This is a genomic window from Desulfobulbus elongatus DSM 2908, from assembly GCF_000621145.1.
In the GTDB taxonomy this organism is placed as follows: Bacteria; Desulfobacterota; Desulfobulbia; order Desulfobulbales; family Desulfobulbaceae; genus Desulfobulbus; species Desulfobulbus elongatus.
Window position 1 is genome coordinate 1 of the sequence record NZ_JHZB01000008.1, and the last position, 57671, is coordinate 57671.

51 protein-coding genes, 2 tRNA genes and 1 pseudogene (1 of these 54 running past the window's edge) are annotated in these 57671 nt (G+C 63.5%); 28 read left to right on the forward strand and 26 right to left on the reverse strand.

Translation table 11 applies throughout. The features are described 5' to 3' along the window. The 3 genes and pseudogenes from Q362_RS19355 to tadA all read right to left on the reverse strand — a co-directional run. Window positions 1-233 (reverse strand): annotated as a pseudogene (locus Q362_RS19355) (hypothetical protein); the annotation flags it as partial. 576 nt (window positions 234-809) lie between these two features. Further along, window positions 810-895: transfer RNA gene (locus tag Q362_RS0105920), tRNA-Ser, on the reverse strand. Between the two features lie 89 nt (window positions 896-984). Next, window positions 985-1470 (reverse strand): tRNA adenosine(34) deaminase TadA, encoded by a 486-nt coding sequence (gene tadA / locus Q362_RS0105925; protein ID WP_028317937.1) that lies wholly within the window; start codon window positions 1468-1470, stop codon window positions 985-987. 114 nt (window positions 1471-1584) lie between these two features. Here tadA and Q362_RS0105930 point away from each other — a divergent pair, with 114 nt between their 5' ends. Next, window positions 1585-2964 (forward strand): sigma-54 interaction domain-containing protein, encoded by a 1380-nt coding sequence (locus Q362_RS0105930; protein ID WP_028317938.1) that lies wholly within the window; start codon window positions 1585-1587, stop codon window positions 2962-2964. A 12-nt stretch (window positions 2965-2976) separates the two neighbouring features. Here the strand turns inward: Q362_RS0105930 and nikR are convergent, their stop codons facing one another. Then, window positions 2977-3387, reverse strand: coding sequence for a nickel-responsive transcriptional regulator NikR (gene nikR / locus Q362_RS0105935; RefSeq protein ID WP_028317939.1), 411 nt, complete (start codon window positions 3385-3387; stop codon window positions 2977-2979). A 5-nt stretch (window positions 3388-3392) separates the two neighbouring features. Next, window positions 3393-4814, reverse strand: a complete 1422-nt coding sequence (locus Q362_RS0105940; protein WP_028317940.1) for a M48 family metallopeptidase — start codon at window positions 4812-4814, stop codon at window positions 3393-3395. A gap of 276 nt (window positions 4815-5090) precedes the next feature. Between Q362_RS0105940 and Q362_RS0105945 the strand changes: the two genes are divergently transcribed. The 5 genes from Q362_RS0105945 to Q362_RS0105965 all read left to right on the forward strand — a co-directional run bounded on the left by Q362_RS0105945 (window position 5091) and on the right by Q362_RS0105965 (window position 9732). Further along, window positions 5091-6716 carry an ABC transporter ATP-binding protein gene (locus Q362_RS0105945; protein ID WP_028317941.1) on the forward strand — a complete coding sequence of 542 codons (1626 nt, stop codon included), beginning with the start codon at window positions 5091-5093 and terminating at the stop codon, window positions 6714-6716. Between the two features lie 15 nt (window positions 6717-6731). After that, a complete protein-coding gene (locus Q362_RS0105950; RefSeq protein ID WP_028317942.1) occupies window positions 6732-7082 on the forward strand; it encodes a DsrE family protein in 351 nt (116 codons plus the stop codon). Window positions 7083-7347: 265 nt separating this feature from the next. Next, a tRNA-Val gene (locus Q362_RS0105955) sits at window positions 7348-7422 on the forward strand. Between the two features lie 254 nt (window positions 7423-7676). Further along, entirely contained in the window at window positions 7677-9542 is a 1866-nt protein-coding gene (gene uvrC / locus Q362_RS0105960) for an excinuclease ABC subunit UvrC (protein WP_245590170.1), read from the forward strand. After that, window positions 9529-9732 (forward strand): (2Fe-2S)-binding protein, encoded by a 204-nt coding sequence (locus Q362_RS0105965; RefSeq protein ID WP_051553775.1) that lies wholly within the window; start codon window positions 9529-9531, stop codon window positions 9730-9732. Before uvrC ends, Q362_RS0105965 begins: the two co-directional genes overlap by 14 nt. Here Q362_RS0105965 and Q362_RS0105970 read toward each other — a convergent pair. From Q362_RS0105970 to Q362_RS0106000, 7 genes are all read right to left on the reverse strand, one after another. Beyond that, the gene (locus Q362_RS0105970; RefSeq protein ID WP_028317945.1) at window positions 9712-10512 is read right to left on the reverse strand and encodes a PilZ domain-containing protein; all 801 of its coding nucleotides are present in this window, start codon (window positions 10510-10512) and stop codon (window positions 9712-9714) included. The two genes, Q362_RS0105965 and Q362_RS0105970, sit on opposite strands and share 21 nt — an antisense overlap. Before the next feature lie 271 nt (window positions 10513-10783). Beyond that, window positions 10784-11437 (reverse strand): class I SAM-dependent DNA methyltransferase, encoded by a 654-nt coding sequence (locus Q362_RS0105975; protein ID WP_028317946.1) that lies wholly within the window; start codon window positions 11435-11437, stop codon window positions 10784-10786. Between the two features lie 32 nt (window positions 11438-11469). Continuing rightward, on the reverse strand, window positions 11470-11853 hold the full coding sequence (locus Q362_RS0105980) for a diacylglycerol kinase family protein (RefSeq protein WP_028317947.1): 384 nt from the start codon (window positions 11851-11853) through the stop codon (window positions 11470-11472). A gap of 1 nt (window position 11854) precedes the next feature. Next, window positions 11855-12928: an alkene reductase gene (locus Q362_RS0105985; RefSeq protein WP_028317948.1), complete on the reverse strand. Its 1074-nt coding sequence runs from the start codon at window positions 12926-12928 to the stop codon at window positions 11855-11857. A gap of 98 nt (window positions 12929-13026) precedes the next feature. After that, complete coding sequence (gene ppsR, locus Q362_RS0105990; protein WP_028317949.1) at window positions 13027-13878, reverse strand: pyruvate, phosphate dikinase/phosphoenolpyruvate synthase regulator; 852 nt, start codon at window positions 13876-13878, stop codon at window positions 13027-13029. Beyond that, window positions 13875-14135, reverse strand: a complete 261-nt coding sequence (locus Q362_RS0105995) for a hypothetical protein (RefSeq protein ID WP_028317950.1) — start codon at window positions 14133-14135, stop codon at window positions 13875-13877. The genes ppsR and Q362_RS0105995 overlap by 4 nt, the downstream gene beginning before the upstream one ends. A 45-nt stretch (window positions 14136-14180) precedes the next feature. Continuing rightward, the gene (locus Q362_RS0106000; RefSeq protein ID WP_051553751.1) at window positions 14181-15215 is read right to left on the reverse strand and encodes an NAD(P)/FAD-dependent oxidoreductase; all 1035 of its coding nucleotides are present in this window, start codon (window positions 15213-15215) and stop codon (window positions 14181-14183) included. 334 nt (window positions 15216-15549) lie between these two features. On the opposite strand from Q362_RS0106000, the gene pepN reads away from it, so the two are divergent. Next, the gene (gene pepN / locus Q362_RS0106005) at window positions 15550-18189 is read left to right on the forward strand and encodes an aminopeptidase N (RefSeq protein WP_028317952.1); all 2640 of its coding nucleotides are present in this window, start codon (window positions 15550-15552) and stop codon (window positions 18187-18189) included. A gap of 60 nt (window positions 18190-18249) precedes the next feature. Here the strand turns inward: pepN and Q362_RS22085 are convergent, their stop codons facing one another. From Q362_RS22085 to Q362_RS0106055, 10 genes are all read right to left on the reverse strand, one after another. Further along, window positions 18250-19128, reverse strand: a complete 879-nt coding sequence (locus tag Q362_RS22085; protein WP_157469920.1) for a protoheme IX farnesyltransferase — start codon at window positions 19126-19128, stop codon at window positions 18250-18252. Window positions 19129-19140: 12 nt separating this feature from the next. Then, the gene (gene coxB / locus Q362_RS0106015; RefSeq protein ID WP_028317953.1) at window positions 19141-19737 is read right to left on the reverse strand and encodes a cytochrome c oxidase subunit II; all 597 of its coding nucleotides are present in this window, start codon (window positions 19735-19737) and stop codon (window positions 19141-19143) included. Between the two features lie 18 nt (window positions 19738-19755). Beyond that, the gene (locus Q362_RS0106020) at window positions 19756-20040 is read right to left on the reverse strand and encodes a cytochrome C oxidase subunit IV family protein (protein WP_028317954.1); all 285 of its coding nucleotides are present in this window, start codon (window positions 20038-20040) and stop codon (window positions 19756-19758) included. A 14-nt stretch (window positions 20041-20054) separates the two neighbouring features. After that, complete coding sequence (locus Q362_RS0106025; RefSeq protein ID WP_028317955.1) at window positions 20055-20651, reverse strand: cytochrome c oxidase subunit 3 family protein; 597 nt, start codon at window positions 20649-20651, stop codon at window positions 20055-20057. A gap of 62 nt (window positions 20652-20713) precedes the next feature. After that, window positions 20714-22345, reverse strand: coding sequence for a cytochrome c oxidase subunit I (locus Q362_RS0106030; protein WP_084312358.1), 1632 nt, complete (start codon window positions 22343-22345; stop codon window positions 20714-20716). Next, window positions 22342-23223, reverse strand: a complete 882-nt coding sequence (locus tag Q362_RS19365) for an SCO family protein (RefSeq protein ID WP_051553754.1) — start codon at window positions 23221-23223, stop codon at window positions 22342-22344. Before Q362_RS19365 ends, Q362_RS0106030 begins: the two co-directional genes overlap by 4 nt. After that, window positions 23220-23762, reverse strand: a complete 543-nt coding sequence (locus Q362_RS19370) for a DOMON domain-containing protein (RefSeq protein ID WP_051553755.1) — start codon at window positions 23760-23762, stop codon at window positions 23220-23222. The genes Q362_RS19365 and Q362_RS19370 overlap by 4 nt, the downstream gene beginning before the upstream one ends. Window positions 23763-23889: 127 nt before the next feature. Beyond that, complete coding sequence (locus Q362_RS0106045; RefSeq protein WP_028317957.1) at window positions 23890-24315, reverse strand: DUF2231 domain-containing protein; 426 nt, start codon at window positions 24313-24315, stop codon at window positions 23890-23892. A gap of 157 nt (window positions 24316-24472) precedes the next feature. Further along, the gene (locus Q362_RS0106050) at window positions 24473-25846 is read right to left on the reverse strand and encodes a sigma-54-dependent transcriptional regulator (protein ID WP_028317958.1); all 1374 of its coding nucleotides are present in this window, start codon (window positions 25844-25846) and stop codon (window positions 24473-24475) included. Further along, window positions 25846-27981: a GAF domain-containing protein gene (locus tag Q362_RS0106055; RefSeq protein ID WP_028317959.1), complete on the reverse strand. Its 2136-nt coding sequence runs from the start codon at window positions 27979-27981 to the stop codon at window positions 25846-25848. The genes Q362_RS0106050 and Q362_RS0106055 overlap by 1 nt, the downstream gene beginning before the upstream one ends. 425 nt (window positions 27982-28406) lie before the next feature. On the opposite strand from Q362_RS0106055, the gene Q362_RS0106060 reads away from it, so the two are divergent. From Q362_RS0106060 to Q362_RS0106100, 9 genes are all read left to right on the forward strand, one after another. Then, entirely contained in the window at window positions 28407-29870 is a 1464-nt protein-coding gene (locus Q362_RS0106060) for a catalase (RefSeq protein WP_028317960.1), read from the forward strand. Between the two features lie 156 nt (window positions 29871-30026). Further along, window positions 30027-30530, forward strand: a complete 504-nt coding sequence (locus Q362_RS0106065) for a bacterioferritin (protein WP_035215822.1) — start codon at window positions 30027-30029, stop codon at window positions 30528-30530. A gap of 435 nt (window positions 30531-30965) precedes the next feature. Further along, window positions 30966-32504, forward strand: coding sequence for an alkaline phosphatase (locus Q362_RS0106070; protein WP_084312362.1), 1539 nt, complete (start codon window positions 30966-30968; stop codon window positions 32502-32504). A gap of 65 nt (window positions 32505-32569) precedes the next feature. Beyond that, a complete protein-coding gene (locus Q362_RS0106075; protein ID WP_028317963.1) occupies window positions 32570-33712 on the forward strand; it encodes a YibE/F family protein in 1143 nt (380 codons plus the stop codon). 135 nt (window positions 33713-33847) lie between these two features. Next, the gene (locus Q362_RS0106080; protein ID WP_028317964.1) at window positions 33848-34321 is read left to right on the forward strand and encodes a hypothetical protein; all 474 of its coding nucleotides are present in this window, start codon (window positions 33848-33850) and stop codon (window positions 34319-34321) included. Window positions 34322-34568: 247 nt separating this feature from the next. Then, the gene (locus Q362_RS19375) at window positions 34569-38036 is read left to right on the forward strand and encodes a trifunctional glycoside hydrolase family 18/polysaccharide deacetylase/glycosyltransferase family 2 protein (RefSeq protein WP_051553756.1); all 3468 of its coding nucleotides are present in this window, start codon (window positions 34569-34571) and stop codon (window positions 38034-38036) included. A 14-nt stretch (window positions 38037-38050) separates the two neighbouring features. Then, on the forward strand, window positions 38051-39205 hold the full coding sequence (locus tag Q362_RS19380) for a glycoside hydrolase family 26 protein (protein ID WP_245590171.1): 1155 nt from the start codon (window positions 38051-38053) through the stop codon (window positions 39203-39205). A gap of 115 nt (window positions 39206-39320) precedes the next feature. Beyond that, the gene (locus Q362_RS0106095; protein ID WP_028317965.1) at window positions 39321-39893 is read left to right on the forward strand and encodes a flavodoxin family protein; all 573 of its coding nucleotides are present in this window, start codon (window positions 39321-39323) and stop codon (window positions 39891-39893) included. A gap of 6 nt (window positions 39894-39899) precedes the next feature. Further along, a complete protein-coding gene (locus tag Q362_RS0106100; protein ID WP_157469921.1) occupies window positions 39900-41771 on the forward strand; it encodes a hypothetical protein in 1872 nt (623 codons plus the stop codon). 21 nt (window positions 41772-41792) lie between these two features. Here the strand turns inward: Q362_RS0106100 and Q362_RS0106105 are convergent, their stop codons facing one another. Genes Q362_RS0106105 through mobB form a run of 3 tightly spaced genes read right to left on the reverse strand, consistent with a single transcriptional unit; the run spans window position 41793 to window position 44119 of the window. After that, complete coding sequence (locus tag Q362_RS0106105; protein WP_035215806.1) at window positions 41793-42524, reverse strand: DNA alkylation repair protein; 732 nt, start codon at window positions 42522-42524, stop codon at window positions 41793-41795. Beyond that, window positions 42524-43585 carry a magnesium/cobalt transporter CorA gene (corA, locus tag Q362_RS0106110; protein WP_028317968.1) on the reverse strand — a complete coding sequence of 354 codons (1062 nt, stop codon included), beginning with the start codon at window positions 43583-43585 and terminating at the stop codon, window positions 42524-42526. Before corA ends, Q362_RS0106105 begins: the two co-directional genes overlap by 1 nt. A gap of 30 nt (window positions 43586-43615) precedes the next feature. Further along, window positions 43616-44119: a molybdopterin-guanine dinucleotide biosynthesis protein B gene (gene mobB, locus Q362_RS19385; protein WP_035215807.1), complete on the reverse strand. Its 504-nt coding sequence runs from the start codon at window positions 44117-44119 to the stop codon at window positions 43616-43618. 245 nt (window positions 44120-44364) lie between these two features. Between mobB and Q362_RS0106120 the strand changes: the two genes are divergently transcribed. The 3 genes from Q362_RS0106120 (at window position 44365) to Q362_RS0106130 (ending at window position 48956) form a co-directional block, all read left to right on the forward strand. Continuing rightward, the gene (locus Q362_RS0106120; protein WP_028317969.1) at window positions 44365-46650 is read left to right on the forward strand and encodes an AsmA family protein; all 2286 of its coding nucleotides are present in this window, start codon (window positions 44365-44367) and stop codon (window positions 46648-46650) included. 282 nt (window positions 46651-46932) lie between these two features. Continuing rightward, complete coding sequence (locus tag Q362_RS0106125; protein ID WP_028317970.1) at window positions 46933-48336, forward strand: MFS transporter; 1404 nt, start codon at window positions 46933-46935, stop codon at window positions 48334-48336. Between the two features lie 35 nt (window positions 48337-48371). Next, window positions 48372-48956 (forward strand): flavin reductase family protein, encoded by a 585-nt coding sequence (locus tag Q362_RS0106130; protein WP_028317971.1) that lies wholly within the window; start codon window positions 48372-48374, stop codon window positions 48954-48956. A 121-nt stretch (window positions 48957-49077) separates the two neighbouring features. Here Q362_RS0106130 and Q362_RS0106135 read toward each other — a convergent pair whose 3' ends face one another. Continuing rightward, complete coding sequence (locus tag Q362_RS0106135) at window positions 49078-49665, reverse strand: hypothetical protein (RefSeq protein ID WP_051553757.1); 588 nt, start codon at window positions 49663-49665, stop codon at window positions 49078-49080. Between the two features lie 207 nt (window positions 49666-49872). On the opposite strand from Q362_RS0106135, the gene Q362_RS0106140 reads away from it, so the two are divergent. The 9 genes from Q362_RS0106140 to flgL form a co-directional block, all read left to right on the forward strand. Continuing rightward, a complete protein-coding gene (locus Q362_RS0106140; RefSeq protein ID WP_028317973.1) occupies window positions 49873-50319 on the forward strand; it encodes an Hsp20/alpha crystallin family protein in 447 nt (148 codons plus the stop codon). Between the two features lie 38 nt (window positions 50320-50357). Beyond that, a complete protein-coding gene (locus Q362_RS0106145; protein WP_028317974.1) occupies window positions 50358-50741 on the forward strand; it encodes an Hsp20/alpha crystallin family protein in 384 nt (127 codons plus the stop codon). Between the two features lie 59 nt (window positions 50742-50800). Beyond that, complete coding sequence (locus tag Q362_RS0106150; protein WP_028317975.1) at window positions 50801-51370, forward strand: Hsp20/alpha crystallin family protein; 570 nt, start codon at window positions 50801-50803, stop codon at window positions 51368-51370. A gap of 266 nt (window positions 51371-51636) precedes the next feature. Beyond that, a complete protein-coding gene (gene fliD, locus Q362_RS0106155) occupies window positions 51637-52950 on the forward strand; it encodes a flagellar filament capping protein FliD (RefSeq protein WP_028317976.1) in 1314 nt (437 codons plus the stop codon). 214 nt (window positions 52951-53164) lie between these two features. Next, complete coding sequence (locus Q362_RS19390; RefSeq protein WP_051553758.1) at window positions 53165-53872, forward strand: response regulator transcription factor; 708 nt, start codon at window positions 53165-53167, stop codon at window positions 53870-53872. 517 nt (window positions 53873-54389) lie between these two features. Beyond that, window positions 54390-55646, forward strand: coding sequence for a flagellar hook protein FlgE (locus tag Q362_RS0106165; protein ID WP_028317977.1), 1257 nt, complete (start codon window positions 54390-54392; stop codon window positions 55644-55646). A gap of 18 nt (window positions 55647-55664) precedes the next feature. After that, window positions 55665-56024, forward strand: coding sequence for a flagellar protein FlgN (locus Q362_RS0106170; protein ID WP_028317978.1), 360 nt, complete (start codon window positions 55665-55667; stop codon window positions 56022-56024). Window positions 56025-56026: 2 nt separating this feature from the next. After that, window positions 56027-57424, forward strand: a complete 1398-nt coding sequence (flgK, locus tag Q362_RS0106175; RefSeq protein WP_028317979.1) for a flagellar hook-associated protein FlgK — start codon at window positions 56027-56029, stop codon at window positions 57422-57424. An 8-nt stretch (window positions 57425-57432) separates the two neighbouring features. After that, window positions 57433-57671, forward strand: partial view of a flagellar hook-associated protein FlgL gene (flgL, locus tag Q362_RS0106180; RefSeq protein ID WP_157469923.1) — the start only. The gene runs 640 nt beyond the window's last position; the window shows 239 of its 879 coding nt (coding positions 1-239); its start codon is at window positions 57433-57435; the stop codon falls past the right edge of the window.

A 57671-nucleotide genomic window follows, 5' to 3' on the forward strand; every position in this document is an offset into this window, starting at 1 on the left:
TGCAATCGGTGCATGGTCACTTGCAGTAAAGCCTGCTTGCGCCCGACCGGCGCCATGCGGAACCAGCGAATGGCCTGCCCCTTGAACTGGCAATACCGATGCCCGCAGGTTTGCCAGACAACATGACGGTTGGTTGTTTCAACAGAGAAGACAAGGGCATTGCCGAGGACGTGCGTGCTGCGATAGGAGACGCCTTTGATGCCAAAGGCATGATACAAAAGTGATTGTGACATGGCTGAGCTCCTTTTTGTTGTCGGGTTTGGTCACCAAACAACATCGCTCATGTCATGTCACTTTTCCATAACTCCTTCCGAGCCCAGGTACGCGTTTGCCGGATGAACCTTTTTTTTCACAAAGATCATGTTGTTTTGGCAATTGATTCGATTGGTTTTACACCCTCGCGCCGCTTCACTCTGCGCTCGAAGGCCTCTTTTTACTCTGTTTCCGCTCTCCGGACGCACTTCTCCACACCACATGGAACTTGTATTCCCATTTCGTGTGGTTTAAACATTATACGTTGTTCATGAAGCCTCCTTTTTCGTGACTTTGAGCGGTCCACGAGATTGGAGGCTTCTTTATTTTGCCGGAACCGTCAAACTGTTGTTGTCCCTCGGCAAAGCCGGGGGCTTACCTAAGGGAAATTAAAACATTATTGAACGTGTGAAGAACCAAGAAATCCGAAAGGAACTCGAGTTGCAACTCAAACCGCAACGCGGCAACCAATGATTTCACGGGGTTTCGAGAACAAACATGGAAACAAAAAGGGGCGGTTATCATCAAGACAACCACCCGATTTTGTTACTAAAAAATGGCGGAGAAGGTGAGATTCGAACTCACGGTACTTGCGTACACACGCGTTCCAGGCGTGCACCTTAAACCACTCGGTCACCTCTCCGTGATGAACGCGACCATTATAAGGTTGCCCGGCACAGCCGAACTTGGGAGCCTTTTCTATCCTGAGTCCCATTTTTTTACAACAGAAAATTAACGACGGTTTCGAAAAAACTCCTGTAAAACCCGGCCGCATTCCTCGGCACATACTCCGGCTGTGGTCACGAATTGATGATTGAGCAGACCATCGCCGCCGATGCGGTATTTGGACACCACCCCGCCCCCCTTGGGATCGAGTGCTCCGAACACCAAACGACCGATCCGCGCATGCACCAAGAGGGCAGCGCACATGGGGCACGGCTCCAAAGTCACATAGACCGTCACTCCAGGCAGCCGGTAATTGCCGACGACCTGGGCTGCCTGGCGCAATGCCCGCATCTCGGCATGGCCCGAAGGATCGGCGGCGGCGATGCAGTTGTTGCCCGATTCCGCCAGAATCGTTCCGTCGGCGGTGACCACCACCGCACCCACCGGCACCTCGCCCGCGTCGGCGGATCGACGGGCCTGGACAAGCGCCCGGGCCATCATCAGATAATCTTGTCCAGAGGGATTGCAGGAGCAGAAAGGTGATTGCAGCATCGCGTATCCGATAACAACTCGCCATACTTCCGGTTGCTTTTCCGGAAAGGCTGTTTATAATTACGAAAAAGATATTATAAACACCAAATCGAAACAGATATCCGAGGAAGGATCATGACCGAGAAAAAAGCCGCTCTTCTTGCCTATAAATGCCCTCCGGAGAGCAGGGTAAGCATCGAAACGGCCCTGGCAGGACATTTTGACCTCATCTTTCAACACGATCCCGCGATCTTTCAGACCGAAGTCAGCAAACGACCCTACGATATCATCTTCATGAATTACCATCCGGAGAACGGCAACAAATTTTACCTGTTGGAAAAGGTGCAGGAACAAACGCCGTTCACGCCGGTGATCATCACCTGCGAATCCGAGGATTCCGTCCACCTCGACAAACGGCTGGAGCCGATCGTCTTCGACATCCTCAGCCTGCCCCTTTCACCCGGCCGGGTGAAGCGGACCGTTCGTCAAGCCCTGGACAAGCGGCGGCAGGAAAACGAACTGGCCTATCTGCGCCGCACCCAGGACATCGTCTACAGCTTTGACCGCGTCATTGCCGAAAGCGACAGCTTCAAGGTGGTGATCACCAGCCTGAAAAAATTCGCAGCCACCGACGCCACCCTTCTGATCACGGGCAACACCGGCACGGGCAAGAGTTTCCTTTCCGGCACGGTCCACTACAATTCGCCTCGCCACGACCGCCCCTTCATCAAGATCAACTGCGCCAATATCCCGGAAACACTCCTTGAATCCGAGTTATTCGGCCACGAGAAAGGGGCTTTTACCGGCGCCGACAAGCAGCGCATTGGCCGCTTCGAACAGGCTGACGGTGGCACCATCTTCCTTGACGAGATCGGGGAAATCCCGCTGGAGATCCAGTCGAAGCTGCTCAGAGTGCTGGAGGACAAATCCTTCGAACGGGTGGGCGGCAACAAGACCATCAAGGTGGATGTGCGGCTCATCGCCGCCACCAACAAAGATTTGCCCGCTCTGATCGCCGCCGGCAAATTCAGAGAGGATCTTTACTACCGGATCAATGTCCTGCCGATCCATCTGCCTCCGCTCAAGGATCGGCCCCGTTGCCTGATCCCCCTGGCCCAGAACCTCCTGAAAAAATCGACCGCCTCCCTCAACAAGGGCACCATCACCGGCTTCACTCCCGAGGTTCTGGCGATGATGCAGGGCTACGATTGGCCGGGCAACATCCGGCAACTGGCCAATACCATCGAACGGGCGGTCATCCTCGAGGAAGAAGACTTGGTCGGGCTTTCCTCAATCCATATACCGGAACTGGGCCGGACCGCGGCCCCGCTGATCCAGGTGACCGAGCCGCTGGAGGTCCACGAGCGGGAACTCATCCTCAAGGCACTGACCGAAAACCTCTGGGTACAGAAGGATGCGGCCCGTTGTTTGGGGATCAGCCCCCGCGCCCTGAACTATAAAATCAAAAAATTCGGCATCACCCACCAGAACTGGCGCAAACACAAGAAAGAGTAGCGGCCGGCCGCCTCAGTGCAGGTGGCCGCCGGTGCTCGACATGGTGAGATTGCCGTTTTTCACCCCGCGCAGCGCAATCAGCTTCTCGGCCAGTTCGCGGACCTGCGAGGCGCGTCCCTTGACGATCGTCACCTCCAGGCAATTGTCGTGGTCCATGTGCACATGGGTGGTGGAGGTGATCTGATGGTGGTACTCGTGCTGCAACTCGGTGATCTTCTCCTGGAGCTGCGGCTGGTGATGGTTGTACACCAGGGTCACCACGCCGACCACCTCGCTGTCCTGTTCCCACTCCTCGTTCACCAGCACGTTTCTGATCAGATCGCGAATCGCCTCGGAACGGTTGGAGTATTTCCGACGGATGAGATACTCGTCAAACTGGTTGAGGAGTTTTTCATCCATCGAAACCGAAAATCGCATGAGCATGGCAATCAGATCTCCTTTTCCAGTTCCTTGAGTTTCTCGACGAGCGCCTTGGCCTCGGTCCGCAATTTCTCCGGCACGCTCATGTCCTTGGCGGCCCGGGTGAAATGCTGTTTGGCGAATTTTATCTTGCCCCGGTACAGATTGTATTTGCCCAGATAAAATCCACTCACCCCTTCCCTGCCGCGATTGGCCTCGATCCGCCCCAGATCGAAGTAGAGCTGCGGAAACTCGGGCATGAACATGGCCACCCGCTGGAGCAGCTGTTCCGCCCGTGGGTTGTTGCCCCGCATCAGCTCCATCTTGGCCAATTGATAGACACCGTAGACATCGTTCGGATCGCGTTTGAACGCCTGCTCCAGGATAGGCCTGGCTTCTTCGTAGCGGCCACCCTGGGTCAGGAGCACCGCCCTGTCGATCTCCAGGATATCCCGGCGCGGATACTGTTCCCGCACGGCGGCCAAATGACGGAGCGCCTGCTCGTAGTTGCGATCCTCAGCCTCTATCAAGGCCAGACCGTAGCGGGCCATGATCCGCTGCTCATTCGTCGTCGCCGAGGTCATGGCGGTAACGCAGTGCGTCCGCAGAGTGTCGAGATCCATGGACTGGACCAACACCCGATACTTGAAGCGGAGAAAATCGAAGTTGTCGGTTGTGACATAGTTCCTGTCGGTGGCCTTCTGCCGCTCCAGCTCCAGCAGCGACTGGACATAACCCAACCGGGCTTCGGGGTTGGGGTGGGTCAGGAGATACTGGGGCACCTCGCTGCCGATATGGTAGCGCGTGACACGTCGCATGCTCTTGAGCATCTGCTCCATGGCCGTGGGATCGCGGCGCATCTGCTGCATCCAGCCGAAGGACAGCCGGTCGGCCTGCTCTTCATCTTCGCGGCTGTACTGCAGGTTGGCCGCCTGCCCCGCCGCCAGCGAGCCCGTCAGCAGTCCCTGCGACAGACCGGGAACTCCCAGGGCGAGGCCGGCGATGCCGGCGAGCAGCGACAGGGCGCTGATCTTGGTTCCCTTGTCGAGCCGCTGGGCAATGTGGCGGCTGACCACGTGGCCGATTTCATGGGCGAGAACGCTGAGCAGTTGATCCTCGGTGCTCATCGCCTCGATCAGGCCGGTATAAAAGAAGACCAGCCCGGCCGGCGCGGCGAAGGCGTTGAACTGATCGCTCTTGACCACAAAAAAACGGTAGTCGAAATGCTGGGGCCCCACGGTCTCCAACACTTTCCTGCCCAACCCGTTGATGTACTGGCTGATATCCGGATCGTCGAGGACCGGGAATTCCTTGCGCACCGAAAAAAGCAGATACTCGCCGATCTTACGCTCCTCGCCGATGCTCAGGGCGAAAACGTGCACCGGAAATGCCAATTGGAGCAGGAGAACGAAGGTGGCAAGCCAGCGAGAAGCACGGAGTTTTCTGATCATGGGAAAAATGCCCGGTGAAGTGCACGAATCCGGCCAAGGCCCCGACGAGCCGGCCGCACTGCCAGCAAGGTAATGCGTTCAACCGCTGACCGCAACGAGAAGACATAACTTTGCCCCGGCCACGGCACTGCGGCGAAGGCGATGCGGTCATGTTCCATTCCGCGCGGGTCATCCGCCAAACCATTGCCGCAACGGGCAACGGCGGCATCTTCCTGTTGCCCTGCGGCCGTCCCTCGGGTAGGGTAGCGCATTCCCTCACCGTCGTCTTCGCATCCTATGATTTCATTGCTCAGCATCGACCATTTTTCCCTCGCCTTTCGCGATGCCGAGGGCCACCTGACTCCGGTCCTGGACCGGATCGATCTCCGTATCGCCGAGGGGAAAACCCACGCCCTGGTCGGGGAATCGGGTTCCGGCAAGTCGGTCACCGCCCTTTCCGTGCTCCGCCTGCTGGAGGAGACCAACGACATCCAGACCAGCGGCGCCATCCACTTCGAGGGCCGGGATCTGACCCAACTGGACAAGCGAGCGATCCGGGCCATCCGCGGCAACCGCATCGCCATGATCTTCCAGGAGCCGATGACGGCGCTCAACCCGGTGTACACCATCGGCGACCAGTTGATGGAACCGCTGCTGCTCCACCAGCGCCTCGGCAAAAGCGAAGCCCATGACCGCGCCCTGCACCTGCTGGAACGTACCGGCATCGACAACCCGCAGGGCCGCATCGATTGCTATCCCCACCAGTTGTCCGGCGGCCAGCGCCAGCGGGTGATCATCGCCATGGCCCTGGCCTGCAGGCCGAAACTTCTCATCGCCGACGAGCCGACCACGGCGCTGGACGTGACCATCCAGAATCAGATTCTCGATCTTATTCAAGACATTCAAGAAGAATACGGGATGGCGGTCCTGCTCATCACCCACGACCTGCCCATGGTCCGCAAGGTCGCCGACACGGTCTCGATCATGCATGGCGGCCGGATCGTCGAGCAGGGGCCGGCGGCCGAACTGTTCGCCAATCCCCGCGAGGCGTACACCCGCCGTCTGCTGGCCGCCGTGCCCGACGGCGTGCAGCCGACCCGGCCGGGCGGCGCCAAGCTGATCGAGCTGATTGACATCACCTGCGCCTTCCCCCTGAAAATGAACTGGAGCGACTGGCTGCGACGGCGGCCCCGGCCGGCGTTCAAGGCCGTGGACAAGGTCAGCCTGAGCCTGCGCGCCGGCACCACCCTGGGCGTGGTCGGCGAATCGGGTTCGGGCAAATCGACCCTGGCCCTCTGCCTGCTCGGGCTCATCCGTTACGACGGCAACGTGTTCTATTTTCCCGAACCCGGCACCAGCCACTGCCTGTCGACCCTGCGCGGCAGCCGGTTCCGCCCCCTGCGCAAGGAGCTGCAGATCGTCTTCCAGGACCCCTTCTCCTCGCTGTCGCCCCGTATGACCGTCGAGCAGATCATCGCCGAGGGCCTGGAAGTGCACGGCCTCGGCGGCAGCAAGGACGAGCGGCGGCTTCTGGTTGCCCAGGCCCTGCGCGACGTCGAACTCGACCCGGCCCTGGCCGGTCGGTTTCCGCACGAGTTTTCCGGCGGCCAGCGCCAGCGCATCGCCATCGCCCGCGCCATCATCCTCCGGCCCAAGCTGCTCATTCTGGACGAACCCACCAGCGCCCTGGATATGACCATCCAGAAACAGGTGCTCGAATTGTTGCAGCGGTTGCAGGACCGCTACCAACTGACCTACATCTTCATCACCCACGACCTGCGCACCGTGCGCTCGCTGGCCGACCAGCTGGCCGTGATGCAGCGGGGGCGCATCGTCGAAAGCGGCCCGGCCGCCGCCCTGTTCGCCAACCCGCAGCAGGAGTACACCCAACGGCTTTTCGCCGCCGCCTTCCACCGAACCTGAACCATGGAGCAGAATATGATCTATCGCGCCGTCTTTCATGTCGACCTCGATGAGGTCAAACCGCTGACAATCGCCTTGGCCAATGTGGGCAACCTGCTGCGTGCCATTCCGGAAAAGCATTACGATCTGGTCATCCTGGTCAACGGCCCGGCGGTCACGCTGCTCCAGTCCGAGCGGTGCGCCCCTTACCGCGAAGAGATCTGGCAATTGCAGCAGGCCAGGGTAGCCTTCAAGGTCTGCCGCAACGCCCTCAACCGCTTCAATGTCGATCCGGACAGCCTGGTCGAGGGCTGCGAGATTGTCCCGGCCGGAATCGTGGCCTTGATTGAATTGCAGCAGGACGGCTACGCCTATATCAAACCCTGAAGGCGTTTTCTTTTTTGTTTTGTTGCGGTGGTTAAAACGGTTGGACAGCCCTGCGCTCGGGCTGGTTGCCGCCCTCGTGCAGTCCTTTCCGCCAGAAGCGGCGACGGCCGGGGGCCTCCCCAGGCGGAAATGTTTTCCTTTCAGACAGGATTTCAGCACGTTCTTCCCGGATCAACCGGCAACCTTCCGGATATTGTCTCTCCCTTGACCCAAAAAACGCTTGCTTTAACTCACCATTTTTTTATATAGTGCCAACTCGTTTACAGGGCGATTAACTCAGCGGGAGAGTGCCACCTTCACACGGTGGAAGTCACAGGTTCAAATCCTGTATCGCCCACCACATGACTGTCCAAGGGTTCTTGATTATTCAAGAACCCTTTTGTTTTTCAGGAAGAGGGAGAGCGACGGGCGAGGACCTTGCCTGGAGCAGAGAAAAGCCCCTGTTCCTTTCGACACCTTTCATTTCTGCCTCATTTTATGGTGTACTTTTGCCGTCCTGCTGCCTAGTTTTTAAGGGAACACCGTGGCTGCCGACACACCTCATCGTTCATGCGACCATCCGATAATACACAAAAATAGAACAAAGAAAATCATTTGGTTCCGTCAGCATCACCCCCAGAGCAAGCCGACGCGGCCGAGCCTGCCCCCCTGTCGGCCGCCTTTCTCGCCACCGTCAGCCACGGGCCGGGCGTCTACCTGATGCTCGGCAAGCGGCAGGTCCTCTACGTGGGCAAGGCCCGCGACCTGCGCAAGCGGCTGAGCCAGTACGCCCACTTCGCCGGCCCCGCCTACTCCAAGACCGCAGTCATGCTCAGCCATGTCCAGCGGGTGGAAACCATCCTCACCACCACCGAAAAAGAGGCGCTCATCCTCGAGGCCTCGCTGATCAAGCAGCATCGGCCGCGCTACAACGTCATTCTCCGCGACGACAAGAACTATCCGCTGATCAAGGTCACCGTCCGCGATCCCTGGCCACGGGTCACGGTCACCCGCAAGCGGCTGCGCGACGGCAACCGCTACTTCGGCCCCTATGCCTCGACCACGGCCATGCGTGCCACCCTGCAACTGCTCCACGGCCAGTTTCCTCTGCGCCGCTGCGCCACGGTGCGGGAACGGCCGCGGCCCTGCCTCAACTATCAGATGGGCCGCTGTCTCGCGCCCTGCGCCGGCAAGGTGCAACCGGAGGTTTATCAGGCCATGGTGCGGGATGTGCTGCTGATCCTGGAAGGCAAGACCGGCGAGGTCGTCAGGGAACTGACCGCGAGGATGGAGCAGGCGGCCACGAACCTGGCCTTCGAACAGGCCGCCGCGCTGCGCGACCAGATCCAGGCGCTGACCCGGACCATCGAACACCAGGCCGTGGCAGCCGAGCATCACCTCGATCAGGACGTGTTCGGCATCCATCGTCAGGACGCCGCAGTCGGCATTGCCCTGCTCTTTGTCCGCGGCGGCATGATCACCGGCGCCCAGTCCTTTTTCCTGGCCGACCCCCTGGGGGAAGACGACAGCCTGCTCGCCCAGACCATCCTGCAATACTACTCGTCCGAGCGCCAGCCGCCGCGGGAGGTGCTGCTGCCCTTTGCCGTTGAGGATCAGGACCTGCTGACGGAACGGCTGGCCGAACTGCGCGAGGGGCCGGTGGCCATCGTGTCGCCGCAGCGGGGCAAGCGGATGCAGTTGATGCGGATGGCTGCCGCCAATGCCGCCCAGGTCCTCGAAGAACGGACCAAGAAAGAACATTCCTGGGACGCGCTGGCCGCCTCGCTCCAGGCCAGGCTGCGGCTGATCAACCGGCCGGAGCGCATCGAATGTCTCGATATCTCCAATCTTCTGGGAAAACAGGCGGTCGGCTCCCTAGTCTGTTTCGTGCACGGCGAGAAGGCGGCCAACCTCTACCGGCATTACCGGATCCGGTCGCAGGACACCCCCGACGATTACGCCATGATGCGCGAGGTGCTGGAACGACGGATCAGCAAGGGCGTGGAAGAAGACAACCTGCCCGACATGTTGCTGCTCGATGGCGGCAAGGGGCAGTTGCAGGTGGCGGTGGATGTGTTGGGGCGCTTCGATTGCCTTGAGCGTATCGATCTGGTGGCCATTGCCAAGGAAAAGGCGGACGAAGGCGAAAAACTCTTCCGGCCGGGCCGCAAGAATCCCGTGCTGCTGCCGGCGCACGCCCCGACCCTGCTCTATCTGATGCGCATCCGCGACGAGGCCCACCGCTTCGGCATCACCTTCCACCGGAAACTGCGCGGCAAGGCGCAGTTGCGCTCCCGCCTCGACGCCATCGAAGGGATCGGGCCGAAACGAAAACGACTCCTGCTCCAGGCCCTGGGAAGCGTCAAACGCATCACCGAGGCCACCGTCGGGGAGTTGGCCGCTATCCCCGGCATCGGCCCGGAACTGGCCCGGCAGATTCACGGACAGTTGCGCGGGGAGGATGGGCGTGCAGCCGGATGAACGGCCCATGGCCGCCCTCAAGGCCGGGTGCATCTGCAAGGGCGTCAAGCTGATCCGGCTGATCGAGGCCATCGACAACGGCGCCGCCAGCTTTGCCGAGGTCGCCACCGTCACCGGTATCGGCGGCGGCCCGTGCAAAGGCAAAAGATGCGGGAAAAAGGTGCGGGAACTACTGGCGCAACGCCGATAAGACCGCGCCGTCCAGCGTGTCCGTGCTCCGGCGTTCCGCGGCCTTGCTGGCCTCTTTGGGAGGAAAAACGGACGCCTTGCTCACTTCGCCGGCGAGCCGCTTGTAGAGCCGGTCCCTGTGCTCCTCGTCGAGGTCGAGGAATTGGACGGCGAACTGGCCATTTCTTTCCTCACTGCGGACCACCCGCGCCCGCATCTGAAACCGTTCGTCCGGGTTCTCCTGCGGACCGAATTCGATGGTGATCCCGAGTTCGTCGTCCACGGCGGGCGGCGCCGACCGGGATTGGATGTCGCAGCCGCTGACCGAGATGTCGATCACGCTGCCGATATTCGTCTGCCCGTTTCGCTCATACTGGATCGGCATGGTGCTGAGCGAAAAGCGGAGGCCGTCTCTTTGCGCCAGTTCTTCGAGTTTTTGCTCCGCCTCTTCCCTGCTTTCGGCGTAAAGCGCGCGATAGCAATGAATTTGTTCCGAAAAATTGATAAGTTGCTTGAAACTGACATTGTCGTCTCTGATGATCCGCACAATGGCGCCAACCTGATGGCCGATCAGGAAATCAATGATTTTCTTGTAGATCGGCAGCCCGGTGATATAGAGAAGGTTGCAATCCGAGACATCGCTCACCACGTTGAATCCCTTTTTCAGGTCGGCAACGCAGAAACGGACGTCCGTGTAGAGTTTTTCCAGGGTTTTGGCGTCGATGGTGCCTGAAATGACGACATGCAGCCTGTTTTTTTTGATGTCCGCCGTTGCCTTGACCCGCCGCTGCCCGTTCGCCATGCCCCACCGAGGTTGAGTGTCCGGAGAATCGATCCGTGCCGTGGCGAAGGGATTTGCCATGGCGAGGGTATTGTATATGACCCGCCGCACGGCTGTCAAAAACGAACGACGCCGGCACCCTGCACATCACGTTTTCCTAACATTCCCGTGCACCCGGCACCGGGGTGGGGCCTTCGGCTCGCCATCGCCGCGGCAGCCATTGCCCGCCGACGGCGGCCCTCCACGACACCCTCCGCGCCAACCCGCAGAGCGTCATCCGGCCGCCTGCCCTTTAACGGGAGGGAACTTCGGGCGGCTCTTTCCTGGCTGTCAGCAGAAAAACGGAAAAACGCCGGCTGGTGCCGTCGCCGGCCGGCTTAGCGATTTCGGCGGCGGTCAGGTCGCGCACCCCGGTGAAGCCGGCAGCCTCGAGCATGGCCTGCAGCGCGGTCCGGTCGAAGCCAAAATGGAAGACGCCGGTGTTGTCCTCGTGGAACAGGCCGCCATCCAGGTCGAGATCGGCCAGACCCACCATGCCGCCGGGCATAAGCGCGTTATGGAATTGGGCGAGCAACGGCTCGATCTCCCGGACATGGTGCAGGGTCATGCTGCTGACGATGCGATGATACTTGCCCTTCAGGGTGTCGCCCTGCTCCAGATCCAGGTTCATGGAGCAGACATTGCCCAGGTCGGCGGCAGCGATCTTGGCGTTGAGCACGTCGAGCATGCCCCGGGAGCTGTCGGCGCCGACGATGGTTCTGACCAGCGGTTGCAGCCGCAGGGTCAAGAGGCCGGTGCCGCAGCCGAAATCCAGGAGGTTCATCGCATCAGTGAGGGCCAACTCGCGGATGAGGGCGTCGGCCACCTCGTTGGCCAGCCGTACCCGCTGCGGTTTTTCGTCCCAGTTGGCGGCGGCGGTGTCGAAATCTTTTCGTTGCGTGTTCATTGGTGCAGGGATGGTAGAGGTTCAAACGGAATTCAGGCAAAAAGCCGGGGCAGGAAAACAAGAAGGCCGATGGCGACCGCGGCCAGGGCCGCGGCCAGCACGCCGAAGGCGGCCACATCCTTGGCCCGGCCGATGCGGGGCCGCTCCTCCGGGGAGACCTCGTCGGCCAGCAACTCGATGGCGGTATTGACCGCCTCCAGGGCCCAGACCATGCCGATGGCAAGCAGCACCAGGGCCCATTCCGCAGACCGGAGGCGGCAGACCGTGCCGGCGATGACCACCGCCACGGTGGCTGCGGCATGGATGCGGGCGTTGTGCTGGCTACCGAGCAGCACCCGCAAGCCGGCCAGGGCGTAGCGGAAACTTTGCAGCCGCGCCCGCCACGAAAAGGGCGTATGGCCGTTTTGCTCCGCCATGTCAGGTGGTCGTCATGAAGGGATAGTCGGTGTATCCCGCCGGCCCCGGCTTATAGAAGGTGGACGGGTTCGGCGTGTTGAGCGGGGCGCCGGCCCTGATCCGCTCGGGCAGATCGGGATTGGCGATGTAGGCGGTGCCGAAGGCCACGGCATCGCACTGGCCGGCAGCGATGGCCGCCTCGGCCTCGGCGGCGGTATAGTGCAGGTTGGCGATCAGCACACCCTGGTAGCGCTGGCGAAACGGGGTCAGCACGTCGCCCTGCACCTCGCCCAGGACGTCACCGCGGATCAGATGGACATAGGCCAGGTTGCAGGCGTTGAGCCGCTCGGCCAGCCAGCGGGCCAGCCCGATCGGGTCGCTGTCGCCCATGGAGTTGAAGCTGGAGAGGGGCGACAGCCGCAGACCCACGCGCTCGCTGCCCCAGACCACGCCTACCGCCGCCAGCACCTCCAAAAGCAGGCGGGCCCGGTTTTCGACGGGGCCACCATAGGGGCCGGTGCGCCGGTTGCAGCCGTCGCGCAGGAACTGGTCGATGAGGTAGCCGTTGGCGCCGTGGATCTCGATGCCGTCGAATCCGGCGGCCAGGGCGTTGGCCGCCGCCTGCCCGAACAGGGCGACGATGGCGGGCAGCTCGTCGTCGTGCAGGACGCGCGGTACCACGTAGTTCGCCTTACCCTCCGGGGTGTGGGTGATGTCGTTGGTGATGGCGATGGCGCTGGCCGACACCGGCTCGATGTCGCCATTGATCAGGGGATGGCAGGCCCGGCCGCCGTGCCAGAGCTGCAGAAAGATGCGGCCACCCCTGGCGTGCACCGCCTCGGTCACCCGCCGCCAGCCGTCGATCTGCGCCGCACTGTAGATGCCCGGCTCGGTCTGGAAGGCCGACTGCCCCGCCTGCACCATGGTGGCCTCGGCGATGATCAGGCCGGCCGAGGCCCGCTGGGCGTAGTGCTCGGCCATCAGTTGAGTGGGCACATGGTCGCGGTCCGCCCGGCAGCGGGTGAGCGGCGCCATGCAGATGCGGTTGGGCAGGGTCAGGGAGCCGAGCTGAAGCGGCCGGAACAGGTGATCCATACGAAATCCTCCTTGCAACTGCGGTGGGGCGATGCGTTTTGACCGGACGAACACGACACCTCTTCGTCGAAGCGGCGAACGCCGAGATCCGGTGGCGGTCAGACCATATCCCGGTGGCGCGTGCGGCCGCGCTTTCCGGTGAGTCCGATGGCCTGAATCGCCTGCACCGCGATCTCCTCGATGGAGCGCCCCTCGACGTTGAGTACCTTGAGATTGTGGCGCAGGTAAAGCTGTTTGGCCTGCTGCAGTTCCCTGGTGCAGGTGGCCAGGCTGGCATAGGTGGAGCCGGCGTACCGTTTTTCCCGGATGTTGTGCAGGTAGTTCGGCGAACAGGTCAGGCCGACTGCCCGCTTGCGGTTGCGGATAATCTCCCTGGGCAGTTCGTGCCGGTCGAGATGGTCGGCGGTCAGGGGAAAGTTGGCGGCCTTGAGTTCCATGTGGGTGGCCAGGTAGATGGAAACCGGCGTCTTGCCCGAACGGGACACGCCGATGAGGATGATCTCGGCCTCGTCGTATTCCGCCGGCCTGGTGCCGTCGTCGTGCTCCAGGGAAAAATGGATGGCATCGACCCGCTTGTCCATCCTGGAGATGGTGAAGTGGCGGGAATAGCCGGGTTCGCGCCGGGCCTTGATGTGCAGCGCCTTTTCCAGCAACTCCAGGGTGTTGAGAAAAATGTCGAAGAATTTCACCTCCGGGCAGTCGAACACGTTCCTGGTCTCCTGATCCATGATGGTGCAGAAAACCAGCGGCCGGCTGCCTTCCGACTGTTGCAGGATATGGGCCAGGGCCTTGCGGGCGTCGTCCGGGGTGTGGATAAAGGGGATCTTCTCCTCGCGGAAGCGGATGCCCTGGAACTGGGCCAGCAGGGCCTTGCCCATGTCCTCGGCGAGGATGGCGGTAGAGCCGGACACATAGTAGACATCCTGGATGGCGGGCGCGGTGTCGTTCATTTTCGTTTATGACAGAAAAGGCAGCGGTAGGGAGGCGGATGGTCGGCGGGAAGCTGCGCCTGCTTGCCGGGGGCGTGGCAGTCTTCGCACAACCGTTCCGCCTCTTTCTTGTCCATGGTCATGAAGCGTTCGTGATTCTGGTCGTGGGGCAACGGTTTGGTGGTCTCGGGGGGCGCATCGAGGAGAAAGCCCAGGATCGCGATTCCGACGACGATGAACAGGCCGTTGGCGAGTAGTTTTTTTTGTTGGGTAGTCATAGAGTCCGTTGAGCAAAAGGAGCGCGGGCAGCCGGGAAGGTTTCCCTAGTCTGCCATTTCCAGCAGGTGAAAATCAATGACTTTTGTGCGCAGGAGCAGCGCCGTGATCTCCATCAGCAGCCGGCGCAACCGGCGGTGGTTGACCGCCAGGGCCGTCAGCCGGCGGTGCTGGCGGTGGCGGGCGGCGAGCCGCGCCAACTCGTCGCCGGGATGAGCGGGATCGAGGATCATCCGCGCCACCGCCTGCCCGGAAACCAGGGCGGGATAGATACCCTCGCCGGTAAGGCCCGAGGCCAGGCCGGCGGCATCCCCGACCAGCCAGGCGCGGTCGAAACGGACGCCCCGATAGTCGTAATTGACCAGCCCGGCGCGGATGGTCCGGGGGTCGAGGCGGAACCCCTGCGCCGCCGCCCACCGGAGCAGCCGCTCCTTCAACTCCCGGCCGGAAAACAGGCGAATGTCGCCGTACGCGCCGATGGAGAGCGTCTCCCGGTGGGGAAAAATCCAGCCGTAGCCAGCCCCGAACAGACGGGCATCCAGGTGCCATTCCATGCGGGTGTGGCTACCGGGATGGAGGCAGTTGAGGCCGATGCCCATGGCAGCGGTTGGCAGTCCAAGAAAGCGGCGCACCAGACTGGTGGAGCCGTCCGCCCCCACCAGATGCCCGCAGGCGATAGCGGACCGGCGGCCGGAGACCGCCTCCAGAGTGGCGCCATGCGCCTCCAGGCGCACAATCCGGGTACCGGCGAGCACCTCGACCCCGGCGGCCAGCGCCCGTTCGGCCATCCATTGGCCGAGCCGTTCGCGGTTGACCGTGGCCACGATCGGGTCCGGTTCGGCCACCACCACCCGCTGCCACGGCGTGCGGATGTCCTGCTCGGGAAAGGCCCGCTCGATCAGGGCAGCCGGCACATGCCTGAGCAGGCCGTGCCAGGTCAGGCCGCCGGCGCACACCTTGGGTCCAGGCACCGGCTTGCGCTCGGCCACCACCACCTTGGCGCCCTGCTCCGCCAGCAGGGTCGCGCAGGCCAGGCCGCCGGGCCCGCCGCCGATCACCAGCACATCGGCCCGTTCAGCCACGATTGCAGCCCTCCGGACCGCGGCCAAACGCTGCCCGCCTGCCGCCGGCACACGACGGTGTCTGTCGCCAACGAGCGAATGCGCGCCTTCTCCTTGCTTTCATCGGATCTTTACGCTAGCCTTGCAAAACCCTCGGGTCGGGCCGGTTGAGAAAAAAACCGCACCGGATGCCGTTGGCAGGGCCGGTTTCGACCGGCGCACCATACCACAAACGCCGGCATCCGGAAATCCGTAAACGAAAGCCGCCATATTCCGCAGTCCGGCCCGATACCGCGAACTTCTGTTTTATTGTGCCGCAATCGCCCCCATCCCACTCTCCCCAGGAGGTTGCCCCGTGACAGCCCATAAAAAGGAAACGTTTCTTAAAGATTATACGCCGCCCGCCTACCTGGTCGACCGCATCGACCTGCGGGTGGAACTCGATCCGCACGCCACCCGCGTCCGGGCGACCCTCTCCTGCCGGGCCAACACCACCACAAAACAGCCGCTGGTGCTCAACGGCGAGCGGCTGGAGCTGGTGTGGGTGGAACTGGACGGCGCCCTGCTCGCAGATAGCCGGTACACCTTTGCCGACGGCCTGCTCACCATCCCCGAACCGCCCGAGCAACCCTTTGCGGTGACCGTCGAAACCCGGATCAACCCGGCCGGCAACACCGCCCTGGAAGGATTGTACCTGTCCTCGGGCAACTACTGCACCCAGTGCGAGGCCGAGGGCTTCCGCACCATCACCTGCTTTCCCGACCGGCCCGACGTGATGAGCGTGTTCACCACCACGGTGATCGGCGACAGAACCGCCTGCCCGGTCCTGCTCGCCAACGGCAACCTGATCGCAGCCGGCGACCTGAAGGACGGCCGCCACTACGCCACCTGGCACGATCCCTTTCCCAAGCCCTGCTACCTCTTCGCCCTGGTGGCCGGCAACCTGGTGCACATCGCCGATACCTTCACCACCCGCTCCGGCCGCACCGTCGACCTGCGCATCTATGTCGAGGAGCGCAACCGCGACAAATGCGGCCATGCCATGCGCTCCCTGCAAAAGGCCATGCGCTGGGACGAGGAGCGGTTCGGCCGCGAATACGACCTCGACACCTTCATGATCGTGGCGGTCGACGACTTCAACATGGGCGCCATGGAGAACAAGGGGCTGAACGTGTTCAACTCCAAATACGTGCTCGCCCTGCCCGAAACCGCCACCGACATCGACTACGAGGGCATCGAGGGGGTCATCGCCCACGAATACTTCCACAACTGGACCGGCAACCGCATCACCTGCCGCGACTGGTTCCAGTTGAGCCTCAAGGAAGGGCTGACCGTGTTCCGCGACCAGGAATTCACCGCCGACATGATCTCCCGCCCGGTCAAGCGCATCCAGGACGCCAACATCATCCGCTCCTTCCAGTTCCGCGAGGACGCGGGCCCCATGGCCCACCCGGTGCGGCCGCCCTCGTTCGTCGAGATCAACAATTTTTACACGCTCACGGTCTACAACAAAGGTGCCGAGGTGATCCGCATGCTCCACACCCTGCTGGGGCCGCAGACCTTCCGCCGGGGCATGGATCTCTACTTCGAGCGGCACGACGGCCAGGCCGTGACCTGCGACGATTTCGTCGCAGCCATGGAGGCGGCCTGGGGCAGGAGCCTCGATCAATTCAAGCGCTGGTACAGCCAGGCCGGCACGCCGGAGTTGACTGTGCGGGCCGACTACGACCAGACCGCCCAACAACTCGTCCTGGAGGTGGAACAGACCTGCCCGCCCACCAGGGAAGCGGCGGCAAAAGAACCCTTTACCATGCCCCTGGCCGTGGGCCTGCTCGACGAGGCGGGCAAGCCACTGGCCATCGGCGATGGGGCCGATCCGACCACCAGGGTGCTCATCCTCTCGGAGCGGCGGCAGCGGTTCGTGCTGGAGGGCATCGCCAGCCGGCCGACCGTGTCCTTTCTCCGCAACTTTTCCGCGCCGGTCAAGGTGGTGTTCGAGCAGACCGACGAGGAACTGAGCCGCCTGATGGCGCACGACCCCGATCCGTTCAACCGCTGGGACGCCGGCCAGAAACTGAGTTTGCGCCACCTGCTGGCCCAGATCGACTGCTACCGGCGCGGCGAGGCCGTCGCAATCGACGAACGGCTGCTGCACGGGCTGCGCAACCTGCTCTCCGACCGCGATTCCGACCCGGCCTTTCTCGCCATGGCCCTGATCCTGCCCACCGAGAACTGGATCGGCCAGCAGATGGCCACCATCGACCCGGTGGCCGTTTTCGCGGCCCGCCAGCAATTCCGGGCCCTGATCGGCCGCAACCTGCGCGAGGAGCTGCTGATACGCTACCACAGCCTGCGCGTTGCGGGCCCTTACCGGTATAACGCCGCCGACGCCGGCAAACGAGCCCTGCGCAACGGCTGCCTCGCCTATCTGCTGACCCCGGACCTGGACGGGCGCCTCGATCTGGACCTGCTCGACCTCGGCGTGCAGCAGTACCGGACCAGCGACAACATGACCGACGGCATCTCCGCCCTGACCTGCGTGGTCAACGCCGATCTCGCCACGGGCACCGAACTGCTCGCCGATTTCCACACCCGATGGCGCCACGACCCCCTGGTGGTCGACAAATGGCTCATCCTCCAGGCCGGCTGCACCCTGCCCGGCACCCTGGAGCGGGTGCGCAAGCTGACGGTCCACCCGAGTTTCACCCACAAGAACCCCAACAAGGTCCGCGCCCTGATCGCGACCTTCTGCGCCACCAACCACAGCCAGTTCCATGCCGCCGACGGCGCCGGCTACATTTTCCTGGCCGATCAGGTCCTGCTGCTCGATCCGCTCAACCCGCAGATCGCCGCCCGCATGCTCACGCCGCTCACCCAGTGGCGGCGCTACGATGCCGGCCGCCAGGCATTGATGCAACGGCAGCTCGAACGGATCGGCGCCGTGCGTTCGTTGTCCGACGACGTCCGGGAGGTTGTCGAGAAATCGCTGGAGTGAGCTGAAAGCGGCTGTGTTTGCGCCCGGTTGCGAAACAAACGATTGCCGCCCCGCCGCCGGTCAACCCGCGGCAAGGAGCTGCACCAGGGCCACGACGAGCAGGGCGGAAAAAAAGACGCCGTTGAACAGCCACAACGGCAGGCGGTCGTCGGCCTGCGTCCTGAGGAGCCGTTGCCCCAGGAAGAGAACCAGAAATACGGCCATGCCCGCCAGGGTCAGACGCGAACCCGGCTGGAGCAGGTCGCGGTCCAGGGCCAGGGTCATGGCCACCACCGCCAGGGCACCGACCCAGACCAGGGTGATGTTCTTCAGCAGCGATTCGGAAAAGAGCCGGATCAGGGACGGTTGCGCCACGGCGCGATAATCGTCCCGGTGACGCAGCAGAATCAGGCAGTAGTGCGGAATCTGCCAGAGAAAGAAGAGGGCGAACAGCAGCCAGGGACGAAGGTCGGCCAGGCCGCCGCCGGCCGCGGTCCAGCCGATGAGCGGCGGCAGGCCGCCCGCCAGGCCGCCGGGGACGAGCGCGAATACCGAAACCTGTTTGAGGGGGGTGTACAGGCCGTTGTAGAGGCACACGGCGGCCAGCCCCAACAGCGGCGGTAGCCGGCTGGGGTTGCCGGCAAAAAGGATGCCCAGGCCGAGCGCCACGAGCGTAGCGCTGAGCGCCAGGGCATGGCCCCGACGGACCAGGCCGGTCGCCACGGGCCGGTCGCAGGTGCGGCGGTAGAGGCGATCCATCCGCGCCTCCTGCACGCTGTTGAGCCCGGCGCAGCCGCAGGCCAACAGCAGCACGCCGGCGACGACGCCCCCCAAAGCCGCATCGGGCATCGGCCTTTGAAGGATGAAGCCGAAGCCGGCCGACAGCGCGATCGGCAGGCAGCGGTTCAGCTTGATCACCCGACTCCAAACCCGCAGGGTGCCGGCCAGGTTCCGTCTCACCAAAGCGCCGGCCTATTCCCCTTCCTGTTCCAGCCAGGCGTCATACTCCGTGCGCGGCACCACCTTGAGCGTGGCCAGCATCTTCGCATGGTCGATCCCGCAGTATTCGGCGCACAGAATGGTGAATTCCCCCGGATCGCCGCTCCTGAACCAGACATAGGTGGGCAGCCCCTTCACCGCATCGGCCTTGACCCGGAAGGCCGGCAGATAGAAGCTGTGAATCACGTCCAGCGACTCGATGTTCAGCTTGATCGGGGTGTGTTCCGGCACCACCAGCAGGTTCTCCGATTCCTTGTCGTTGCCGTAGACAAAAATCCAGGAAAACATCTGGGCCAGCACCTGGATCTCGACCGATCCGGCCGGCACGGTGCGCAGGCCGGTGTAGGATTTCCAGCCGACCGCGAACATGGACAGGGCGATGACGGTCGGGATGACGGTCCACAGCAGTTCGAGCCGCCAGTTGCCGCGGATGTCGGCCGGCTGGGGGTGGCGACTGCGGCGGTAGCGGACGACGAAATAGATCATGACCAGCGTGATGCCGGTCAGAAAAATGGCGGAAACGACGAGAATGTACCAGAAGGCCCGATCTATGCCGACGACAGGATCCATTGTTTCGTTCCTTGACGGTTAGCGGAATGCCACATCCCAGAAGGTGAAGCCGATCATGATCGCCAGAAAGCAGATCGTCCCAATGAAAGAGACGCGGATGGCCCGGCCCTCGTATCTGAGATGCATGAAGTACAGCAGCACGAGCGAGACCTTGGTGCTGGCGATGGCCAGGGTCAGCGGCACGTTGAACCGCCCCAGGTCGACATAGCTCACCGCGACGGTGATGCCGGTGAGCACCAGCAGGGCCACCAGGACCAGGGCCAGGGTGGCATAGGAGGAAAGATGCTGTTCGCCGGAATCCATCGTTGGCTCCTTGTTCACAGGATCAGGTAGAAAAGCGGAAAAACGAAGATCCAGATCAGATCGACCAGGTGCCAATACAGGCCCGAATTTTCCAGGATCGCATACCGGTCCGCCGTTGCCCGCCGCCGCTGTACCAGCACGAAACTGATGGCGAGCAGGGTCATGCCGATGAGCACGTGCAGGCCATGGAGGCCGGTGATGACGTAATACAGGCCGAAAAAGATGTTTTTGCCGGGCGGAGCGCCGGCCAGGGCCGGAGAACTGGGGTAGAGGCCCATGGCGAACTTGTGGCCCCATTCGAAGTACTTGTTCACCAGAAAGATGGTGCCGCAGCAGAAAGAGACGGCGAGCAGCCCCAGGCACAGCCGGCGCATCCCCTGCCTGAGCGCCGTGAGCGACGCGGCCACGGTGAAGCTGGACACCAGGAGGAGGACCGTGTTGACCGCGCCGATCACCCGGTCCAGCTCTTTGCCGTACTCGGCGAAGGCCCGGGGATATTCGTGAAAGTAGGCGGCGTAGAGGACGAACAGTCCGCCAAAGAGAATGATCTCGGTGTAGAGGAACAGCCACATGCCGATGCGGCCGCCGATCTGGTCACACCCGCCGGTCATGGCGCTCCCGTCCCTGTGCCTGATTGTGCGGAACATGCGGACTCAACGGCATTTCGTGCCCCTCACGAACGCGGGGCTTTGCGCAGGATTTCCGTGAAATCATACGGATACTCTTGAATGCTCGGTTGAAGAGGGAAGTTGTGCAGGGGCGGCGGCGACGGCACCGTCCATTCCAGCGTGCAACCGCCCCAGGGGTTGGCCGGGGCCGGGACGCGGCTGCGGAAACTCAGCAGCAGGTTGACGAACATCAGGACAATGCCGGCAACGAGCAGGATGGCGCCGACGGCGGCCAGGCCGTTGCCGTGGGCGAATTGCGGCAGATAATCGTAGTAGCGCCGGGGCATGCCCATGAGGCCGAGAACGAACATCGGCACGTAATGGAAGAGAAAGCCCACCGTGGCCAGGGTGGCGGCGATGTACGCCCGGCGGAAATTGTACATAAGGCCGAACATCTTCGGCCACCAGTAATGCAGGGCGGCGAAGAAGGCGAAGCCGGTGCCGCCGAACATGGTGAAATGGAAGTGGGCGACCACGAAATGGGTGTCATGGACGTGGATGTTGGTGCCGGCCGCGCCGAGCACGAGCCCGGTCAGGCCGCCGACCGAGAACAGGTAGATGAAGACCAGGGCATAGAGCAGCGGCGGGCTCATGTCGATCGAGGCCTTGTACAGGGTGGAAACCCAGGAAAACACCTTGACCGCGGTCGGGATGGCCACCAGGAAGGTGAGCAGGGAAAAGACGAAGATGGCGGTGTCGCTCATGCCGCTGGTGTACATGTGGTGCGCCCAGACCAGCGAACCGGCGATGGCGATGCCCATGGAGGAGAAGACGATCGCCTTGTAGCCGAAAATGGCCTTGCGGGAAAAGGTGGGGATGATCTCCGAGACCACGCCCATGCCGGGCAGGATCATGACATAGACCGCCGGGTGCGAATACATCCAGAACAGGTGCTGATAGAGGATCGGATCGCCGCCCCGGGCCGGATCAAACAGGCCGATATTGAGCAGCCGTTCGGCGATGACCAAGAGCAGCGTGATGGAAATGACCGGCGTGGCCAAAAGCTGCACCCAGGCCGTGGCGTACAGCGACCAGGTGAAGAGCGGGATCTGCATCCAGCCCATATCCGGGGCGCGTTTGCGGTGCACGGTGGTGATGAAGTTGAGCCCGGTCAGCATCGAGGACATGCCGAGGACAAAGGCGGCGAACACCGTTAAGGGGACGTTGTGCTTGGTGCCGATACTGAAGGGCACATAAAAGGTCCAGCCGGTATCGGGGAAGCCGCCGGCGGTGAACAGGGAGACGATGGCCAGCACGCCGCCCAGGATGTACAGGTACCACGAGAACAGGTTCAGCCGGGGAAAGAAAACGTCGTCGGTCCCCAACTGGATCGGCAGGAAGAAGTTGCCGAAGATCGCCGGGATGCCGGGGATGACGAACAGGAAGATCATGATCACCCCGTGCAGGGTGAAGGCGGAATTATAGACGCCCGCCGACATGATCGTCCGGCCCATGGTCATCAGCTCGATCCGGATCAGCAAGCCGATGATCATGGCGACGGCGAACCAGAACAGGACCGCCCACAGATACATCAGGCCCAGCCGTTTGTGGTCGTGGGTCAGGAGCCAGGCCCTGATGCCCGTCAGGCCGGCGGGGGCCGGCGTTTCGAAAAAAGAAGGTATGGTCGCCATGGTCATGGGCCGAACTTCGGCCGGTCGGATGGTTTTCTGCGCAGAAACAGGGCAAGGCCGATCCCGCCGGCAACGAGCAGCACGCCGCTGCCAATTTTCAGCACGTTCAGGATCTGCTGGTTCTGCCTGGGATTGGCGGGAAAGCAGAAGGCCAGCAGGCGCCGGATGGAACTGGCCGGGGTGCCCTTCGCCGCCTCGGCCAGGGCCAGGTCGACGTCGCCGGCGATGAAGGAGCCGTACACGTACTTGATAATCCGCCCTTCCCTGTCGAGGGCGACGAGCACCGAGGGATGAACGAAGGTGCCGTCCTCCTTTTTCTGGAAGACAAAACCGATGGCACGGGTGAGCTGCGCGATGGCGTCGTGGTCGCCGGTGAGGAAGGCCCAGGCGTCCTGGGGAAAATCCTTGGCCAGCAGCGCGGTGTAATTGGGCCGGGCTTCGGCGGCTATCGCCGGGGTTTCCTCGGCATCGAAGCTCAGGCTGATCGCCCGGAAACTGCCGATATCGTGCCCACTACGGCGGATGGCTTCGGCCAGGTTGGCCAGCTCAAACGAGCACCCGGTCGGGCAGCGGTAATAGATGGGCAACAGCAGGGTCGGCCGGTCGACGAGTTGCCGCAGGCTGACCTGTTCGCCCTGTTCGTTGCGGAACACCAGATCAAGCGGCACGAACTCGCCGGTCTTCTCATCCACCCCCAGGGCCTTGCTCTCCTGCCCCGGCGGCGGTGCCGCGGTCCGGTCCGTGCCGGCGCGCTCCTGCGTCCGGTCCGGAGGGGCATGGTGATCCTCATGCCCCCCCGGACCGTGTCCCGCCGCCATCACCGGCCATACCAGCAGGAAGGCCAGCAGAAGCGCTGTCTGGCGAACAGGGCGCAACCGGTTCATTTCATGGCGCCGCTGGCCAGGTTGATGGTGACGGTCTTGGCGAACTGGTGCTTGAGCTTGGTGGAATCCCGGTCAGGACCGTAGGCGAGCATCACCTTGGTGTCGGCGTTGGGGTCGATGACGCCGTCGTTGGGGTCGCCGCTTTTCAGGGGAATGGAGAATTCCAGGGTGGTGGTGTTGCCGGTCTCGCTGCCGCCGACCACGGTGACGTTGTCCGTGCCCTCCCGCTTGGTATCCGGAGAGTGCTGGGTGGGCTGGGTGCCGACATCATCCGAAATCTCGACCTTGCCGTCCTTGACATAGCCGATGACGATGTTGGCGTCCTTCATTATGTCGGTGGGATTGAAGCCGACGGCCACCCAGCCGATGGTGGGAGCGGACACTTTGACGGCCAGGTTGTCGCCGGCCACACTCCAGGCAAAGGTCATCTGGTCGACGGCCAGCGAATGCTGATAGTCGGCGGCATACGGATTGCCTGCGAGCAGCAGCGGCAGGCTCGCGCCGCACAGCAGGGCGCATGCGGATTTGATCAATGACATGGGACACCTCCTTGGCATGATGGATGAAGAGGACAGCAAAACCTGATTGCCTTGCCTTGGGCCGCCCTTCCGGAGCAGTCGCCTCCACCCCGGAAGCAGGCCTCGCGTCTAAAACGGCACGCCGGACTCAGCCGCCGTAAACCAGCTCTCCGCCGGAAAAACCGAGCCCCACGGCGCAGGCCAGGCAGAGACTGTAGACGATGAACAGCTTCTTGGCCTCAGCTCCCTGCCTGTGCAGCCAGATGGAATAGGCCAGCAGGCCGGTCAGCGCCACCGCCAGGACCATCTTGACCACGATCAGCGGCTGATAGCGGCCGGCGTACAGATGCTGCCAGTCCAGCAGACCGGCCAGGATGGTCGGCACGATGAAGATCAGGGCCAGCACCGAACAGTGCAGGCAGGTTTTCTGCAAGGCGGGCTTGTTTGCATACCAGACGAGCAGGCCGAAGAAAAAACAGCCCATGACCATGCCCATGGGGATATGGGTCAGGGCGGGATGTAGTGGATGGTGAAACCCTACCTTCGCCAGAAATGCATACAATGATTCGATCATGATCCACCTCCTTCGCTGTACAGGGTATTCCGCTGATGCCGGGCATCGATGTTTCGTGCAAGGAAACCATAAGGTTTCCGGCGTGATTTTGCTCGAAATTCCTTATGTTGACCAGAAAAAGAATGCGTCCGGGAAACACGTTGTCCCGGCAGGGACCTCATACCCGGATGCCGTGCTTCTCGATGCGGTAGATCAGGGTCGGCCGGGAGATGCCGAGCAGCTTGGCGGCCCGCGATTTGTTGGCGCCGCTCATCTCCAGCGCCTGGACGATCAGGTCCCTGATCACCTCGTCGAGTTGGATGCCCTCGGGCGGCAGGCGCAGCCCCGGCGCCTCCGGCTGCGGGGTTCCGTGGTAGGGAAAGGCCAGGAAGGCGAGATGGGCGGCCTCGATCTGCTCGCCGTCCTCCATCAAAATGACCCGTTCCACGGCGTTTTTCAACTCCCGAATGTTGCCCCGCCAGGGATATTGCACCAGCATTTTCCTGGCCTCCGGCGAGATGCCGCGGAAATTCTTCATGAATTTCTCGTTGAACCGGTTCATGAACAACTCGGTGAGCGGCACGATGTCGGCCCGGCGTTCCGCCAGCGGCGGCACGACCACCCGGGCGACATTGAGGCGGTAGTAGAGATCCTCTCGAAAGGTGCCGGCCTGCACCTGGGTTACCAGGCTCTTGTTGGTGGCGGCGATCACCCGCACATCGACCTTTTTTTTCCTGGTGCCTCCCACCGGATAGAATTCCCGCTCCTCCAGGAAACGCAGCAGGTTCACCTGGGCCGCCGGGTGCAGCTCGCTGACCTCGTCGAGGAGCAGGGTGCCGCTGTCCGCCATTTCGATCTTGCCCTTCTTGCCCTCGTTGAGGCCGCCGGTGAAGGCACCCTTTTCGTAGCCGAACAGCTCGCTCTCCAGCAGTTCCTTGCTGATGGCGCCGCAGTTGATGCCGACAAAGGGTTTGTCGTACCGGCTGCTGCGCTGGTGAATCATCCGGGCGACCACCTCCTTGCCCACGCCGCTCTCCCCCTCGACGAGCACCGTGGTGTCATAGCTTTTGGCCACCTTGCCGGCGAAGTCAAACACGGCCCTGATGCCCTCGCTCTCGGCAACGACATGCTCCAGGTTGAATTTCTGCAGATAGGCCCGCCGCAGTTCCCGGACCTCTTTCTTGAGGCGCAGATTCTCCAGGGCCTTTTCGATGACCAGCTCGAACATCTCGATTTCCAGCGGCTTGACCAGGTAGTCGCAGGCCCCCTCCTTCATCGAATGGACCACGGTTTTAACGTCCTCGTAGGCGGTCATCATGACGATCGGCATGTCCGGGCTCAGCTTCTTGATCCGGTGCAGGGTCTCGATGCCGTCCATGCCGGGCAGGCGGATATCCAGCAGGACCAGGTCAACCGCGTGCTTCTGGAGCAGCCGCAGGGCCTCCTCGCCGCTGCCGGCGATCAGGGGGTCGTACTTGTCGGCAAGGATGGCGCGCAGCGAATTCTGGAGCAGGCGGTCGTCGTCGACAATCAGGATCTTGTACGGGGGCATTACGTGTCCTCGCCGGGATGAACGGGAAATTTCAGGGTGAAGGTCGTGCCCCGGTTGGTGTCGCTGGCCACGTCCACCGACACCTGGTGCTGTTCCAGGATTTTATGGACAATGGCCAGCCCCAGGCCGGTTCCCTCGGGTTTGGTGGTGAAGAAGGGGTTGAAGATCCGCGACAGATTGTCGCGGGAGATGCCGCTGCCCTGGTCGGATATCTGCAGCACCACGTAGTCGCCCCGTTTCCTGCCCTGCCGCTCCATCCGGCCGCGGACCCCGATGGTGCCGCCCTCGGGCATGGCCTCCATGGCGTTGAGCAGCAGGTTGACCAGCACCTGATGAATCTGGTGCGCATCCAGAATGACCGGCGGCAGGGTGTCCGGCAACTCGCACCGGACCTCGATCTTCTTTTCCTTAAGCTGGGAATCCATCAGCCCGATCGATCCCTGCACCACCCTGGCCAGGGAATCGCTTTTCAGGGCGGGTCGCGACGGTTTGGCGAAATCGAGCATCCCCTTGAGCAGGCTCCTGATCCGGTCGATCCCCTCCTGGGTGTCGGCGAGCAGGCTGCCGACCTCCGGGGTGAGCGCGGTCTTCTTGGCCAACAACTGGACATTGAAGTTGATGCTGCTGAGCGGGTTGCGGATTTCGTGGGCGATGCCGGCGGACATCTGCCCCAGCGAGGTCAGCCGGTCGAGGCGCCGGATCAGTTCCTCGGTTTTCTTCTCCTCGGTCAGGTCGCGGATGATAAACATGGCGCCGATCAGACCATCCTGATGATTGCGCAGCAGGGAGGAGGTGATCCCCAGGATGGTGGCGGTGCCGTCCTTGTGCGTCAACCGGATTTCCTTGTTGTCGACCACCGCGTGCCGGTCGATGGCCAGATCGACCACCTGCACGATGTCGCCGGCAAAGACCGCGTCCACGCGCTCGCCCAGGACATACTTTCTTTTGAACCGGAACATCTCCTCGGTTTTCCTGTTCACCGAGGAAATTTCCTTTTTCAGGTCAATGGTGACCACGCTGGCCGGAGAACTTTCCAGGATGTTTTCCCGGAAGTTGCGTTCGGTCATCACCTGGCCGTAGAGTCGCGCATTCCTGATCAGGCTGGCGCAATGGTCGGCAAAGATGAGCAGCAGCTTGAGATCGTCCTCGGAAAAGGCGGCCCGGTCGGTGCTGCCGAGGTGCAGCACCCCGAACACCCGCTTGTCGCTGACCAGCGGCACGGAAAGCTGCGAGGCCGTGCCGGCGACGATCTCGCGGTAGCGGGGATCGGTGCGGACATCGTCCGTCAGCACGGGCATGCCGGTTTTGGCCACCCAGCCCACCAGGCCGGTGCCGGCCTTGAGGCGGAAGTCCGTGCCGACCGCGCTGCCTCCCCTGGCCGCGGCAATGGCGAGTTCCCGGCCCTCATCGTCGAGCAGGAAGAGGAGGCAGCAGGAGGCCCTGGTGATTTTCATGGCGCTGGTGCAGATGACCTGGAACAGTTTTTCCAGGTTGAAGGCGGAACTGGCCTTCTTGCTGATTTCCTGCAAGGTGAGCAGCTGCTTGATCTTTTTCTGGTTCTGTTCCTGGAGCCGGGCATTTTCGATGACGATGCTGGCCTGGTTGGCAAAGGTCGAAAAGGCGGCGACGTCCCTCTTGGTCATCACCAGTTTGCTGTCGCCCCGGTCGGCGGTGATCAGGCCGATCACATCCTTTTTGATCTTCAGCGGCGCGGCCACGGTGGAAAACCGCCGCATGATGCCGCTGACCTTGAGGTCAACCGGCGTCACCCGGGGATCTTCCCGGTAATCCCTGACATAGATGGTCTTTCCCCAGCGGGCCACCCGGGTCTCGACGCAGTCGTGGGCAGCGAGACGGTAGGGAAAGCGCAGGGCCCGTTCCGAATCGTCGGGGTTGAACCCGTGGATATAGCGGCATTCGAGCAGCTGCCGTTCCCGGTCGGTCAGGAAAATGGCCAGGCGGGTGAAATCGAAAACGTGCGAGATCTCCTTGACGATGGCGGTCAGGATGGTGTCGAGCGAGATCGGCCGGGTCAGCAGGCTGGAAATCTTATGGATCGAGGCCAGCAGCTTGTCCTTGGTCTGCAGTTCCTCCATGCAGACGGCCGCCGCGCGGCAGGTCGGTTTCTTGGGCATATCTTTTCCTCGTTGGTGCGCGCCTCCGGCCCATGAACCCCGTTGCTCCCGTGGGCCGGGACGCCGCTTTTTCCTTTCCCACGGACCAGACCGAAAAATCAAATAAAAAATGCCGCCATCCCCGAAAGAAAAAAGACCCGCCGTTTTCGCGGCCCGCCCGCGGTGGCTGTTTGGATGCGATGCCCATGGTCACAACGGGGCATGCGGCACCAGCCCGGGAAGACTGCCGGAGAATCTACCGCATGACCCGGTGGAATCATTGCCAGAATTGCCCTTGCCCCGAACCATGAGCATGGCCCGATCCTTTTTAAGATGTATTCCTATTTGGGATTGACACGTGTTCCTCTATCGGGTACCTTCGAAAACCATGATGCCCATGGGCCCGGTCCATGGCGGAACAGAACAACACCAAAGGGAGGTTCACGATGGACACCAGCAAGAAGAAACTGACCACCAACGCGGGCGCTCCGGTGCCCGACAACCAGAACGTCATGACTGCCGGCCCGCGCGGGCCGCAGCTGCTCCAGGATGTCTGGTTCCTGGAAAAACTGGCCCATTTCGACCGCGAGGTCATCCCCGAGCGGCGCATGCACGCCAAGGGTTCCGGCGCCTACGGCACCTTCACCGTCACCCACGACATCACCAAGTACACCCGCGCCAGGATCTTCTCCCAGATCGGCAAGAAAACCGAACTGTTCGCCCGCTTCTCCACCGTGGCCGGCGAACGCGGCGCCGCCGACGCCGAGCGCGATATCCGCGGCTTTGCCGTCAAGTTCTACACCGAGGAAGGCAACTGGGACATGGTCGGCAACAACACCCCGGTCTTTTTCCTCCGCGATCCGCTCAAATTTCCGGACCTCAACCACGCGGTCAAACGCGACCCGCGCACCAACATGCGCAGCGCCAAAAACAACTGGGATTTCTGGACCTCCCTGCCCGAGGCCCTGCACCAGGTGACCGTGGTCATGAGCGACCGCGGCATTCCGGCCACCTACCGCCACATGCACGGCTTCGGCAGCCATACCTTCAGCTTCATCAACGCCGGCAACGAGCGCCACTGGTGCAAATTCCACTTCAAGTCGCAGCAGGGCATCAAGAACCTGACCGACGCCGAGGCCGAGGCCCTGGTCGGCAAGGACCGCGAGACGCATCAGAAGGATCTGTACGAGGCCATCGAACGGGGCGAGTTTCCCCGCTGGACCATGTACGTCCAGGTGATGACCGAGGAGCAGGCGGCCAAGCTGCCCTACCATCCCTTTGACCTGACCAAGGTCTGGTACCACAGTGACGCGCCGCTGATCGAGGTGGGCGTGCTCGAACTGAACCGCAATCCGGACAACTACTTCGCCGAGGTCGAGCAGGCGGCCTTCAACCCGGCCAACGTGGTGCCGGGCATCAGCTTCTCGCCGGACAAGATGCTCCAGGGCCGGCTCTTCTCCTACGGCGATGCCCAGCGCTACCGCCTGGGCGTCAACCATCACCTCATCCCGGTCAACATGGCGCGCTGCCCCTTCCACAGTTATCACCGCGACGGCCAGATGCGGGTGGACGGCAACCATGGCTCCGCTCTGGCCTATGAGCCCAACAGCTACGGCGAATGGCAGGAGCAGCCCGACTTTTCCGAGCCGCCGCTCAGCCTGAGCGGTGCCGCCGCCCACTGGAACGCCCGCGAGGACGACAGCGACTACTACACCCAGCCGGGCAAGCTCTTCCGGCTGATGACCACGGCACAGCAGGAAGCCCTGTTCGGCAACACCGCGCGCGCCATGGGCGATGCCCCGAAGGAGATCAAGGTCCGCCACATCGGCAACTGCTACAAGGCCGATCCCGACTACGGCAAGGGGGTGGCCGCGGCCCTGGGCATTCCGATGAGCGAGGTGCCGGTGTAACGGCATTCCTGCCCAAACGATGACCTTTTCCCAACGGGCGGGTCGGATTCGTTCCGCCCGCCCGTTGTTCGTTCCTGTCGACGGAACAGGCGAAGAATGCTATAGAACGGATGGCGATCCATTCAATCCCATCAACCGAACCCACAGGTGAACATCATGCACGAGAACAGCATCAAACTCCTCAACCAGGCAGTGAGCGACGAAATCGCCGCCCTCCATCAGTACATGTATTTCCACTTTCACTGCGACGACCAGGGGTATGATCTTCTGGCCGGCCTGTTCAAGCAGACCGCCATCAAGGAAATGCTCCATGTCGAACGCCTGGCCGAGCGCATCCTGTTCCTCGGCGGCGATGTGGTGATGGTCAGTTCCTGCCCGGTTTCGCCGGTCCAGGATGTCAACGAGATGCTGACCATGGCCCGGCAGATGGAGTTGGACAGCGCCCGCAGCTACAACCTCTGGGCCAACGAATGCGGCGCCAATGCCGACAGCGTGTCGAAGAAGATTTTCGAGGATCTGGTGGTCGACGAGGAAGGCCACTACGACGCCTTCGACATCGAAATGGGCAACATGAAAAAATTCGGCGCCAACTATCTGGCCCTGCAGTCGATCGAACGGAGCAAAACCCGCGCCCAGATGCCCCCGTCCGCCGGCGAATAACGGCACAACCGCTTCCCGGCGCGCCATGATCGCCGGAAACGGCACAACCGTCTCTCCGTCGGGGCGGTGGTTGTGCCGTTTCCGGCCACGGCGGACCGCCCTCGCTTCGGCAGGCGCGGCCTTCCGGCCATATTCCGGCCACCGTCGCTCGCACCCCATCGCCCCCCCTATCCTCGTGTTTTCCCCATTTCCGCTGCCCCCCCTTCCCCGGCCGGCATCCGGGACCGCCATCGGCGTGCGTGCGTTTTGACCGGAATCTGATCATCCTCAATCCCCGTGTTCATCATATTCTAACATCCGTGCGGTATATGCACGGTGCTGCCGCGGAAAAGGAATCCTCCGGCGGCGAACACCGCGAAATCCGGAGCCTGCGGCCGGTGGCAGCACGGGCGGCGCGCTCCGTTCATTGGACACATCTCACGCATGGAGGGAGAAATGGGAGGAAAACGATGGTTGTTCACCGCGGCCCTGGCCGCGACGATATTCATGGCGGGCGCGGCTGGGGCCGACACCCCCAAGTATGTGTTCTTCTTCGTCGGCGACGGCATGGCCAGCGCCCAGATCCAGGCCACCGAAGCCTACCTGACCACCAGGAACGGCGGCAGGGCCACCGAGGCCAAGGACCTGCTGAAGGAGGAAAACCGGTTGAACATGAGCAAGCTGCCGGTCCTGGGCATGCAGACCACCTATGACGCCCATGCCCTGATGACCGACTCCGCCTCGGCCGGCACCGCCTTTGCCTGCGGCATCAAGACCACCAGCGGCATCATCGGCATGGACGGCACCAAAACCGTCAGCTACAAATCCATCGCGGAACTGGCCGCCGAAAAGGGCAAGCGGATCGGCATCATTTCCAGCGTCTCCCTGGATCATGCCACGCCCGCCTCTTTTTACGCCAGCGTTCCCAGCCGGAGCGACATGAACGCCATCGCCCGGCAGATGGCGGCCAGCGGCTACGACTTTTTCGGGGGCGGCGGCCTGGCGGCCAGCGACGCCGAGACCGTCAAGGCCCGGATGCAGGCCAACGGCTACACCATCCTCCAGAACCGCGAGGCGATCCTGCAACTGAAAAAGAATCCGAAAGGCAAGGTGGTGGCCATCAATCCCTACCTGCAGGACAGCGCCGCCATGCCCTACGCCATCGACCGCCCGGAGGCCAACCTGTCGCTGGCCGAGATGACCGAGGTGGCCATCTCCTCCCTGCTCACCCGGAAAAAAGACGGCCACAAGAAGGGTTGGGGCGGGAAAGACGACGGTTTCTTCCTCATGGTCGAAGGCGGCAAGATCGACTGGGCCTGCCATGCCAACGACGCCATGGCCACCATCGGCGACACCCTGGATTTCGATGACGCCATCGGCGTGGCCCTGGAGTTTTACCGCGCCAATCCCTCGCAGACCCTGATCGTGGTCACCGGCGATCACGAGACCGGCGGCATGTCGGTGGGGCACGCCACCACCGGCTATACCGCCTACTACGACCGCCTGCTCGGCCAGACCAGCAGCTTCCAGGCCTTTGGCATGAACGAGTGGAAGGCGCACAAGGCGGCGCACTCGACCGGCTACAACTGGACCGCCACCAACAACCTGGAGAACAGCTCCGAGATGATCGGCCTGATGCAGACCGTTTTCGGCCTCGACTGGTCGTCCCTGAACGACTTCCAGAAAAAGAAACTCGAGGATGCCTACGATAAATCGATGTGCGGCCAGAACGGCAACGACGCCGACGAAAACAGCCTGCTGTACGGCGGCTACGAGCCGATCATCGTCACCATCACCCATATCCTCAACGAGCGGGCCAGCATCGGCTGGACCTCGTACGCCCACACCGGCGTGCCGGTGCCGGTCTTCGCCATCGGCCGCGACGCCGGGCGCTTTGCCGGATTCTACGACAACACCGACATCGCCAAGCAGATAGCCAGGGCCATGGGAATCTGGCAGCAATTGCCGGTCGTGAAGACCGCGTCCGCCCATTGAGCCCGCGCCGGCTCCATCCGTCCACCCCGTGCGGCGTCGCGAGGCATTCTTTTTCCCGATCGCCCATGCCCACGTTCCGCCGCGAACTCCTCTTTTCCCTGATCATCGCCCTGTTCTGCATCGCCCTGCTCACGCTCGACATCGCCCGGGTGCCGCCGGCTCCGGAAGGCATCCGCTGCCGGGCGCTGGTCACCGGTGTCGACAACTCCAGGGTGCGCACCAACCTGATCGTCAAGACCAATGTCCAGCTCCTCACGGTCCGGCTGCTGTCCGGGCCGCACGAGGGCCAGACGGTCGAGGTGGTGAACATGCTCACCGGCAAGATGGAACTCGACGAATTCTACGAACCGGGCACCACCATCCTGATCGAATACGACGCCCCGGAAGGCAAGCCGGCCAACGCGGTGGCACGGGGCGCCTATCGCCTGGGACTGCAACTGTTCCTGGCGGTCCTGTTCGGGCTGCTCCTCTTCGCCGTGGCGGGGGTCACGGGCCTCAAAGCCGGCCTGTCCTTCGTGTTCGCGGCCCTGGTGCTGTGGAAACTGTTCTTCCCGCTCCTGCTGCTCGGCTATCCGCCCCTGCCGACCGGCCTGGGCATCGTCGCCCTGCTCACCGGGGTGATCTGCTTCGCCGTTGGAGGCCTGACCCGGCGCGGGACGGCCACCTTCCTCGGTTCCCTGCTGGGACTGCTGCTCACCTGCGGCCTGGCCGCCCTGTTCACCCATCTGTTCCGGCTGCACGGCGCGGTGCGGCCCTTTGCCGAGATGCTGCTCTATTCCGGCTACCCGCAACTGAATCTGACCGACATCTTCGTGGCCAGCGTCTTCATCGCCTGTTCCGGCGCGGTCATGGATCTGGCCATGGATATCGCCGCCACCATGGATGAGCTCAAATTCCGCCATCCGGAAATCGGCCTGCTCGACCACATGCGGTCCGGGCTGCGGGTCGGCCGCGCGGTCACCGGCACCATGACCACCACCCTGCTGCTCGCCTACTCGGGCAGCCACATCGCCATGTTCATGGTCTTCCTCGCCAAGGGCCTGCCGCCGGCCAACCTGCTCAACGCCCCCTTCGTCGCCGCCGAGGTCCTCAACATCCTGGTCGGCAGCTTCGGGGTGATCGCCGTCGCCCCGTGCACCGTGGTGATCGCCGCCCTGCTCTACCGCACCCGGACCGCGCCGGACCATCCCGCATCCCGTCCCGGTTGATCCGCGTTCCGGCAACGGCGGTTGCCGGTTGCCAAGGCCGGGCGCGCATGCTACAAACGGGGATGCACCGTTGCGTTCCGTGGCGCATCGTCCGGAACGGCGAAAAACACAACACGCAACCGCCGGGAGGCCGCCATGATATCGGCACAGGAACTCGACAAGGGAATGGTCATGCTCAAGACAATCTGGTTCGCCCTGGCGGGGTCGCTGGTCATGTACGTCATTGCCGTGCCCCTTTTCCTGGCCGACTCGGCCGCCCGCTTCTCCCCCGAAATCTACGGGGAACTGCGCGTGCTGCTGTATGCCGTTGCCGCCGCGACCCTGGCGGCCTCCTGGCTGGTGCGGCGCCTGCTGCTGGGCGCCCGGATTCCCCCCAAGCCGACCCGGTCGCAGCAGCACCCGGTCATCCAGCGGTACACCACCGCCATGCTCATCGCCCTGGCCATGACCGAGGCCATCGGTATCTACGGCCTCCTGCTTTTTCTCCTGGGCGGCAACCGGACCGATCTGCTGCTGCTCTCGGCCCTGGCAGCCGCCGCGATGACCCTCTATTTTCCACGGAAGAACGAACTGATCTCCCTGGCGGAAAAATTTAACCGCCGTGATTGACGCCATCGAACCTTTCCCTATAATGAGCACCGAACGACCAACGGCTCCCGAAGTCATGCCGCGCTGAGCACGTCTGGGTCGATTTCTTCAAAAGAACGGTTTTTCCTTTACTTTCCCGGCACGGGACGCTTGCGGTCATGGTGTCCCGAGTGTATAGTGGCCCGTTTTCCGCCCGAGGAACATCCTGCTGTCCCGGCGAACGCAACGGCCGACCGACCACGCCGCGCGGAGGCACCCTGAATCTGTCATGAGCCAATCACCCCTGGCACCCGAACCCGACCGTTCCCCATCCACCGACCATGCCGTCGACAGGGAGTCTTTCGTGTTTCTCGACCGGCGCGGCAAGCGCTGGCCCCGGTTCCGCCGGCTGATGTTCGCGGGCGGCCTGCTGGTATTCGTTGCCGTCGTCCTCTTCATCCAGGCGCTGGTGCTGCCCTCGCACCTCGCCGTGCCGCCGGCGGTGGAGCAACTGCAACGGATCAGCAAGGCCCAGCAGGCCAAAAAGCCGGCCCGTGATCCGGCCCGGCCCGCCAAACCCCTGTGGCTGGATTATGCCAAAAAGCACAAGGATGCCAGAACCGGGCAGTCCGCCGCCGGTGGCCACCACCCCTCCCCTTCCCCGAAAAACGTGGCGGGCGGGAGCACTCCCCCGGCCCACCGGGATGAAATCAGATTGGGATTCTACCAGAACTGGGATCCGGACAGCCTCGATTCCCTCAAGGAAAACCTGGACAAACTCACCCACCTGTGCCCGGACTGGCTGACGTTCGGCACAGAGGTCGGCACGTTGAAGGCCACGCCGGACGCGCAACTGATCGAACTGGCCCAGGAACAGGATGTGGTGCTGCTGCCCCTGCTCAGCAACCTGGGCGAGGGCGACGTCTGGATGGCCGAAGCCGTGGAGGCCCTGATCAACGGTCCGCCCGAGCGGCAGGAGCAGTTCATCGCCCATCTCGGCGAGACGCTTGCCGACATGAACGCGCGCGGGGTAATGCTCGACTGGCAAGAGGTCGACCCCAGCTACCGCGGCAACATGAGCGTTTTTCTCGGCAAGGTCGCCGCCGCCCTGCACCGCGCCCATCTGGAGCTGTGGCTCTGCGTGTCGACGGGCAGGGACCTGAAACTCTACGATCTCGACCGGCTGTCCGGGGTTGTCGACCATTTCGTCGCCCTGCTCCACGACGAGCACGCCGAATTCGACGAACCCGGTCCGATCGCCTCGCGCGAATTTTTCAGCGGCTGGCTGTCCACCCTGGTCGGCGGCTACGGTGTCCCCGGCCAGTGGGTCATTTCCCTCGGCTCCTACGGCTACGACTGGACCGAGGGCGGAAAGACCGCGGAACTGCTCGGTTTCGCCGACGTGATGAGCCGGGCGCAGCGCTCGGCCCAGGCCTCCTGCGAATTCAGCCGGCCTTCGCTGAACCCGCATTTCGTCTACGAAACCGGGCAGAGCGTTCACACCGTCTGGTTTCTCGATGCCGTCACCTTCCTCAATCAACTGACCGAGGCCCGGTCCCTGCACGTCGGCGGCATTGCCATCAACCGGCTGGGGACCGAGGACCCGGCCATCTGGGACGCGCTGGATCTCGTCCCCGGCAGGCTGCCGGCCGCAGGCGACCTCGCCCGCCTGGAAACGATCAAACCCGGCAACGATATCGCCCAGGTCGGCCGGGGCAACCTGATCACCGTCGCCGACGAGCGGAGCGACGGCTTCCGCCGCATCCTGGTCGACAAAAAAAGCGGCCCCGGCGCCATGCTGACCGCCACCTACGAGCGCTTTCCCACCTACCTGACGATTCTCCACCAGGGCAGGGGCCCGGACGACGGCGTCACCCTCACCTTCGACGACGGGCCGGACAAAAAATGGACGCCCCGGATGCTCGACATCCTCAAGGCGAAAAACATCAAGGCCACCTTTTTCATGATCGGCGCCAACATGGAAAAGCATCCCGAGCTGGTGGAGCGGATCCTCGCCGAAGGGCACATGATCGGCGTGCACACCTACAGCCATCCCAACATCGCCCTCGTCTCCGAGGAACGGGCCCACCTGGAATTCAACGCCACCCAGCGGCTGATCGAGTCGATCACCGGCCACGGCACCATCCTTTTCCGGCCGCCCTACAACGCCGACACCAATCCCCACGAGCAGGAGGAACTGGTGCCGGTCAAACTGGCGCAGGAGATGGGCTATCTCACCGTGACCGAGGATATCGATCCGCAGGACTGGGACCGACCCGGTGTCGACGTCATGCTCGAGCGCGTTCAGCACGGCCGCATGCAGGGGGGCAACGTGGTCCTGCTGCACGATGCCGGCGGCGACCGCAGCCAGACCGTGGCGGCGCTGCCGCAAATCATCGACTATCTCACCGCCCGCGGCGACCGGATCCTGCCGCTGCCGGAGTTGGTCGGCATTCCGGCCGAACAGCTCATGCCCGCCGTGCCGGCCAACCAACAGCCCCTCACCCGGATGATCAGCGAGAGCGGCTTTACCGCCATCCACGAGCTGACCAATTTCTTCTGGGCCTTCATGATCGTGGCCACGGGCCTGACCGTGCTGCGGACCCTGGCAGTCTCCTGGCTGGCCATCGGCAGCCGCCGGCACGATGAGGGCGAGGATGACGACGGCGCACCGTTCTGCCCGCCGGTGAGCGTGCTCATCGCCGCCTACAACGAGGAAAAGGTGATCCGCGACACGCTGCGCTCGGTGCTCAACACCCTGTATGCCGGGCCGATGGAGGTGGTGGTGGTCGACGACGGCTCCCTCGACGCCACCGCCGCGATTGTCGCCGCCATGGCCGGGGAGGATGCCCGCATCCGCCTGATCCGCCAGGTCAACCTCGGCAAGGCCATGGCCCTGCGCAACGGCATGCAGGCGATCCGCCACCAGTTCGTGGTCAGCTTGGACGCCGACACCCAATTCACCCCGCAGACCATCGGCCATCTCATCCGGCCGTTCGCCGATCCGGCCGTGGGCGCGGTGTCCGGGCGGGCCAAGGTCGGCAATCCCAAAACCCTGATGGCCCGCTTCCAGTCCCTGGAATACACCTGCGGCTTCAATCTCGACCGCCGGGCCTATCACCGGCTGCAATGCATCACCGTGGTGCCCGGCGCGGTCAGCGCCCTTCGGGTCAGCGCCGTGCAGGCGGCTGGCGGCATCAGCACCGAGACCCTGGCCGAAGACACCGATCTCACCCTGGCCCTGCACAAATGCGGCTTCGCCATCCATTACGCGCCCCGGGCCGTGGCCTGGACCGAGGCGCCGGAGACGGTGCGCGCCTTTGCCAAGCAGCGGTTCCGCTGGGCCTTCGGCACCCTGCAATGTTTGTGGAAGCACCGCGAGCTGCTCTTCAACTCGCAGTATCCCGCCCTCGGCTGGTTCAGCCTGCCCAGCACCTGGTTTTTCAACATCTTCCTGGTCGCGCTCGGCTCGATCATCGATCTGGTTCTCCTGCTCTCCCTGGTGATGAGCCCGGCCAATTCGATTCTCTACCTCTACTTTTTCGTGTTCCTGGCCGCCGATCTCGTCCTGGCGGCGGTGGCCTGCCTGGTGGAGCGGGAGCCGCTGGCCCAGACCTGGCTGGTGCTGCCGATGCGATTCATCTACCGGCCGGTCCTCAACATCGTCGTCGTCCGGGCGATCCTCAGGGCCCTCAAGGGCGTGTGGGTCGGCTGGGGCAAGCTCGACCGCACCGCCTCGGTTCCCTACAAGGCTTAACGAACACCCACGCCATGGCCATGACCCGTCCTTCGACCCAGTTGCTGCGCACCCGGATATTTTTTCCGCTCCTCCTGTTGCTGGCGGTGTCCCTCGGCGCCGGCTGCCGCGACCAGACCGAGGCCGAGATGGCGCACAAAGGCCAGGCCGGGGCGGATGGCCCGGTCACCCTGGCCATGCCTAAAAACGACGTCTACACCGGTGCCTATGTCGACTTCGGCGAGGGCGAGGCGCAGGTGACCTACGACGCCCTGGTCGCCTTCGAGCGGCTCACCGGCAAATCGCTGGCCGTGGTGGCCTTCGGCAATTTCTGGGGCGACCGCGCCTTCCCGGAGAAAACCGTGCGCCTCGTCGCCAACTACGGCGCCGTGCCGCTGCTCTTCTGGTCGCCCTGGGACAAGCCCTACGAAGAGGCGCGCGGACCGGACCGGTTCGGCCTGCGGGAGATCCTCGCCGGCAAGTGGGATGCGTACATCGACACCTGGGCCGATGCGGCGCGCCAGTACGGCAAGCCGCTCCTGGTCGCCTGGGGCCTGGAGATGAACGGCACCTGGTTTCCCTGGTCCGGCGTGTTTTACGGCGGCGGCAAGACCGCCGGCCACAAGGAGGGCCGGACGCTCTACGAGGGACCGGAACTGTACAAGCGGGCCTATCGCTATGTGGTCGACAGGGTCCGGGCGCGGCAGGCGACCAACATCCTGTGGGGCTTCCATGTCAACAATTTCAGCTCGCCCCGCACGGCCTGGAACCGGATGAGCAGCTATTATCCGGGCGCCGGTTACGTCGACTGGCTCGGCCTGAGCGTCTATGGTAAGATGAGCCGATCCGAGGGATGGGCCGAGTTCGACGACATGATGGCCGAACCCTATGCCGAAATCTGCAAACTGGATGCGAACAAGCCCCTGTTCGTCGCGGAATGGGGGGTGGGCGAATATCCGCCCGGAGACAAGGCCGGGTTCATCGCCGCGGCCCTGCAGCATTTGCCGGACAGGTATCAGCGGGTGCGGCTCGCCGTCTATTGGCATGAACGGTGGGAGAACGAGGACGGCAGCTACAGCAACCTCCGGGTCAACTCCTCGCCCGAGGCCCTGAAAGCGTACCGGACCGGCATCGCCTCGCCGCGCTGGCTCGGCCGGCCGCAGTTCGAGCGGCGGGTGCCGCCCCCTTGACGCTCTTGTCCTCGAAGCCCCGATCCCGAGTGGATACGGGCGCGGCCGGCCCACTTCTTTTTGACATTGTCGGATTCCATGTTCCCGTTCACCTTTTCCCCATAACGGTGCACCCATGAATATCCTTCTTTTCAACGGCAGCCCCCGCAGGCGCGGCAACACCGACCTTCTGCTGGAGCGCATCGAAGCGGCCATCCACCAGGCCGGCCACAAAGCCGAGCAGATCAACCTGGCCCGCCTGGACATCCACCCCTGCACCGGCTGCGGCCATTGCGAGACCGAAGGCGTGTGCATCTTCAAGGACGACATGACCCCGCTCTACGACAAGATCGACGCGGCCAACCGGATCGTCATCGGCTCGCCCATCTATTTCTGCGGGATCACCGCCCAGGCCAAGGCCTTCATCGACCGCTGCCAGGCCCTGTGGTGCCGCAAATACCTGCTCGGCCAGATCAAACCGGAACGCGAATACCGGCGGGGCTACATGGTCAGCGTCGCCGCCGCCGACAGCGGCACGATCTTCGACGGCACCCGCCAGACCGTCCGCTACGCCTTTGACGCCATGGAGTGCACCTTCAGCGGGGAATTGCTGGCCGGGGGCGTGGACGGCAAGGGCGCGGTGGCCGGGAAACCGGAACTCATGGCAGAAGCGGCGCATCTGGGCCAGACCATCTGCCGCAAATCCTGAATGCCCGTGCAAACCAGAAACCGAACCAGGCGACCGCTTCTCGCCGCCTGCCTGCTCGCGTCCCTGCTGGCGGCGCCATCGTTTGCGCCGGCAGCCCGGACGGAGGCCGGGCGCGCGGTGACCGAACTGGCCGCCAGCTACCGCTTCCTGGTCAGCGACCGCCAAGACGGCGGCATCCTCTACACCGCCACTGCCGGCGACCTGCGGGGGCAGCGGCTCCCCTTGAGTTTTCACGACAGCGCCGCCTACTGGGGCGAACACGTCTGCGGGGCGGCCGACTGCGCGGTGACCGACGTCTACGATCCGCAGGCCTATACCCTGCTGCCGCAGAAAACGCCCGCCGGCGACCTCCAGACCGAGCGGGTCAACACCCACAACGGCGCCAACATTTACGATGCCGCGACCTGGCAGATCGCGGTGCTGCTCGGCCACCGGCTCAACCGGCTGCCGCTGGCCCCCGGCCGGGACGCCTACACCCTGGCGAGCGCCCCGACCCGGCTGCTGGCGGCCGGCCATTACGGCGACAGCCGCCACCCCGCCCCCGGCCAGACCCGCGCCCTTTCCAGCGGGCCGGTTTTCGTCTACAATCAGCTCCGCATCACCGAGCCGGCACGGGCCTACAGCTTCCGCATGCTGCCCCGGGCCTGGCTGTCGCCCGATCCCTTTATCGGCACGTCCCACGCCCGCTTCATCGGCACCGCCAACCTGCCCGCCAACCATCCCGACTACCAGGCCGGCCTGATCAGTTGGACCGACTGGAAACCGATCACCGGCGAAAACGCCTGGGCCTTTTTCATCGGCCCGCTCCAGGCGGCCGACCTCCACTACGTCCATGGCCGCGCGGGTGGCTATGTCCCCTTTGCCGAACCGGCCCTGGCCAACGCCCTGGCGGTGCTGCCCGCCTTTGCCGCCATGCAGTCGCCGCAGGGCGGCGTGTACTACGCTCCGGCGGGCACGGTGGTCAATCAGGGCGATCAACTGGTCGATCCGTCCTTCGTGGCCGTGGAAAACACCCTCTCCCTCTTCGCCGGCCTGCGCATTCTCGACGCCACCCTGACCAGAACCCTGGCGCGGGACCAGGCCCTTTCGGCCTCCGACCGGACCGCCATCGCCGAAGGGCTGACCCTGTGCCGGGCCATGGTCGACGGTGGCCCGATCGGCCAGGGCCGTACCACCGAAGGCTTGCTCCATTTTCTGCGGTATGACGCCTGGAAGGACGGGGAATTCGTGCAGGGGGGACTGGCGGACAGACCCGGCGCGCCGGACCGATGGCTGCCGAACCTTGCGCCCAAGGCGGTCGATGTCAACACCTGGGGTGTGGCCGCCCTGGGACCGGACCGCATTGACGAATGGTTCGGGTTCGGCGCCAGCTTCGACACCTGGCAGCGGGTCAAGCAGTGGGGCGGGTACGGCCGGGGCGCCGACCTCTGGGGCGTGGGCTTTTCCGATCAGGACGGCAACGGCATCGACGCGGCCGGCCGCTATCGCCAGGGCGTACTCTCCGCCGAATGGACGGCCGGCGCCATCACCATGGTCCGCATGATGATCGCGCACTACCAGGCCATTGACCGTGCTTCGCCCCGCGCCGAGCAGGCTCGCGCCTTCGTCGAGGCGCTCCGGCGCGACGAAGGCGGCATGCTGGCCGCCTTGGAGCGGCTGCGGCTCGACACCTATCCCGAGGCCGGCTTTCCCGGCACGCCGGCCGATTACCCGAAGCTCTTCCCGCTGGCCACCAAGCCCTATCTCTATGCCAGCAGGCGCTACCTGATTCCCTTCGGCTGGTACGCCAACCCCATTCCCAGCACCTGCGCCACCGCCTGGATGGTCATGGTGGCCAACCGCTACAACCCCTTTCTTCCCGGCGGCGGCCTCCGCTGACACGCCCGCCGTTGGCGGATCTCAGACTCGGCCGCGCAGATAGGCCAGCCGCAGCGGTTCCGGGAATCTCTCGATGGCGTAGCGCAGCATGGTGCGGGGCATGAGCCGGTAATGCTGGCGCAGAAAGCGCTCCAGCGCCTGCTGGTCGCGTTTGCCGACTTCCCGCAGCATCCAGCCCACGGCCTTGTGGATGAGGTCGTGCCGGTCGTCCCGCAGCAGGGCGGCGAGCGCCAGGCAATCGGCGAAATCGTTGTGCCTGATAAAATGCAGGGTGGCGATGATGGCGATCCGCCGCTCCCAGAGCGATGCGGACGCGGCGAGGGTGGACAGCAGGGAACGGTCCTTGTCGGCCAGATAAGCGCCAACAATGGGGGCGGCCGAGCAGTCGACCAGGTCCCAATTGTTGATAAAGGCGGTGTGTTCGAGATAGCTGGTGAAGATTGCCCGGCGCGTGGCTTCGTCGGCCCGGCCTAAGCGGTCCGCCAGCAGCAGCAGAGCGGCGAGGCGCTCTTCATGCCACGGGGAGCGCAGTACCTCGCAGATTGCCGCCAGCTCCAGGTGACGGAAGCGGGGCAGCACCGACCGCAGCACCGGCAGGCGGATGCCGAGAAAGCGGTCGCCTTCGCCGTATTCGCCGGGACCGGTCTTGAAAAACCGCAGGGAATGGGCGGCAATGGCCGGGTCCGCCAACTGGCGCAACGCCTGTTGCAGTGCCTGCGCCTCCGCGCCGATGTCGGGCTGCTGCGACGCCATCACAGCCATTTCTTCCGCTTGAACAGAACGAGGAGCGCCACGGCGAGCAGGACAAAGACTCCCCACAGCGCCGGGTAGCCCCAGCGCCAGTGCAGTTCCGGCATGTAGTCGAAATTCATGCCGTAAACCCCGGCGATAAAGGTCAGGGGAATGAAGATGGAGGCGAAGATGGTCAGCACCTTCATGATCTCGTTCATCCTGTTGCTGACGCTGGAGAGATAGATGTCGAGCATGCCGTTGAGCAGGTCGCGGTAGGAATCCATGGTGTCGATCACCCGCAGGGTGTGGTCGAACACGTCGCGGAAATAGGGCAGGTTCCGCTCCTGGACGAGTGGGCACTCGCTCCGCTGGAGGGCGAGCAGCGCCTCGCGTAGCGGCGCGATCGCCTTGCGGATGAACACCATCTCCCGCCTGAGCAGCTGGATGGTGGCGAAAATTTTGGGCTGCGGCCGGTGCAGCAGCGCGCTCTCCGCCGACTCGATCGCCTCCTCCATGATATCGGCCAGGGCGAAGTAGTTGTCCACCACCGCATCCATGATCGCGTAGGCGAGGTAGTCGATGCCCAGGGTGCGGATGCGCCCCTTGGTGCCGCTCAGCCGCAGCACGACGGCGGCGAACAGGTTGTCCGCCGTTTCCCGGAAGGTAAAAAGCATGTCGGCGAACATGAGCAGGGAGATCTGCTCGTGGCGGACATCGAGCGCTTCGTTGCAGTGCAGCCTCTTCATCACCAAAAACAGGTGATCCTCGAATTCCTCGAACTTCGGCCGCTGGTGGGTGTTGAGGATATCCTCCAGCACCAGGGGGTGGACGCCGAAATGGTGACCGATGGTCTCGATCATGTCGACCATGTCCAGCCCCTCGCAGTGCACCCAGAGGCAGGCGCCCTGGCCGCGATGGTGCAGGATGTCGTCGATGGTGGCGACGGAGAAGGACTCGAACCGGTCGGCGGTGTAGCAATAGAGGGTGACGCGGCCGGCCACGGCCGGAGTCGGGCCGACATGGACCAGGGTGCCGGGCGGCAGGCCCGCTTTTTCGGACGGATAGTTGAGGGAGTCGGCCATGGGCGTTTCCTTTGGTGCGGGGTGGCGGGCTCAGCGTTTAGCGGCGCGGCCACCCAGCAGGCGGGCCTCGATCAGCGCGGCGATCTCCCGGCTCTGGTCGAGGCGGAAGCAAGGCTCGCCGTCCAGCGGCGGCTCGGCGGCCACGGCGATCACCCCCGGGACCTGATCGCGCAGCAGGGGAGCCGTGCTGTCCCTGCGCACCTCGATCTTGGGGACGTCGGCATGCTTGAATCCCTCGGCCAGGACGATGTCTGCCTCCGGAAAGAGCCGTTCGGCCAGCACCGGCAGGTCGCAGGCCGGGGGTTCGCTCTGCACGATCAACCGGTCCGGCGCCAGCAGCGCCACGCCGTCGGCGCCGGCCTCCCGGTACCGGGCGGTATCGGAACCGGGCCGGTCACAGGCGATGCCGCGCTCCTTGGTCGATTTGATCACTGCCACCACATAGCCCCTGTCCCGCAAATGCGTCAACACCTGGCGCACCAGGGTGGTTTTTCCGGAATCGTGCCAGCCTATGAAGGCGATGAGTGGCGGCATAGGCCATCTCCCTGGAGGATGCGGGGACGAGCGGGCGCCCTTTGTAAAAAAATGCCTTTCAAGATACGGGAATTGTTATTATGAATTTATTTGAAAACAACAAGTTAAAATGTCGAGCCCTTGTGTTTTCCCGGTCATGACCGCGGAGACCGCCGCAAGATCGGGCGGTTGCGCCGCGACGCCGTCACGCGCCCGCCGGCCTCGGCCGATGGCGCCATCACTTTCTTCATCCTGGAGGAACAACTATGCGTGTCCAAACCGTTGTGAAAATCGGAGCGGTCCTGGTGATCCTTGCGGCAGCGCTGATGGTGGGGGCGGTCATTGCCGTCAAATCGATCAACCTCGACAAGGTCAAGGACGTCCTGACCACGCAGGTGAAAAACGCCACCGGCCGGACGCTGACCATCTCGGGTCCGCTGGAGGTGCATGTCGGCCTGGTGCCCAGTGTGGCCGCCAAGGGCGTCACCCTTTCCAACCCGCCCGGCTCGACCCGGCCCGAAATGGTCAAGATCGGGAGTTTTGAGATGGAAATGGCCCTGCTGCCTCTGTTGAAGCGGGAGGTCGTCATCAATCGCCTGATCCTGTCCTCACCCGACGTCCTTATTGAAACCGAGGCCAAGGGACCCGGCAATCTCGACTTCAGCGCTCCGGATCAGCCCGCCGAAGCCAAGCCGGCCGGACAAAAACCGCCGGCGGAAAGCGAAAGCGCCTTCCGGTTCACGGTCAACGAACTGAAAATGACCAATGGCGTCATCGCCTGGCACAACCGGGCCGCCAAGACAACCGAGTCGGTGGAGGTGCGTGAGTTTTCCCTGCGGCCGGACCGCGCCGCCGCGGACCTCCTCGCGCTGCGCCTCCTGGCCAGGGTCCGCAGCCATGACCTCGAACTGAAGGGCACCATCGGCGGCCCGAACGCCATGCTCGGCGGCAAGCCCTGGCCGCTCAACCTTGCGGTCCAACTGCCGGGGGCGGCCCTGAACATCGAGGGCGCCGTCGCCAATCTCGCGGCCTTCCGCGGCCTCAAGCTCAAGATGACGGCCCAGGGAGCGGAACTGGCCGAGCTGATCCGCCTCGCCGAAATCACCCATCCCGATCTCCCGCCGAGCATCGGCCCCTTCAAGGTCGCCGCCAATCTGGGCGACAACGGCGATCGGCTGGATCTCACCGAGGTGGCGGTCGAAGCCGGCAAGCCCGACCTGGTCCTGGTCACCGCCACGGGGGCGGTCAAGGATCTGGCCGGCGGTTCCCCTGCCGTGGATATGGCGGTGACGGTGGCCAGCGACAATCCGGCGGCAGCGGCGAAATCGGCCGGAGCCGAGTATGGCGGCAAGGGACCGGTCAAGCTTGCCGGCCATCTGCAGGGTGGCGGCACCACCTGGAACATGACGGATCTCAAGGCAACGGCCGGCTCCAGCGATGTCGGCGGCAGCCTGGGCGTGCAGCTGGCGGCCAAGCCGAAAGTGACCGGCAAGCTGGCGGCTGCCACCGTCGATCTGGCTGATTTCGCGCCGGCAGCCGCCGCATCGAACCAGCCGGCGGCAGCGAAGGCAGCGGCCACGGGCGGCGACGGCCGGGTCTTTCCGAACGACCCCTTGCCGGTGGCGGCCCTGCGGTCGGTGGATGCAGACCTCTCCCTCCAGGTCGGCAAGCTGATTCTCGACGACAAGCACTTGACCGACGTGGCGGCAACGATTCAACTGAACGGGGGCCACCTGGCGGTCAAGCCGTTGCGGTTCGGCCTGGCCGGCGGCACCATCGAGGGCGAAGCCAGTCTGGACGCCTCCGGCAAGACGCCCGCCCTCGCCGTGCGCATGAACGGGCACCAGGTGGAACTGGGCAAACTGGACAGCCAGGGGCCGATCGCCGGCGGCAAGAGCGATATCAAGGTGGATCTCCGCAGCAGCGGCGAGTCGGTCCGCGCCCTCATGGCGTCGGCCACCGGCGAGACCAGCGTCGGCGTCGGCGAGGGCAGATTGCGCAACAAGGCCGTGGATCTGGCCGCCGGCGACCTGATCTTCCAGGTGCTGGGGGCGATCAACCCCTTTGCCAAGAGCGAGGACTCCACCCAGATGGTCTGCGCGGCGGTCCGGTTTGTCATCCGCGACGGCGTCGCCACCGCCGACAGGGGCATCGCCCTGCGCACCGGCCAGGTGGACGTGGTGGGCTCGGGCACGGTCGATCTCCGTTCGGAACGGCTCGATCTGGGTATCAAGCCCCGGCCGCGCGGCGGCGTGGGCCTGTCCCTGACCACACCTCTGGCCGGACTGGTCAAGGTCGGCGGCACCATCGCCAAGCCGTCGATCGGCATCGACGCGGCCGGCACGCTGAAAACCGCGGCCTCGGTGGGCGCGGGCATCGCCACCGGCGGCCTGTCGACCGTCGGCGAAATGCTGGTCGACAAAGTCACCGCCGACGAGGATCCCTGCCGGACCGCCCTTGGCCTGGCCCAGAAGGGACAGGGCAAACCGGCAGCCGAATCGCAGCAGAAACAGGGGCCGGGAAGCCTGCTCCAGGGCGTGTTCGGCCGCTGAGCATCGCGGGCGCAACCGGCGACCGGCCAATCTGTTCCCAGGTCGCCGGGAAAGCGGAGATACCGGGATGGACCGGGCATGTCCGCGCCCGCACAGGGGATGACAAGAAGGATCACGCATGAACGCAGCCCCTCTTTTCCTGCCGCCGGTGCTGGTGCCCGGCGGCTCCACGCGCCCCGCCGCAGCCTCCTTGGCGGAGGGCCGCGCCCGTCCAAACAACCAATCCAACATACCTGCCCCGCCAACCGGGGCAGGGGCCACAACACGAAAACAGCCGCTGCCATGACCGCCACTGCCGTGCCATCGCCGACCGCGACCTCCTCCCTGGAGCGGTCGGCCCTGCTGGTCGCCACCCTGACCTCGTTTCTGGGACCGTTCATGATCTCCTCGGTCAACGTGGCCCTGCCGGCGATCCAGGCCGATCTGGGCCTGACCGCCGTCCAGTTGAGCTGGATCGCCACCTCCTACCTGCTGGCCGTGGCGGTGGTGCTGCTGCCGGCGGGCAAGATCGCCGACATCCACGGCCGCAAGAGGGTCTTCGCCACCGGCCTGATCGTCTACACGCTGGCCTCGACCGCGGCGGCCTTCGTGGGCAGCGCGGCCTGGCTCCTTGCGTGCCGCGCCATCCAGGGGGTCGGCGCCGGCATGTTCATCACCACCGGCATGGCCATCCTGACCTCCATCTTCCCGCCCCAGAGACGGGGCCGGGCCATCGGCATCTACGTGGCCGCCGTCTACGTCGGCCTGTCGGTCGGCCCCTTTGCCGGCGGCATTCTCATCCAGCAGTTCGGCTGGCGCTCCATCTTTCTGGTCATGCTGCCGCTCGGCATGGGCGCGGTCGCCATCACCCTCGCCTTTCTCCGGGGGGAATGGGCCGACGAACCGGGCCAGCGGCTCGACATTGCCGGCAGCCTGATCTACACCGTGGCCATCCTGGCCCTGATCTACGGGGCCTCGATCCTGCCGTCCCCGGCCGGCACGCTCCTGATCGCCGTCGGCCTGGCCGGTCTGGTCCTCTTTTTCCGGCAGCAACGGCGGGCGCCCCATCCCCTGTTCGAGGTTGCCCTGTTTGCCGCCAACCGGACCTTCACCTTCTCCAGCCTGGCCGCCCTGCTCAACTACTCCGCCACCTTTGCGGTCACCTTTCTCATGAGCCTGTATCTGCAATATCTCAAGGGCATGCCGCCCAGAAACGCCGGCATGCTGCTCATGACCCAACCGGTGGTGATGGCGGTCTTCTCGCCCCTGGCCGGCCGGCTTTCCGACCGCATCGAGCCGCGCCTGCTGGCCAGCGCCGGCATGGCCGTCACCGTGGTCGGCATGCTGGTCTTCAGCCGGCTGCATCCCGACAGCGGCCTGGCGGGGATCGGCGGCAACCTCGTTCTGCTCGGGTTCGGCTTTGCCCTGTTCTCCTCCCCGAACATGAGCGCGATCATGGGGTCGGTGGCCAAGGAACATTACGGCATCGCCTCGGGTGCGGTGGCCACCATGCGGCTCATGGGCCAGATGATGAGCATGGCCATTGCCACGGTGGTGCTCGCCCTGCTGGTGGGTCACGAAACCATCGGCCCGGCGAACTTCGACCGGTTTTTGCACAGCATCCGCATCGTGTTTCTCGTCTCGGCCCTGCTCTGCGCAATCGGCGTTTCCTTTTCCCTCTTCCGCGGCCGTCTCAGGCAGCAGTGACCGCCGGCGCCACCCATTCCCCCACACGGACACCGATGAACAAAGTCGACTGGAAACCGGGCACCATGATCTACCCCTTGCCGGCGGTCATGGTCAGCCTGGGCGAGACCCCCGAGGAATACAACATCATCACCATCGCCTGGACCGGCACCCTCTGCTCCGACCCGCCGCTCTGCTACATCTCGGTCCGCCCCGAACGGCATTCCCATGCCATCCTGACGCGCACCCGGGAATTCGTCATCAACCTCACCACGCGGCACCTGGCCCGAGCCACGGACTGGTGCGGCGTTCGTTCCGGCAGGCACTACCGGAAATTCGAAGAGATGGGCCTGACGCCCGGACCGGCGGCCATGGTGAGGGCGCCGGTCATCGTCGAGGCCCCGATCAACATCGAATGCCGGGTCACCGACATCCGGCGGCTGGGCACCCACGACATGTTCAGCGCCGAGGTGGTCAACGTCAAGGCCGATCAACAGTACATCGATCCCCGCACCGGGGCCTTCGACCTGGCCAAGGCGGAACCGATCGCCTTTGCCCACGGGCAGTACTTCACCCTGGGTCGCAGGATCGGCAAATTCGGTTTTTCCGTGGAAAAAAAACGGAAGACGCGAAAAGCGTAGGCAACGGCCCTCCACGCACACATGAGGGGTGCCGTTGCCTATACGCCCCTTGCCGCGCCCTGAAAACGGCCCGCCGGTTGTCTTGCCCTTGCCTGCGGTGCCACAGAGGCAACGGCTCCACCTAGAGATACTTTTCCAGCACCCGCCCCTGTTCCACCTGTTCGGCCAACGCCTCTGCGTCGGCCCGCAGTTGCCCCACGACCGCAGCCATGCGCCGCACCGTGGGATCCTCGTCGCCGAGCATTCGCCGGCTCTCTTCCAGCAATCCCTGTCCCTGCACGAGCCAGAGCTCCAGGTCACCCAGGATGCACCGCCGATGCCGCTGTTTCTCCTGTTCGGCACTGAGCACCGGCACCAGTCGCTGAATGGAGATTTCCACCAGCAGGTCGCGCGGCAAGCGGTGCACCTTGGCAACGTGATCGAGGGCGAGCAGGGAGTTCCGGCTGACGACGTAGGTTTTCTGCTGCCGCTGCGCCTGCACGGGTCGATAGCTGGAAGCCCTGAGAGCGAGCTGTTCGAGAATCTGCCGATCTTCGACCAACTGGTCGAACAGGGATTTCTGTTTGAGCCCCAACTGATCGGCGGCAATGCTCAGCAGTTCGATCACCGGCAGCGGCAGCTTGAACGTCGCCCGCACCGATTGCCTGCCCTTGAGCCTGTCGGCCGACAGTCCGGCCACCGCCTCGTTCACCTGTTCATGCTGGTCCATTCTTCCTCCCACGATCCATCGCCGGATAGCCATCGGGCCCCGAAACATTACCCACATCGTAGCAGACTCATTTAGTAATGCAAGCATGAAATTACGATAAGCGTTGACTCGACCTTCGTGCGACTTATAGTTCCTCACAGACAACGGGCCGGCACGCCACCGTGAAGGCCGCACACAGCGAAACACCTCATCAGCAGGGAGGAGAACATGATGACACGTTGGCACGACATCCAGAACATCCTTGGCGCCATGGATCTGTTCCGCACGCAGATGAACAGTCTCTTCACCGACTTCGATCGGGCCTACAGCAGCGGTCGCGGCTGGGGAGGCCCTGACGTCTACCCGCGGACCAATCTGAACGACACCGGCGACAATCTCGAACTGATCGCCGAGATTCCGGGCGTCGGCAGGGAAGAGCTCAATGTGAAGATCCAGGGCAATTACCTGGAGATCAGCGGATCGCGCACGACCGATGCGCCGGAAGGCTATACCGTGCACCGGACCGAGCGGCCGGCCACCACGTTCTCCCGCAGTTTCACGCTGCCCTACGAGGTGGATGCGGCCAAGGTGACGGCAACGTTGAAGGATGGCCTGCTGACCATGACCCTGCCCAAGTCCGAAGCGGCCAAGCCCCGGCAGATCAGCATTCAGTAACCCGAAAGCGTCATGAAAACGAACAGGAGGTACCCCCTATGAGCGAGAATCACGTTGTTGCCCGTACCGAACAGCCGGCCGAACTCGTGCGGCAAGTGCCGGTGACCGCGCCGGCCGTGGACATCCTGGAAAACGAGAGCGAGATTCTGCTCCATGCCGACCTGCCCGGCGTGCGCAAGGACGACATCGCCATTCACGTCGACAACGGCACGATGACGCTGTCGGGCACGCGGCGCGTGCAGACGACCGGAGCGGCATCGTGGCGGGAACTCGGCGATGTCGAATTCCGCCGGACATTCGCCGTGCCGCAGAGCATTGACGTCGACAAGGTCCATGCCGAGTTGAAGGACGGGGTATTGCGGTTGCATCTGCCCAAGTCCGAATCGGCGAAACCCCGGCAGATCGAGATCGCCGCCGGGTGAGTTTCAGCATGCGGGCCGCGCCAAAGCGGCCCGCGCCACCATTGACAAGGAGGAACCGTATGGAACTGAAAATGCTTGCGCCGTGGAACTGGTTCAAAAAGGAGGAAGAAATCGAGCACGGGGTGCCGATCACGCATCGAGGGAAAGGCGGGTACATGGCCGATCGGTACTATGACCCCACCTTTCCCATCCACCGCGACATCGACCGGCTGTTCGACCATTTCTTCCGCGGATTCGGGCCGATGGGCATGGGCCGCCTCGGCTCCGGGCCCGCCTTCGGCGAGGGGATGGTCCTGAAACCCAAGGTCGACCTGAGCGCCACCGAAGGGGAATATCTGCTGACCGTCGAGATTCCCGGGGTCAGCGAAAAGGACGTGTCCGTGGACATCAGCGGCGGCACCCTGACGGTGAAGGGTGAAAAACGGCAGGAAAAGGAAGAGAAGGAAAAAGATTACTACCGGGTCGAACGGAGCTACGGCTCGTTCCAGCGGGTTCTCTCGCTTCCCGACGATGTCGACCGGGAAGGGATCAAGGCCGGCTTCAAAGACGGCGTGCTGTCGATCACCATGCCCCGCAAGGCCACGAGCAAGGGCGAGGTGAAGCAGATCGAGATCACCGCCGGCAGCTGATCCGCTCCATCCACGCCATTGTTCAGGGTTCAACGGTCGCGCCGCCGCTGAACCCTTTTGTGTGTCCGCCGCCGTGCAAACGATGCGGCCCCTGCCCCGTCGTGACGTTTTGTTACCTGCAAAAACAATCGTTACCAGCTCACGACACGATCACGACATGCCTTACCGTCCTGCCGTAAAATTTTTTCCCCGACCGCACGATACTCCTTACATGGAGACCGGGGACTTCCTCCTCGGCCGAGCAACAGAACAAGGGAGAGACGCGCATGACGACCATTGCATCAACCAGTTCGGGAACGGTTTCCTTCGCCGGCCTGGCCAGCGGCATCGATACGGCCTCCATCATCGAATCCATCCTTGAAGTGGAGCGCGCCCCCATCGACACGATGGAGGACAAGAAGGAGTATCTGAGCACCAAGCTGGATGCCTACACCGAATTCAACAGCCTGCTCGAATCATTCTACGCTTCCCTGACCGGATTGAACGATGCCAACGACCTGAACACCTTCGCGGTGCGCAACAGCGGCTCCGACTCGTTCTCCCTCAGCACGACCAGCCTGGCCGAGGCAGGTTCCTATTCGGTGGAGGTCGTCAGCCTGGCGCAGCAGCAGAAGGATGTCAGCACCAACGGCATTGCCGATACGTCAACGACCAGCCTCAGCGGTTCCCTGCAGATCGGCGAGGCGACCCTCGACTACAGCGACGTGACCCTTTCGGAACTGGCCGATCTGATCAACGACGGGGATTACGGGGTTTCCGCCTCGATCATCAACGACGGGACCGACAACGGCTATCGCCTGAAGCTGACCGTCGCCTCGGCCGGGGAGGAAGTGGCCATCACCGGGACCGGTTCCCTGGAGTTCGACACCGCGACCAACGGCCACACGGTCGCCGGCGCCAAGGCCCATCTGGTCATCGACGGCATCGATTACTACAGCAGCAGCAATACCGTCACCGACGCCATCAAAGGGGTCACCATCACCCTGCTCGAGGCCAACGAAGGCACCACGAGCACCGTCACCATCGAATCGGATGCCGAGACGGTCATCAGCGATCAGCTGCAGGAGATGGTCGAAGCCTACAACGCCATCGACACCTATATCGACACCATCAGCGGTTCGGATTCCACCCTGGCCAATACCATGAAATCGGTCCAGCGCAGCCTGAGAAACTATCTGACCAGCAAGGATCTGACTACCATCGGCATCTCGACCAACTGGGAAACGGGCGAGCTGGAATTCGACACCGAGGTCTTCAGCGAAGCGTATGCCAAGGACGCCGACTCGATCAAGACCGCCCTGGTGGGGGATGAAGACAACGAGGGCCTCATGAACCGCCTGGACGACTACCTGACCGAACAGCTCAACTCCTCGACGGGGTTTCTCGTGTCGAAGGAAACCACCATCAACAAACAGATATCCGATCTGGAAGACCGGATCAGCGCCATGGAAACCCGGCTCGAAAAAAGGCAGGCCACGCTCGAAGCCCAGTATGCCGCCATGGAAGAATTGATCAGTACCCTCACCTCGCAGGGGGACTACATCACCAGCTTCTTCGAAAGCTACAATCAATCCTCCTGACCGGCGGGAGTCCATGGCACGGCAGCCCGCCCATCTTTACGCAACTTTTCCTCAACTTGATCGATCTTAACAGACAACGGCCGGGAAATGACCGATAAAGAAGGACGAAACCGGTGAGGGCTCCGCCCCCCGTCGCAGGCCAGGTACGCCAAGCGACCGGAGAGAGGCGCCCCCATCCTCTACCTGGCAGACACCATGTCAACAGGACAGCACCATGTCGTCCCACGTACCCGGTCAGCATCTTCGCTGCTCGATTGCCTTTCTCACCGACAACGAGCGGGAAACCAAATCCCTGGTTGACGCCCTCGTGCGGGAGGCCTTCTCGGTTCATCTCCTCACCTCCAAGGAAGAAGCCTTCAACAGGAACCTCATCAAGGATGCGGATCTCCTCATCATCGATTCGAGCCGCTTCTCCCTGGAAGAAATATCGTCCTACCCCCGGCTGCGCACCGTGTACGGCGGCCTGCTCATGCTGCTGACCAACGGCATCGACGAGATGATGCAGGTCCTGCTCTACGAACAGGGGATTGACGATCTGCTGGTCAAACCGATGCACCACCTCCTGATCCTGGCCCGGATCCGCGCCCTGCTGCGCCGCAACGGCCAGCGGGCGGTTCCGGCCACCCTGCTGTTCAACGGCCTGGAAATCAACGGCGGCCTGCGCCGGGCAAGCTACCTGGGCGAGGAAATCCCCTTCACCTCGCGCGAGTTCGACCTGCTCTGCCATCTGGCCCAGAACGCCTACACCACCCTGGACCGCGACCATCTCTACAAGGCGGTCTTCGGGATCGAATACAACGGCTACGACCGTTCCATCGACATGTACATCGCCCGGATCCGGGCTAAAATGGTCCGCTTTCCCGCCCTTGCCCACATGATCAGGACCGTTCGCGGCACCGGTTATCTCTTTGCCGGCGAGTAGGAGACCGCTGTTTTCCATGCGAAAACAACCGTGACTCCAGCCACCTGAACCCAAGCTCCCCCACCGTGGCGCGGTCACGCGCCGATCCCCTCCGCACCCGTTTTTTCCCAGCGTTCTTCGCCGCAAGCGGCGCCCCATTGCCGGGGCGCCGTTTTTTTTTACCCTTTACCCACCGTGACGGACAGATTGTTACCCTGGTGCAACATCATGACAACCTGGTGACAGCACAACAGATAACATGACGAAACTACAATAAAAATTACGGAATCCCATTGCCGATACCCATGGCAGGGACGAATGGCTTGCAGCGGTGCCACCCGACGGCATTCCTCATGCGACCATTGTCCGGCATTGAATCGTTTTCTCCAGGATGGAGAGGCGCGCTTGCACGGATGCGCAACCGGCCGGCCGACATGACCCGGCTCGGCCAGGTGACCGGAGACTCCCGGATTCGCGAGGCGTTGCGGCCGACCCTGCCGCCACGCACCCGGTGCCGGGGCTCCCATGGAGGGAAACGATGGGACTTTCCAGCGCACTCTACACGGCGATCAGCGGCCTGCAAACCAACTCGCAGGCCATGACCGTCACCGGCAACAACATCGCCAACAGCAACACCGTCGGCTTCAAGACCAGCTCCACGATCTTCTCCGACCTGCTCTCCGCCAACATCGCCAGTTCCGCCGGCAATTCCCAGGTTGGCCGCGGTTCCCAGGTCCAGACCGTGCAGACCAATTTCAGCCAGGGCGGCTACGAATCCACGGACAATGCGACCGACCTCGCCATCGAGGGAAGCGGATTCTTCATTGTCAGCGACCCGTTGGGCACCACCGACTACTACACGCGCAACGGCAACTTCAGTTTCGACGACAGTGGCTACCTGGTGACCGCCGACGGCTTCCGGGTGCAGGGCTCGGTCTATACCGGCAGCGGTGTCCTGGCCAGCGGCAGCCTCAACGACATCCGCGTGGACCTGACTTCGCAACTCAACGCCAAGCAGACGGAAAACGTGTCGCTGCACACCAACCTCGATTCCGATGCCGGGGTCCTGGCCGGTTTCGACATCACCGCGCCGGAGGACACCTCCAACTACACCGCCACGACCACGGTGTACGATTCCCTGGGCACCTCCCATCTCCTGACCTGCTATTTCGCCAAGACCGGTGACCAGGCATGGGACTGGTATCTGACCGTGGACGGCGGCGAGTTGAACGGAGGAACCGCCGGCGTGACCCAGCAGATCGGCACCGGTTCCCTGACCTTCGATGAAAACGGCAATCTGCTGACCGGCGAGACCGCCGCCATCGGCTCGATCACCTGGGCCAACGGGTCCGCCGCCCAATCGATCGACTACACCTTTGACACCACCCAGTTCAATAGCGATTCCACGGTGTTCTCCCAGGACCAGGACGGGTACGCCTCCGGGAAGGTCACCGACGTCGCCATCGCGGCCGACGGCACGGTCAACGCGGTCTATTCCAACGGCGAGACCATTCCGGTGGCCGTGATCTCGCTGGCCACCTTCATCAATGCCGACGGCCTGCATGCGGTCGGCGGCAGCCTCTATTCCGCCACCTCGGCCTCGGGCATAGCGACCATCGGCTATCCGGGAGTCTCGCAGGGCACCCTGATCACCCAGGCGCTGGAACTCTCCAATGTCGATCTCGCCACGGAGTTCGTCGACCTGATCACCATCCAGAACGGCTATACCGCCAATTCCAGGGTGATCACCACCACCGACGAAATGCTCCAGGAACTGCTCAACCTCAAACGATAACCGGGGAGTATCGGGAACATGAACAGCGACAACGCCGCTCTCGCGGCCCACCTGCGGGAACTCAACGATCTGTTGGTCCGTGAACGCCACGCCATCACCCACCTGCGCATGCCGCAACTGGAGGAGATACAGCGGCGGAAAACCGAACTGCTGCGCCGTCTCCGGCAGGTCGACCACAAGGTCGACGGCGAGGCGGGCACGTTGATCGATATGATTCGGCGCAACAACGACCGCAACCGGGTCCTGCTCGAATCCGGGCTGCGCCTGATCGGCCGGTTGCAGGACAACATCTTCCGCCGCCTGGCCCTGACCTATGCGGCCCACGGCCGCTCGCTCGTCATCGAGGCCGGCCCGCGCCTGCTCAGCCGGAGCGTCTAGCCATGGCCGGCCTGATCACCTCGCTCCACACCGGCGCCAGCGGTCTCTACACCAGCCAGACCGCGGTGCAGGTGACCGGCAACAACATCGCCAATGCCAGTACCGCCGGCTATTCGCGCCAGGTCGCCTCCATCGTCAGCACCACCCCGTTGACCAGCGGCGGATTGACCTACGGCAGCGGCAGCGCGGTGGATGCCATCGACCGGGCCGGCGACAGTTTCATCGTCCAGCAGCTGGTGGCGCAGAGCGCCGCCTATGGCGCCTATCAGGCGGCCAGCACGCCGCTTGCCGACATCGAGCGGATCATCGATATCGGCGACTCCGGCCTCGCCGGCGATATCGACAGTTTTTTCGACGCCTGGGAGGAGTTGAGCACCAATCCCTCGGGCACGGCGGAACGGCAGCAGGTCCTCCAGGAGGCCGGCAACCTGGCCGACCATTTTCACCAGATCGACCAGCAACTGACCGAGGTGGTGTACGGCATCAACACCAGCATCGAATCGACGGTGCCCGATCTCAACAACCAGCTCTCCCAGATCGCCACGCTCAACCAATCGATCATGCAAACCGAGTTGGCCGGCGGCGACGCCAATACCCTGCGCGACCAGCGCGACCTCCTGGTCCAGCAGGTCAGCGAAACCTGCGGCGCCACCATCTCCACCGACGGCAACGGCATGGTCTGCCTGCAACTGCAAAACGGCCTGCCGCTGGTGACCGGCAATGTCGCCTCCTCCTTCGCCACCACCAAGGTCGACGGCCTGACCCAGATCAGCCTGACCAGCGGCACCACCTCGTATGCGCTCGCCCACGACGACTTCAGCGGCACTCTGGGGGGATTGCTCACAACCCGCGACGTCACCATTCCGCAGTTCCAAAACGACATCGACCGGCTGGCCTACACCCTTGCCACCGATGTCAACACTCTGATCACCACCAGCGGCGGCATCGATCAGAACGGCGATGCAGCCACCGACCTGTTCGCCCTGACGGCGCCGGCCGATCCCCTGGCGGACGTCTGGGACGGCGCGGCCGCGTCGATCAGCGTCGCCATCGACAATGTGGCCCTGCTCGCCGCCGGCACCACCGGCACCACCGCGGACAACAGCCTCTGCCTGAGCATTGCCGCGTTGCGCGACACCACCGCCATCGACGGCGCCACCTACGGCGAGGAATACGCCCGCATCGCCGCCAAGGCCGGACTTCTGGTCAGCAACAACGAAGGACGGCTCACGGCCAGCAGCGACACCCTCGACGAACTGAGCGCCAAGCGCGACGCCATTGCCGGCGTGTCCACCGATGAAGAAATGATTTTATTGATTCAATACCAGGCGGGCTATCAGGCGGCATCGAACTATCTTGCCACCGTAAAGGAAATGCTCGACATTCTGATGCAACTGTGAGGACCACCATGATCATCACCCGCGATGCCACCACCTATAACGCCCTGCAGAGCAATCTGAGCAGGACATCCACCGCGCTCAACCAACTGTATCTCAAAGCTTCGAGCGGCGTCGAGGTCAGCTCGGCGTCGGATAATCCCGCTGCCGTGGGTTCGATCCTCGGCTGCCGGAGCGATATCGTCAAGGGCGAGCGCTATGTGGAGAACTGCAAGCACGTCCAGGACACGCTCTCCTCCTCGGAAGTGTC

What these genes read in the sequence shown, in the direction of transcription:
- fliD (WP_028317976.1), top strand. Translation starts at nt 51,637, where the DNA reads ATGACGACCATTGCATCAACCAGTTCGGGAACGGTTTCCTTCGCCGGC.
- Q362_RS0105940 (WP_028317940.1), bottom strand. Translation starts at nt 4,814, where the DNA reads ATGATCAGAAAACTCCGTGCTTCTCGCTGGCTTGCCACCTTCGTTCTC.
- Q362_RS0105945 (WP_028317941.1), top strand. Translation starts at nt 5,091, where the DNA reads ATGATTTCATTGCTCAGCATCGACCATTTTTCCCTCGCCTTTCGCGAT.
- coxB (WP_028317953.1), bottom strand. Translation starts at nt 19,737, where the DNA reads ATGGATCCTGTCGTCGGCATAGATCGGGCCTTCTGGTACATTCTCGTC.
- corA (WP_028317968.1), bottom strand. Translation starts at nt 43,585, where the DNA reads ATGGCCGACTCCCTCAACTATCCGTCCGAAAAAGCGGGCCTGCCGCCC.
- Q362_RS19375 (WP_051553756.1), top strand. Translation starts at nt 34,569, where the DNA reads ATGAGCCAATCACCCCTGGCACCCGAACCCGACCGTTCCCCATCCACC.
- Q362_RS0106080 (WP_028317964.1), top strand. Translation starts at nt 33,848, where the DNA reads ATGATATCGGCACAGGAACTCGACAAGGGAATGGTCATGCTCAAGACA.
- mobB (WP_035215807.1), bottom strand. Translation starts at nt 44,119, where the DNA reads ATGCCGCCACTCATCGCCTTCATAGGCTGGCACGATTCCGGAAAAACC.
- Q362_RS0106130 (WP_028317971.1), top strand. Translation starts at nt 48,372, where the DNA reads ATGAACAAAGTCGACTGGAAACCGGGCACCATGATCTACCCCTTGCCG.
- Q362_RS0105975 (WP_028317946.1), bottom strand. Translation starts at nt 11,437, where the DNA reads ATGAACACGCAACGAAAAGATTTCGACACCGCCGCCGCCAACTGGGAC.
- ppsR (WP_028317949.1), bottom strand. Translation starts at nt 13,878, where the DNA reads ATGAACGACACCGCGCCCGCCATCCAGGATGTCTACTATGTGTCCGGC.
- Q362_RS0106105 (WP_035215806.1), bottom strand. Translation starts at nt 42,524, where the DNA reads ATGGCGTCGCAGCAGCCCGACATCGGCGCGGAGGCGCAGGCACTGCAA.
- Q362_RS19365 (WP_051553754.1), bottom strand. Translation starts at nt 23,223, where the DNA reads ATGAACCGGTTGCGCCCTGTTCGCCAGACAGCGCTTCTGCTGGCCTTC.
- Q362_RS0106135 (WP_051553757.1), bottom strand. Translation starts at nt 49,665, where the DNA reads ATGGACCAGCATGAACAGGTGAACGAGGCGGTGGCCGGACTGTCGGCC.
- flgK (WP_028317979.1), top strand. Translation starts at nt 56,027, where the DNA reads ATGGCCGGCCTGATCACCTCGCTCCACACCGGCGCCAGCGGTCTCTAC.
- Q362_RS0106025 (WP_028317955.1), bottom strand. Translation starts at nt 20,651, where the DNA reads ATGACCGGCGGGTGTGACCAGATCGGCGGCCGCATCGGCATGTGGCTG.
- Q362_RS19380 (WP_245590171.1), top strand. Translation starts at nt 38,051, where the DNA reads ATGGCCATGACCCGTCCTTCGACCCAGTTGCTGCGCACCCGGATATTT.
- Q362_RS0106145 (WP_028317974.1), top strand. Translation starts at nt 50,358, where the DNA reads ATGAGCGAGAATCACGTTGTTGCCCGTACCGAACAGCCGGCCGAACTC.
- Q362_RS0106075 (WP_028317963.1), top strand. Translation starts at nt 32,570, where the DNA reads ATGCCCACGTTCCGCCGCGAACTCCTCTTTTCCCTGATCATCGCCCTG.
- Q362_RS0106170 (WP_028317978.1), top strand. Translation starts at nt 55,665, where the DNA reads ATGAACAGCGACAACGCCGCTCTCGCGGCCCACCTGCGGGAACTCAAC.
- Q362_RS0105930 (WP_028317938.1), top strand. Translation starts at nt 1,585, where the DNA reads ATGACCGAGAAAAAAGCCGCTCTTCTTGCCTATAAATGCCCTCCGGAG.
- Q362_RS0106020 (WP_028317954.1), bottom strand. Translation starts at nt 20,040, where the DNA reads ATGGATTCCGGCGAACAGCATCTTTCCTCCTATGCCACCCTGGCCCTG.
- Q362_RS0105995 (WP_028317950.1), bottom strand. Translation starts at nt 14,135, where the DNA reads ATGACTACCCAACAAAAAAAACTACTCGCCAACGGCCTGTTCATCGTC.
- Q362_RS19390 (WP_051553758.1), top strand. Translation starts at nt 53,165, where the DNA reads ATGTCGTCCCACGTACCCGGTCAGCATCTTCGCTGCTCGATTGCCTTT.
- Q362_RS0105950 (WP_028317942.1), top strand. Translation starts at nt 6,732, where the DNA reads ATGATCTATCGCGCCGTCTTTCATGTCGACCTCGATGAGGTCAAACCG.
- Q362_RS0105985 (WP_028317948.1), bottom strand. Translation starts at nt 12,928, where the DNA reads ATGGATCACCTGTTCCGGCCGCTTCAGCTCGGCTCCCTGACCCTGCCC.
- Q362_RS0106150 (WP_028317975.1), top strand. Translation starts at nt 50,801, where the DNA reads ATGGAACTGAAAATGCTTGCGCCGTGGAACTGGTTCAAAAAGGAGGAA.
- Q362_RS0106125 (WP_028317970.1), top strand. Translation starts at nt 46,933, where the DNA reads ATGACCGCCACTGCCGTGCCATCGCCGACCGCGACCTCCTCCCTGGAG.
- Q362_RS0106065 (WP_035215822.1), top strand. Translation starts at nt 30,027, where the DNA reads ATGCACGAGAACAGCATCAAACTCCTCAACCAGGCAGTGAGCGACGAA.
- Q362_RS0106165 (WP_028317977.1), top strand. Translation starts at nt 54,390, where the DNA reads ATGGGACTTTCCAGCGCACTCTACACGGCGATCAGCGGCCTGCAAACC.
- Q362_RS0106070 (WP_084312362.1), top strand. Translation starts at nt 30,966, where the DNA reads ATGGGAGGAAAACGATGGTTGTTCACCGCGGCCCTGGCCGCGACGATA.
- Q362_RS0105970 (WP_028317945.1), bottom strand. Translation starts at nt 10,512, where the DNA reads ATGGCGAACGGGCAGCGGCGGGTCAAGGCAACGGCGGACATCAAAAAA.
- Q362_RS0106095 (WP_028317965.1), top strand. Translation starts at nt 39,321, where the DNA reads ATGAATATCCTTCTTTTCAACGGCAGCCCCCGCAGGCGCGGCAACACC.
- Q362_RS0106030 (WP_084312358.1), bottom strand. Translation starts at nt 22,345, where the DNA reads ATGACCATGGCGACCATACCTTCTTTTTTCGAAACGCCGGCCCCCGCC.
- nikR (WP_028317939.1), bottom strand. Translation starts at nt 3,387, where the DNA reads ATGCTCATGCGATTTTCGGTTTCGATGGATGAAAAACTCCTCAACCAG.
- Q362_RS0106045 (WP_028317957.1), bottom strand. Translation starts at nt 24,315, where the DNA reads ATGATCGAATCATTGTATGCATTTCTGGCGAAGGTAGGGTTTCACCAT.
- Q362_RS19370 (WP_051553755.1), bottom strand. Translation starts at nt 23,762, where the DNA reads ATGTCATTGATCAAATCCGCATGCGCCCTGCTGTGCGGCGCGAGCCTG.
- Q362_RS0106140 (WP_028317973.1), top strand. Translation starts at nt 49,873, where the DNA reads ATGATGACACGTTGGCACGACATCCAGAACATCCTTGGCGCCATGGAT.
- Q362_RS0105980 (WP_028317947.1), bottom strand. Translation starts at nt 11,853, where the DNA reads ATGGCGGAGCAAAACGGCCATACGCCCTTTTCGTGGCGGGCGCGGCTG.
- Q362_RS0106055 (WP_028317959.1), bottom strand. Translation starts at nt 27,981, where the DNA reads ATGCCCAAGAAACCGACCTGCCGCGCGGCGGCCGTCTGCATGGAGGAA.
- Q362_RS0106050 (WP_028317958.1), bottom strand. Translation starts at nt 25,846, where the DNA reads ATGCCCCCGTACAAGATCCTGATTGTCGACGACGACCGCCTGCTCCAG.
- tadA (WP_028317937.1), bottom strand. Translation starts at nt 1,470, where the DNA reads ATGCTGCAATCACCTTTCTGCTCCTGCAATCCCTCTGGACAAGATTAT.
- Q362_RS0106120 (WP_028317969.1), top strand. Translation starts at nt 44,365, where the DNA reads ATGCGTGTCCAAACCGTTGTGAAAATCGGAGCGGTCCTGGTGATCCTT.
- Q362_RS0106060 (WP_028317960.1), top strand. Translation starts at nt 28,407, where the DNA reads ATGGACACCAGCAAGAAGAAACTGACCACCAACGCGGGCGCTCCGGTG.